The sequence below is a fragment of the Streptomyces showdoensis genome, assembly GCF_039535475.1.
GTDB classification, from domain to species: Bacteria; Actinomycetota; Actinomycetes; order Streptomycetales; family Streptomycetaceae; genus Streptomyces; species Streptomyces showdoensis.
Genome location: NZ_BAAAXG010000026.1, coordinates 1,916,510 through 1,971,916, shown reverse-complemented (window position 1 = coordinate 1,971,916; position 55,407 = coordinate 1,916,510). Strand labels below are relative to the sequence as shown.

Below are 55,407 nucleotides of genomic sequence, written 5' to 3'. Positions count from 1 at the left end.
GCCGCCGCCACGACCGCCGCCTCCTGCCCGCCCAGCGCCCCCGTCGTGCGGGCGGCGAACGCGAGGGCCTGCGCGGGCTGCCACCCTGCTCTCAGCTCGCCCGCGACCGCCCCGCACAGGGCCACCACCCCGTCGCCGCGCGCCCCCCGCTCCCGCCGGGCCCCGGCCGCCCGCAGCCGTCGTCCCACCAGCGGCACCGCCACCGCCCCCACGAGCAGCGGCAGGAGCGAGCCCCCGAGCAGCCCGAGCAGGGCCGCCAGGGGCAGGCACAGCCACTCGGGCCGCCCCCGGGCCGCCTCCCGCCACCGCCCGAAGGCCGCCGGCCAGGCCGCAGCACCTCCGCCGGGCACCGCCAGGACCGCCCGAGCCCGGCGGAGCGCCCGCTCCCGCTCGGCCGTCCACCAGAGCGCGCCTCCCGCGCACAGCACCGCCGCCCCCTGCGCCGCGGCACCACCCGTGATCACCGTCATCGGCGTCATCGCCGTCATCGCCGTCATCGCGCTGCCTCCTCGCCCGTCGGCGTCGTCACGGCTCTTCCGATCAGCGACGCCAGCCGCTCCCAGCCCCGCTCCCGCCGGAACCCGTCCACCGCCCAGGACAGCGCGGGCACCGTCACCACCAGCCCCTCCCGGTCCCGCGCGAGGACGTGCACCTCGGCGATGCGCCGCCGCCCCGACCGGTCCCGCACCAGGTGCAGCACCGCGGAGAGTCCGGCGCCCAACTGGCTGTGCAGGGCGGCCCGGTCGAGCCCCGCGGCCGTGCCGAGGGCCTCCAGTCGGGCCGGGACGTCGGCGGCGGTGTTGGCGTGGACGGTGCCGCAGCCGCCCTCGTGACCCGTGTTGAGGGCGGCCAGCAGGTCGACCGCCTCGGGGCCCCTGACCTCGCCGACCACCAGCCGGTCCGGCCGCATCCGCAGCGCCTGCCGCACCAGGTCCCGCAGGGTCACCGAACCGGCTCCCTCCTGATTGGGCGGGCGGGCCTCCAGGCGCACCACGTGCGGGTGGTCGGGGCGCAGTTCGGCCGAGTCCTCGGCGATGACGATCCGCTCCCGCTCACCCACCAGACCGAGCAGCGTGGACAGCAGGGTCGTCTTGCCCGATCCCGTGCCCCCGCTGACGAGGAAGGAGACCCGGGCCTCGACCAGCGCCCGCAGCAGCGGCGCGCCGCCCGGCGGGACGGTGCCGGCCTCGGCCAGCTCCGCCACGGAGAAGGCCCTCGGCCGCACCACCCGCAGCGAGAGACAGGTCGAACCGACCGCGACAGGCGGCAGGACGGCGTGCATCCGGGTGCCGTCCGGCAGGCGCGCGTCCACCCAGGGCCTGGCGTCGTCGAGCCGGCGCCCTGCCACGGCCGCGAGCCGCTGCGCGAGGCGCCGTACCGCCGCGGCGTCCGGGAACGTCACCCGGGTCGGTTCGAGGCCCGCGCCCCGGTCCACCCAGACCCGGTCGGGCGCCGAGACCAGCACGTCTGTGACGCGCGGGTCGGCGAGCAGCGGCTCCAGCGGGCCCGTGCCGACCAGCTCGCTCCGCAACTCCTCCGCCGCGCCGAGCACTTCGGAATCCCCGAGCAGCCTCCCCTGCGCCCGCAGCGCGGCGGCGACCCGTGCCGGGGTCGGCTCCGCACCGCTCTCGGCGAGCCGCTGCCGCACCGCTTCGAGCAGCCCCGCCCCGCTCATGCCGCACGCTCCGGCACGAGGACCCGCTCCCAGAACGCGGTGCAGAAGCGGGCGAGCCCGCCACGGGCGTCGGCACCCGGCGGCGGATCGCCGTCCCGTGCCGCCGAGAGCCCGGGGTCGTAGGGGAGTTCACCCGCGAGGGGGAGCCGCAGGGCGTCGGCGATCCACCGCTCGTCGAGCCCGGGCGCATACGGCCCGCGGACCACCGCGCGCAGGTCCCGCAGCACCATCCCGACCGTCGAGGCCACCCGGTGCGCGGCGGCGACCGCCCGCAACTCGCCGGGGACCAGCAGCAGTCCGAGGTCGAGCTGGGCGAGGGCCTCGGCGACCGCGCCGTCGACCCGGCGGGGCAGATCGACCACGACCACCCCGCCACGCCGACGGGCCGCGGCGAGCACCGAGCGCATGGCCGCGGGCGGCACGCTCACCGAGTCGCCGCGGTCCCAGCTGAGCACCCTGAGCCCCCGCACCGAGGGCAGCGACTCCTCCAGGGCTCCGCCGGCCACCCGGCCCTTCGAGGCGGCGAAGTCGGGCCAGCGCCGCCCTTCGGCCCGCTCCCCACCGAGCAGCACGTCGAGTCCGCCGCCGAGCGGGTCGCCGTCGACGAGCAGGGTGCGCCGCCCGGCCCTCGCGGCGGCGAGCGCGAGGGCGCAGGCGAGGGTCGAGGCCCCCGCACCCCCGCGTCCCCCGATGACGCCGACGGTCAGCGCCTGCCTGCCGACCCCCTCGGCCGCGTCGGCGATCCGGTCGACCAGCCGGGTCTCGTCGCCGGGGAGGATCAGCACGTCGTCCGCGCCGAGCTCGACGGCGCGCCGCCACACGCCCGGGTCGTCGGGGTCGCGGCCGACGAGCAGCACGCCCGGCCTGCGGGTGGCGCCGCGGCAGCGGGCCGCGGCGTCGTCGCCGACGAGGACGAGCGGCGGGTCGGTCCAGCCGCCGCGCTCGGGCACGGTGTGGTGCACCTCGGCGTCGGCACCGGCCGCGGCGCACAGCCGCAGCAGGTCGTCGAGGAGCGCGAGGTCCTCGGTCACGATCAGCGGCCGCGGCGGCCGGGCCCCTCCGTCCCCGGCTCCCCGCCCCGGCCGCGCACCGCCGCCCGCGCTCCCGCCCCGGCCTTTCTCCCCACCCGTTCCCGAGCCCGTTCCCAGACCCGTTCCCGAGCCCGATCCCAGACCCGTTCCCGAGCCCGATCCCAGGTCGGATCCCGAGCCCGATCCCGGTCCGGCACCCGCCGGCGTTCCGGAAGCCTTCGATCCCTCCACGGCACACACCCCTCACGTGAATCCTGCGGTCCGCGAAGTTCGCGGCCGGAATCACCGTGACGCCGACTCGGAAATCGTGTGGATCTTGCTCGAAAACTGTGGATAACCCGGGGGTTGTGAATAACTTCGCCACCCAAACCGGGACTGCCCGGAGAGCAGCACGCCGACTACGCTGAGTAGCGAAATGAGGGTGCACATGCCCGCCCGGCCCTCGCCGGGGCACGGGTCGAAGGGAGGCGCGAAAGTGGTGGAACATCGGACGAAAACGCGTCCGGACATGCGACGACCCCCGCCGGGGGGGAGAGCGGGGGTCGTCTCTCCGGCCGACTCGGGGGGGGAGGAGCCGGTCCGGGTTAGCACGGTCGCGAACGATCCGTGACTTCCATGGTGTACCCGAGAGCCTTCTCAGGCAAACCCACGCGCCCCAGCGTACGCCGAATGGCGGGCACCTATGCTCGGGCTCGTGGAAAACCACTCGATGCCGCGCGCAGCCGCCTTCTTTGACCTGGACAAGACGGTCATTGCGAAGTCCTCGACGCTGACCTTCAGCAAGTCCTTCTACCGGGGCGGACTGATCAGCCGCCGTGCCGCGCTGCGGACGGCCTACATCCAGTTCGTGTTCCTGGTGGGCGGAGCCGATCACGACCAGATGGAGCGGATGCGCGAATACCTTTCCGCGCTCTGCAAAGGCTGGAACGTCGCACAGGTCAAGGAGCTCGTCGCCGAGACCCTGCACGACCTGATCGACCCGATCATCTACGACGAGGCCGCCTCGCTCATCGAGGGCCACCACGCCGCCGGCCGGGACGTCGTGATCGTCTCGACCTCGGGTGCGGAGGTGGTCGAGCCGATCGGAGAGATGCTGGGCGCCGACCGGGTCGTCGCCACCCGGATGGTGGTCGGGGAGGACGGCTGCTTCACCGGCGAGGTGGAGTACTACGCGTACGGCCCGACCAAGGCCGAGGCGGTCCGGGAGCTCGCGGAGTCGGAGGGCTACGACCTCTCCCGCTGTTACGCGTACAGCGACTCGGCGACCGACCTGCCGATGCTGGAGTCGGTGGGCCACCCGTACGCCGTGAACCCCGACCGGACCCTGCGGCGCGAGGCGACGGCCCGGGACTGGCCGGTGCTCGTCTTCGACAAGCCCGTCCGGCTCAAGCAGCGACTGCCCGAGTTCCGCATGCCGCCCCGCCCGGCTCTGGTCGCCGCGGCGGCCGTGGGAGCGGCGGCCGCCACCGCGGGGCTCGTCTGGTACGCCAGCCGCCGCAAGCAGGCCGCGCTCGCGCAGGCGGCCCAGGCAGCCAAGGCCACCGCACTTGCCGATCGCTTTGCCCGGATTTGAGACGAAAGCAAAGAAGCGGAGTCAGGACTTTCGCTTCCTCCCGGACAGGAGTAGAAAGGAAGCAGGCCCGCGAGACCTAGGACATCCGAGAGGATCACCTGTTGAGCATCACGGCCCCACGGACCTAAGCACAGAAACCTGGCACCCACGCGACGTCGACCCTTCGATTAAGGGCCAGCCGCACCAGGCGACGGGCAAAGTTCCCCGCCTGATGGGCACATATCGAGGACGCTTGGTAACTGGGTAGACGTGCCAGCGGCGGTACCGCTCCTTGGTACCGCCGCAACCCATGTCCGGGCCCGGACCGGGCCTTCGGACCGTCAGGCCGCGCCGCGCTGCAGCGCCTCGCAGACGGCCGTCGACTCCCGCACCCCCAGCTCCACCGCGCGCCCGCAGTGCGTGATCCAGGCGCCCACGCCCTCCGGGGTGCCCGAGAGGTACCCCTCGAAGGCGGCGACGTACGCCGCCCGCCCCAGCTCGGCGTGGCCGACCTCGGCCGGGCAGATCGCCTTCGGGTCCAGTCCGCTGCCGATCAGCACGATCCGCTCGGCGGCGCGCGCGATCAGGCCGTTGCGCGAGGTGAAGGGGCGCAGGGCGAGCAGCTCGCCGTGCACCACGGCGGCGGTCACCAGGGCCGGGGCGCTGCCGCCCGCGATGATCAGGTCGGCGAGGCCGTCGAGCCGCCCCGAGACCTCGGCCGGGTCCGGCAGCGGTGCCTCGATCAGCGGCTCGTCGACCGGCTCGCCCGCCTGGCGCGGCCGGCCCGTCGTGTCGCGCGGGTCGCCCTCGGCGACCAGGTGCAGCCGGGCGAGCACCCGCAGCGGGGACTGCCGCCAGATGGACAGGAGCTGGCCGCACTCCGCGCCGAGCCGCAGGGCGGCTCCGATCGTGCGGGCCTCCTCGTCGCCGCTGAAGTCGGTGCGCCGGCGGACCTCCTCCAGGGCCCAGTCGGCGCCCGACAGGGCGGCCGAGCCGCGCGCCCCGCGCAGGGCCGCCTCGGAGGTGATCTCGTTGCTGCGGCGGCGCATCACACGGTGGCCGTAGACCCGGTCGACGGCCTTGCGTACGGAGTCCACCGAGTCGGCGACGCCCGGCAGGGAGCCGAGGGCGGCCAGGGGGTCAGAGGCGTGCGTACTCATAAGTAGGGAGGCTACGCGCCCCGGACCGTCGCCCCACCTTGGAGTGGTCTTCTTCACGCACTTCGACCACGTGGTGCGAGGGAACCACTACCCTAGGTGAACATGAAGATCGCTTTCGTGGGGAAGGGCGGCAGCGGCAAGACCACGCTGTCCTCGCTCTTCATCCGACACCTCGCCGCCGCCGGGGCCCCGGTCGTCGCGGTGGACGCCGACATCAACCAGCACCTCGGGGCGGCGCTCGGCCTCTCCGACGACGAGGCCGCCGCGCTGCCCGCGATGGGCGCGCACCTGCCGCTGATCAAGGAGTACCTGCGGGGTTCCAACCCGCGGATCACCTCCTCCGACACGATGATCAAGACGACTCCGCCCGGGGAGGGCTCGCGGCTGCTCCGGGTCCGCGAGGAGAACCCCGTCTACGAGGCCTGCGCCCGTTCCGTACCGCTCGACGACGGCGGGATCCGGCTGATGGCGACCGGTCCGTTCACCGAGTCGGACCTCGGCGTGGCGTGTTACCACTCGAAGGTCGGCGCCGTGGAGCTGTGCCTGAACCACCTGGTGGACGGGGCCGACGAGTACGTGGTGGTCGACATGACCGCGGGCTCGGACTCCTTCGCCTCGGGCCTGTTCACCCGCTTCGACATGACCTTCCTGGTCGCCGAACCGACCCGCAAGGGCGTCTCCGTCTACCGCCAGTACAAGGAGTACGCGCGGGACTTCGGCGTCGCGCTGCGCGTGGTCGGCAACAAGGTGCAGGGCGCGGACGACGTGGAGTTCCTGCGCGCCGAGGTCGGCGACGACCTGCTGGTGACGGTCGGCCACTCCGACTGGGTCCGCTCCATGGAGAAGGGCCGCCCGCCCCGCTTCGAACTCCTGGAAGCCGCCAACCGCATGGCCCTGCAGGCCCTGCAGAACGCGGCGGACGACTCGTACGCCCACCGCGACTGGGAGCGCTACACGCGCCAGATGGTCCACTTCCACCTGAAGAACGCGGAGAGCTGGGGCAACGCGAAGACCGGGGCCGACCTGGCGGCGCAGGTCGACCCCGGGTTCGTACTGGACGAGCGCCTGGCCGTACCGCAGCCGAGCTGACTCGCCGCCCCCACCGGCGGACGGAGTCCGGCGCAGCGCCCCGAAGCCCGGGAGGCGCCCCGGCGCCGAGCGGTGCGAGGGGAGCAGGAGAAGAGGGGACCGGGGCCGACCTGGCGGCGCAGGTCGACCCCGGGTTCGTACTGTCCGAAGGGTTCAGTGCCGTGCAGCCGGCTTGACCGCGGCCGGGGCGCCCGCGGGGGCGGCCGGCTGGGGGGTCAGGAAGGCCTTCCAGCCGGCCTGCGGGGCCTCGCCCACCTTCAGGGTGCGGAGCTTGGCGACGACGTCCGGGTCCTGGGCGTCGAGCCAGTCGGCGAGCTGGCGGAAGGAGACGCACTTGACGTCCTTCTGCACGCAGACCGTGGCGATGGTGTCCTCGATGGCGCGCATGTACGTGCCGCCGTTCCAGGACTCGAAGTGGTTGCCGATGATCAGCGGCGCGCGGTTGCCCCGGTACGAGCGCTCGAAGGCCTGCACCAGGCCGTCACGCATCTGGTTGCCCCAGTACTCGTGCTGGGACGGGTCGCCCTGCGTCGTACCGGACTGGTTCACCAGGAAGTTGTAGTCCATCGAGAGCGTCTGGAAGGCGCGGCCCGGGACGGGGACGAGCTGCATCGACAGGTCCCAGAGGCCCAGGTCCTTCTTGGGCCAGATCTGGTCGTTGACGCCGCTGGTGTCGTAGCGGAAGCCCATCTGCGCCGCGGCCTGCACGAAGTTCTTGCGGCCCTCCAGGCAGGGGGTGCGGGCGCCGACGAGCTCCTTGTCGTAGTCGAAGGGGAGCGGCTTCTCGCCCTTCAGTCCGGCGTTCGTCTTCCAGTTCTTGACGAAGGACTTGGCCTGGTTGATCTCGCTCTTCCACTCCTCGACCGACCAGGTGCCGACGCCCCCGTCCTTGCCGCAGAAGTGCCCGTTGAAGTGCGTGCCGACCTCGTTGCCCTCCTCCCAGGCCCCGCGCAGCTCGCGCACGGTGTCGCGGATGCCCTCGACGTCGTTGAAGCCGATGTCGGAGCGGCCCGGGGAGTGCTGCGGCGGGTCGTACATCTCGCGCTTGGACTCCGGCAGGAGGTAGACGCCGCTGAGGAAGTACGTCATCTTCGCGCCGTAGCGCTTGCCCACCTTGCGGAAGTGGGAGAAGAGCTTCTGGCTGTCCTCGCCGGCGCCGTCCCAGGAGAACACCACGAACTGCGGTGGCTGCTGACCCGGCTTCAGGCGTTCCCAGACCGGCTGGTCCGGCTGGTTCCCGGTGAAGGCGGTCGAGCCGTCGCCGATCAGCCGCGTCGCGCTCTGCGGGGCCGCGGCCGGCGCCTTCTTGGCGCCCGCACCGCCCCGCGCGCCCTGCTGGGCCGTGTCGCCGGAGCCCGAGCAGCCGGCCAGGCCTGCGGTCAGGGCGACGGCGAGGGCGCCGACGGCGAGCGTCCTCCTGGACGCACGGACAGGGTTCCTTCTCCCGGCGGCTGACATCCGCCCCACCTCTCCTCGGATCCTCGGATTTCCGTACAAGCGGCGTCAACGTCGCACCAGAGCGACCGAGGAGCGTCAACGACAAGCGGCATGGATGCGTTCTGTCACCGGATCCGGTGATTCATTGCCCTATTTGCCCCGAAAATAATGCCGGAGTCTTTACTCCCCATTACCATTCATTTACCGAGAGTCATCCGGAGCGTCACGTCCGTCGTGCCGTACGGCGTCTCTCGGTGTCCCGCCGCTGCACCCCGCACGAGCCGCGACCACGCTGCCCCGGAGGAGACGGGAACATGACCCTCTGCCCCCCTGCCCGCACGACCACCACGACCCGGCCCCGCGTCCAGCGGCCGCACGGCCCGCCGGACGGGCCGCCCCGCCGCTTCCGCATCGCGGGCGCCGACTTCTCCGCCTCGATCGCCGTCTTCCTGATCGCCCTGCCGCTCTCCCTGGGCATCGCCCTCGCCACCGGCGCCCCGCTCCAGGCCGGCCTGGTGGCCGCCGCCGTCGGCGGCATCGTCGCCGGCCGCCTCGGTGGCTCGCCGCTCCAGGTCAGCGGCCCCGCCGCCGGCCTGACCGTGGTCACCGCCGAGCTGATCCAGCGCTACGGCTGGCGCACCACCTGCGCCATCACGGTCCTCGCCGGACTCGCCCAACTCGGCCTCTCCGCCCTGCGGGTGGCCCGGTCCGCGCTCGCCGTCTCGCCCGCCATCGTGCACGGGATGCTCGCGGGCATCGGCGTCACCATCGCCCTCGCGCAGCTGCACATCGTGCTCGGCGGCACCCCCCACAGCTCCGCCGTGGACAACGCCCTCGGCCTGCCCGCCCAGCTCGCGCACGCGTCCGCCGCCGCGCTCGTCGTCAGCGGCCTCACCGTCGCGCTGCTGCTGCTCTGGCCGCGGCTGCCCGGCCGTACGGGACGGATCCTGCGCAAGGCGCCCGCCGCGCTCGCCGCGGTGGCCGCCGCCACGGCCGTCGCCTCGTTCGCCGGGCTCGGCGTGCCCCGGGTCGACCTGCCCTCCTGGAGCAGCCACGCCCTGCCCGGCCTGCCGGAGGGCCCGGTCCTCGGGATCGCGGCCGGCGTGCTCACGATCACGCTGGTCACCAGCGTGCAGTCGCTGCTGTCCGCGGTCGCCGTGGACAAGCTGGCGGCGAAGCGCGCCTTCGACACCGGCACCACGGCCCCGCGCTCCCGGCTCGACCGCGAGCTCGCGGGCCAGGGCGCCGCGAACATGGTCTCGGGGGCGCTCGGCGGCCTGCCGGTCGCCGGCGTCGCGGTGCGCAGCGTGGCGAACGTGTCGGCGGGCGCGGTCAGCCGCCACTCCTCGATGCTGCACGGCCTGTGGATCGTGCTCGCCGCCCTGCTGCTCGTCCCCGTCCTGGACCTCATCCCGCTGCCCGCGCTGGCCGCCCTGGTGATGGTCGTCGGCGTCCAGATGGTCAGCATCACCCACATCCGCTCGGTCACCCGTCACCGTGAAGTCCTGGTGTACGTGGTGACGTTGGCCGGGGTGGTGTTCATCGGCATCCTGGAGGGCGTGGCCCTCGGGATCGCGGTGGCGGTCGCCGTCGCCATGCACCGGCTGGCCCGGACCCGGATCACCCACGAGGAGCGGGACGGGCGACAGGTGGTCCGCATCCGGGGCCAGTTGACCTTCCTCGCCGTGCCCCGGCTGAGCCGGGCCCTGCACCAGATCCCGCCGGGCACCGACGCGGTGGTGGAGCTGGACGGCTCGTTCATGGACCACGCGGCGTTCGAGGCGCTGCACGACTGGCAGTCCGGCCATGTCGCCCACGGCGGCACGGTGGAGACGACCGGCCCCGGCGGCGGCCGGATCGCCGAGCCCGCCCAGGCCGGACGGCATGGCGCGGACGCCGGAGCCGAGACGGGGGCCGGAAGCCCCTCCGCCCGCTCGGGCGCGCACGCGGTGGGCGGCCACTCCTGCTGCCGCCCCTGGACGCCCTGGCGCAACCACCAGTGCGGCGAGCAGCCCCCGGCCGACGACACCGCCGGGACCACCGGGCAGCGGCTGGCCAGCGGCATCGGCGCGTTCCAGCGGAACACGGCCCCGCTGGTCCGCGACGAGCTGGCCCGGCTGGCCCGGGAGGGGCAGCGTCCCTCCCAGCTCTTCCTGACCTGCGCCGACTCCCGGCTGGTCACGAGCATGATCACGTCCAGCGGCCCGGGCGACCTGTTCACCGTGCGCAACGTGGGCAACCTGGTGCCGCTGCCGGGCGAGGAGAGCGGAGACGACTCCGTGGCGGCCGCGATCGAGTACGCGGTGGACGTGCTGCGGGTCGAGTCGATCACGGTCTGCGGCCACTCCGGCTGCGGAGCGATGCAGGCGCTGCTCGGCAGCCGCCCCGACGACCCGCCGAGCCCGTTGCGCCGCTGGCTGAGGCACGGCCGGCCGAGTCTGGAGCGGATGGCGAGCCGCCGGCACGCCTGGGCGAGGATCGCGGGCCGGCTGCCGGCCGACGCGGTCGAGCAGCTCTGCCTGACCAACGTGGTGCAGCAGCTGGAGCACCTGCGGGCGTACGAGCCGGTGGCCCGGCGGCTCGCCGACGGCACGCTGACGCTGCACGGGATGTACTTCCACGTGGGCGAGGCCCAGGCGTATCTGCTGGCCGGCACCGACGAGGTGCACAGCTACGACGACGTGTTCAACCAGGTCCCCCCGGGGGCGGGTTCGCAGGCCGTCCCGCTGGCGGTCGGCGGCGTCGCCCGCGCGTCCTGAACCATTCGTTCCGTTCGCGCGTGAAAGTGTGTGGCCCCCGCTCCCCTCCGCTCGGGGAGCGGGGGCCGCTTCCGCATGTCGCCTCACAGGTCTAAACCAATTGCCCAGAGGCTCTTGTCACCCGGGCATCCGCCTGATGAGCTATGACACGGGACACACAGGCACATAGGGACGCCCTGGGAAATGGGAGATGTCGTGAGCAACGAATCCTTGGCCAATCTGCTCAAGGAAGAGCGCCGCTTCGCGCCGCCGGCCGCGCTGGCCGCGGACGCCAACGTGACGGCGGAGGCCTACGAGCAGGCCAAGGCGGACAGGCTGGGCTTCTGGGCCGAGCAGGCCAAGCGGCTCTCCTGGGCCACCGAGCCGACCGAGACCCTCGACTGGTCGAACCCGCCGTTCGCCAAGTGGTTCGCCGACGGCGAGCTCAACGTCGCGTACAACTGCGTGGACCGCCACGTCGAGGCCGGCAACGGCGACCGCGTCGCCATCCACTTCGAGGGCGAGCCCGGCGACAGCCGGTCGATCACCTACGCCGAGCTCAAGGACGAGGTCTCCAAGGCGGCCAACGCGCTGACCGAGCTGGGCGTCGGCAAGGGCGACCGGGTCGCCGTCTACCTGCCGATGATCCCCGAGGCGGCCATCACCATGCTGGCCTGCGCCCGCATCGGCGCCGCCCACTCGGTCGTCTTCGGCGGCTTCTCGGCCGACGCCGTCGCCTCCCGCATCCAGGACGCCGACGCCAAGCTGGTCGTCACCGCCGACGGCGGCTACCGCCGCGGCAAGCCCTCCGCGCTCAAGCCGGCGATCGACGAGGCCGTCGCCCGCTGTCCGCAGGTCGAGCACGTCCTGGTGGTCCGCCGCACCGGCCAGGAGACCGCCTTCACCGAGGGCCGCGACGTCTGGTGGGACGACATCGTCGCCCGCCAGTCCGCCGAGCACACCCCGGAGGCCTTCGAGGCGGAGCACCCGCTCTTCATCCTCTACACCTCCGGCACCACCGGGAAGCCGAAGGGCATCCTGCACACCTCCGGCGGCTACCTCACCCAGGCCGCGTACACCCACCACGCCGTCTTCGACCTCAAGCCGGAGACCGACGTCTACTGGTGCACGGCCGACATCGGCTGGGTCACCGGCCACTCGTACATCGTGTACGGCCCGCTGGCCAACGGTGCCACCCAGGTCATGTACGAGGGCACCCCGGACACCCCGCACCAGGGGCGCTTCTGGGAGATCATCCAGAAGTACAAGGTCAGCATCTTCTACACGGCGCCGACCGCGATCCGGATGTTCATGAAGTGGGGCGACGAGATCCCCGCCAAGTTCGACCTGTCCTCGCTGCGCGTCCTCGGCTCCGTCGGCGAGCCGATCAACCCCGAGGCGTGGATGTGGTACCGCAAGCAGATCGGTGCCGACAACTGCCCGATCGTGGACACCTGGTGGCAGACCGAGACCGGCGCGATGATGATCGCTCCGCTGCCCGGCGTCACGGAGACCAAGCCCGGCTCGGCCCAGCGCGCGCTGCCCGGCATCTCCGCCACCGTCGTCGACGACGAGGCGAACGAGGTCCCGAACGGGGGCGGCGGCTACCTGGTCCTCACCGAGCCGTGGCCGTCGATGCTCCGCACCATCTGGGGCGACGACCAGCGGTTCATCGACACCTACTGGTCCCGCTTCGAGGGCAAGTACTTCGCCGGCGACGGCGCGAAGAAGGACGAGGACGGCGACATCTGGCTGCTCGGCCGGGTCGACGACGTCATGCTCGTCTCCGGCCACAACATCTCCACCACCGAGGTCGAGTCCGCGCTGGTCTCCCACCCGGCCGTCGCCGAGGCCGCCGTGGTCGGCGCCGCCGACGAGACCACCGGCCAGGCCATCGTCGCCTTCGTGATCCTGCGCGGCACGGCCAGCGAGGACGAGGCCCTCGTCGCCGAGCTGCGCAACCACGTCGGCAAGACCCTCGGCCCGATCGCCAAGCCCAAGCGCGTCCTGCCGGTGGCCGAGCTGCCCAAGACCCGCTCCGGCAAGATCATGCGCCGCCTGCTGCGGGACGTCGCCGAGAACCGCGAGCTGGGCGACGTCACCACCCTGACGGACTCCTCGGTCATGGACCTCATCCAGACCAAGCTGCCGGCCGCCTCCAGCGAGGACTGAGCCCCGGCACAGGCCGAAGGCGCCCGCCCCGCGCACCGCGGGGCGGGCGCCTTCGCGTTGTCCACAGGCTGGGGAGCCGCCGGGAGCACGGGGGAGACGGTTGTCCACAGGTCGCTCCGCTCACGTGCCCGCGTCCTGTTATGCACCTAAAGTGAAGATCGCCGGACACCACCGCGCGTCGTTAGGTAAAGTAAGGACCGCGTCAGTGACGCGACAAGAACACCTAGGTGCGCCGGGAAGTCTGGTCGGCATGTGCTTCGCCCTGCCCACCGACCGGAGGTTCTCACCGTGCCCGCGCCCGCGCCCACCCCCACCCCCACCGACCGCAGGTTCCTCGGCCGGCTGTCGCTCCCCGAGCGCCGCTACATCGCCGACGCGCTGCGCACCGAGACCGTCGGCGGCGTGCTCCTGCTGCTCGCCGCCATCGCCGCGCTCATCTGGGCCAACACGCCCCTGAAGGACAGCTACGCGGCCATCCGGGACTTCCACATAGGCCCGGCCGCCCTCGGCCTCGACCTGTCGATCCAGCACTGGGCGGCCGACGGCCTGCTCGCGATCTTCTTCTTCGTCGCGGGCATCGAGCTCAAGCGCGAGCTCGTCGCGGGCGAGCTGCGCGACCCCAAGGCCGCCGCGCTCCCGGTGATCGCCGCAGTCTGCGGCATGGCCGTGCCCGCCCTGGTCTACACGCTGGTCAACGTGGCCGGGGACGGCAGCCTCGACGGCTGGGCGGTGCCCACCGCCACGGACATCGCCTTCGCGCTCGCCGTCCTCGCCGTGATCGGCACCTCGCTGCCCTCGGCCCTGCGCGCCTTCCTGCTCACCCTCGCCGTCGTCGACGACCTGTTCGCCATCCTGATCATCGCGGTCTTCTTCACCGGCGACCTGAACTTCGCCGCCCTCGGCGGCGCCTTCGCCGGCCTCGTCGTCTTCTGGCTGCTGCTGCGCAAGGGCGTGCGCGGCTGGTACGTCTACGTCCCGCTCGCCCTGGTCATCTGGGGCCTGATGTACAACAGCGGCGTCCACGCCACCATCGCCGGCGTCGCCATGGGCCTGATGCTGCGCTGCACCACCCGGGAGGGCGAGGAGCACTCCCCCGGCGAGCACATCGAGCACCTGGTCCGGCCGATCTCCGCCGGTCTGGCCGTGCCGCTGTTCGCCCTGTTCTCCGCCGGCGTCACGGTCTCCGGCGGCGCCCTCGGCGACGTCTTCACCCAGCCCGTCACCCTCGGCGTCGTGCTCGGCCTCGTCGTCGGCAAGGCCGTCGGCATCTTCGGCGGCACCTGGCTCGCCGCCCGCTTCACCAGGGCCTCGCTCAACCCCGACCTGGCCTGGCCGGACGTCTTCGCCGTCGCCTCGCTCGCCGGCATCGGCTTCACCGTCTCGCTGCTCATCGGCGAACTGGCCTTCATCGACGACCCCGCGCTGATGGAGGAGGTGAAGGCCTCGGTCCTGGTCGGCTCCCTGATCGCCGCCGTGCTCGCCTCCGTGCTGCTGAAGCTGCGGGTCCGCAAGTACCAGGCGCTCATCGCGGACGAGGAGCGCGACGAGGACCACGACGGCATCCCTGACGTGTACGAGGAGCACAACCCCGAGTTCCATCTGCGGATGGCGGAGATCTACGAGAAGAAGGCCGCGGAACACCGACAGCGCGCCCAACTGGCGGGGGCATCGCGCGACGAGGCCGACCGTCCGGCATGATCTGAGGTCGGACCGTTACAGGAGAAGAGGGAGCAGCGATGAGCGACCCGTTCGACGGAGCCGAGCGCAGCCTCGGTCAGCTGGTCGCCTCGGCGACCGCCGAGATGTCCGCGCTGGTGCACGACGAGATCGCCCTGGCGAAGGCGGAGATCAAGCAGGACGTCAAGCGCGGGGCGATGGGCAGCGCGGCCGGTCTGGTGGCCGTCGTGGTGCTGCTCTTCTCGCTGCCGCTGCTGAGCTTCGCGCTCGCCTACGGCATCCAGGCCTGGAGCCACTGGCACATCTCGGTCTGCTTCCTGCTCTCCTTCGCGGCGAACGTGCTGCTCGCGGTGCTGCTCGGGCTCGTGGCCTACGCCAAGTTCCGCAAGGTGAAGCCGCCGGAGAAGTCCATCGCCTCGGCCAAGCAGACCGCCGCGATCATGCAGAACGTCAAGCCGCACCCCCGCCCGGCCGACGCCGCGGCGCAGGACAAGGCCGCTGTTGTGGCACGCTCGTCTGCATGACCGTCCCTGAGAGCAGCAACGGCAGCGGCACCGGAAGCGGGCCCGGCACCGGAGGTCCGGTGCGGATCGAGGGACCGTGGACCCACCGCGACGTGGCGGCCAACGGTGCCCGCTTCCACATCGCGGAGATGGGCGACGGCCCGCTGGTCCTGCTGCTGCACGGCTTCCCGCAGTTCTGGTGGACCTGGCGCCACCAGCTGCCCGTGCTCGCCGAGGCCGGTTTCCGGGCCGTGGCGATGGACCTGCGGGGCGTGGGCGGCAGCGACCGCACGCCGCGGGGTTACGACCCGGCCAACCTGGCCCTCGACATCACCGGCGTGATCCGCTCGCTCGGCGAGCCCGACGCGGCGCTCGTCGGCCACGACCTGGGCGGCTACCTCGCCTGGACGGCGGCCGTGATGCGGCCGAAGCTGGTGCGCCGCCTGGTGGTGTCCTCGATGCCCCACCCGCGGCGCTGGCGCTCGGCGATGCTCTCGGACTTCGCGCAGTCCCGTGCCGGTTCCCACGTGTGGGGCTTCCAGCGCCCGTGGCTGCCGGAGCGTCAGCTCGTCGCGGACGACGCGGCGCTGGTGGGCCGGCTGATCGAGGACTGGTCCGGGCCGAACCCCCGGTCGGCCGCGGACGACGAGGCGATCGAGGTCTACCGGCGAGCGATGCGCATCCCGTCCACGGCGCACTGCTCGATCGAGCCGTACCGCTGGATGGTGCGCTCCCTGGCCCGGCCCGACGGGGTGCAGTTCAACCGGCGCATGAAGCGGCCGGTGCGGGTGCCCACGCTGCACCTGCACGGCTCGCTCGACCCGGTGATGCGGACGCGTAGCGCGGCCGGTTCCGGGCAGTATGTGGAGGCGCCGTACCGCTGGCGGCTCTTCGACGGCCTCGGGCACTTCCCCCACGAGGAGGACCCGGCGGCGTTCTCCACGGAGCTCGTCAACTGGCTGAAGGACCCCGAACCGGACCGCTGACGCGCAGGAGTTCATCGAACTGCCATGTGCCCCGCGCATACGCCAATTGGCGGCCCCCCGGGCGGTTACCGACCTTGGGCCCCGGGCAGACGTCCCGGTATGGGCTGGACGCACGACTACGGTGACACCGCACGCGACCGCCGCTCGATCGGCGGCCCGGAGGCCCCGCAAGGGGGCGGCACACGAGAGCACGGCCACGCGCACCCCGCGCGGGACGTGGGCATCTCGCGCATCCTGCGACGCAGGGCCCGCTGGGTCTCGGCCCGGCTGCGCCATCCCCGTACGTAGGACGGGGCGCCCTCGTACGCGGGGCGGTCATCCTCACGCGCACGGCGGGCCCCCGGGCCCGCCGTCACCCCTGTTCCGGCGGACCGGCCTTACAGGGCGCACCCCTGGGTGTCGACCTGCTGGTTGGCGGCGCGGCCCTGGGCGATGTCGCCCTTGATCTCGTCGACCGTCAGCGCGTAGCCGGTGTCGGCGTCGTCGAGGGAGCGGGCGAAGATCACGCCGTACACCTCGCCCTCCGGGGTGAGCAGCGGGCCGCCGGAGTTGCCCTGACGGACCGTCGCGTACAGCGAGTACACGTCCCTGCGCACCTCGCCGCGGTGGTAGATGTCGGGGCCCTTGGCGCTGATCCGGCCGCGGACGCGGGCGGAGCGGACGTCGTAGGCGCCGTTCTCCGGGAAGCCGGCCACGATGGCGCTGTCGCCGCTGTGGGCGTCCTCGTCGGTGAAGCGGAGCGGCTTGGCGTCGAGGTCCGGCACGTCGAGCACGGCGATGTCGCGCTTCCAGTCGTAGAGCACGACCTTGGCGTCGTAGAGCTTGCCCTCGCCGCCTATCTGCACGGTCGGCTCGTCGACCCCGCCGACGACGTGGGCGTTGGTCATGACCCGGCGGTCGGCGAAGACGAAGCCGGTGCCTTCGAGGACCTTTCCGCAGCTCGGCGCGGTGCCGACGACCTTGACGATGGAGCGCTGCGCGCGGTCGGCGACCGGGCTGCCGGCGAGCGCCGGGTCGGGCGGCCGGACCTCGGTGATGGGCTCGTTCGCGAACGGGCTGAAGACCTGGGGGAAGCCGTTCTGCGCGAGCGTCGAGGTGAAGTTGGTGAACCAGGTGGACGCCTGATCGGGCATCAACTGCTCGACCCCGAGCAGTACCCGGGAGTTGCGTACCTCCTTGCCCACCGTAGGCATCGCGGTGCGCGCGAGCGCGGAGCCGAGCAGCCAGGCCACGAGGAGCATCGCCACCACGTTGACCAGGGCGCCGCCGGTGGCGTCCAGGGCGCGCGCGGGCGACCAGGTGATGTGCCGGCGGAGCTTGTTGCCGAGGTGGGTGGTGAAGGCCTGGCCGACCGAGGCGCAGACGATGACCACGATCACGAAGATCACGGTCGCCGTCGTGGTGACCTGGCTGTGGTCGGTCAGGGCGTTCCAGATGACCGGGAGCAGCAGCACGGCGACGAGACCGCCGCCGAGGAACCCGACGACCGACAGGATGCCGACCACGAATCCCTGGCGGTAACCGATGATCGCGAACCACACGGCGGCGAGCAGCAAGATGATGTCCAGCACGTTCACCGTCAATAGCCTCGCAGATTCGTCTTCGGTCGACCGGGGTCAGCCTGTCATGAGCGCCAGTCGAGCGGGACCTGCTTCGACCGGTCCCAGGGGCGCTCCCAGCCCGAGTAGTGCAGGATCCGGTCGATCACGCCGGCGGTGAAACCCCAGACCAGGGCCGATTCGACGAGGAACGCGGGGCCCGTGTGACCGCTCGGGTGGAGCGAGGTCGCGCGGTTCGCGGGGTCCGTGAGATCCGCCACGGGGACGGTGAAGACCCGGGCGGTCTCGGCGGGGTCGACGACCCCGACCGGGGTGGGGGCCCGCCACCAGCCGAGCACGGGGGTGACCACGAAGCCGCTCACCGGGATGTAGAGCCGGGGCAGCACGCCGAAGAGCTGGACGCCGGAGGGGTCGAGGCCGGTCTCCTCCCGCGCCTCCCTCAGCGCGGCCCGCAGCAGGCCGCCGTCGGCCGGGTCGCCGTCCTCGGGGTCGAGGGCGCCGCCCGGGAAGGAGGGCTGCCCGGCGTGCGAGCGGAGGGTGCCGGCGCGCTCCATGAGCAGCAGCTCGGGGCCGCGCTCGCCCTCGCCGAAGAGGATGAGCACGGCGGACTGCCGGCCCGCCCCGTTCGCGGGCGGCAGGAAGCGGCTGAGCTGCTCGGGCGCGACCGTTCGCGCGGCCCTCTCGACGGGTGCCAGCCAGTCCGGCAGGCCGGCACCGCTGATCAGCCCGCCCGTTCCGTGGATCTCTTCACCAGTGCGCGTCATAGGCACCCCCGTGGTTCACAACGCGATCGGAGTGTGGGTTCGTTCCCTCACGAGCTCGCGCCCAGCGGCGGAGCAGGGCGGCCGGGATAGTCCGGGGGCGGGTTGAGCCGCTGGCCCGGGAAGCCGCCCTTCTCGTACTTCAGGAGCTTCTTCGCCTTCTCCGGGTCCGTCTCGCCCTCCCCGTACGCGGGGCAGAGGTGGGTGATCGGGCAGGCGCCGCAGGCGGGCTTGCGGGCGTGGCAGATGCGGCGGCCGTGGAAGATCACCCGGTGCGAGAGCATCGTCCACTCGCTCTTCGGGAAGATCCCGGCGACTTCCGCCTCGATCTTCACCGGGTCCTCCTGCTCGGTCCACTTCCAGCGGCGGGCGAGCCGCATGAAGTGGGTGTCCACGGTGATGCCGGGCACTCCATAGGCGTTGCCGAGGACGACGAAGGCGGTCTTGCGGCCGACGCCGGGCAGGGTGACCAGGTCCTCCAGGCGGCCGGGGACCTCGCCCCCGAAGTCGTCCCGGAGGGCGGCGGCCAGGCCCATGATCGACTTGGTCTTGGCGCGGAAGAACCCGGTCGGACGGATCAGCTCCTCGACCTCCTCGGGGACGGCGGCGGCCAGGTCCTCGGGGGTCGGGTACTTCGCGAAGAGCGCCGGGGTGGTCTGGTTGACCCGCAGGTCGGTGGTCTGCGCCGACATGACCGTGGCGACCAGGAGCTCGAAGGGATTGCGGAAGTCGAGCTCGGGATGGGCGTACGGGTAGACCTCGGCGAGCTCCCGGTTGATCTTCCTGGCCCTCCGCACCATGGCGAGGTGCGACTCGGGCCTGGTCGCCTTGGCGGGCTTCACGACGGCCTTCACCGGCTTCGCGGCGCCGTCGACCGGCTCCGCGGCCTTCGTGACGGCTTTCGCGGCCTTCGCGGGCTTCGCCGCGGCCTTTGCCGGCTTCGTCGTGGCCTTGGCGGGCTCGGGCGCGGCCTTCACGGGCTTCGCCGCGGCCTTGGCGGGGTTCGTCACGGCCTTCACTGCCTTCGCCGCGGCCTTGGCGGGCTTGGCCGCGGCCTCCGGACCCGCGGACTCCGCCGCCGTCGCCTTCGCCTTCGCCCCGGACCGCTTCACCGCTGCGCGTTTCGTCGCTTTCGTCTGTTTCGACACGCCGTGTTCGCCCACGGCGGAATTACCTTCGTCCGGCACTCTTCCAGCCCCCTTGGCCTGTGCTCTCACCGGCGAGTTGGACACCCGGCCAGCCTAGGCGCCGCCACCGACATCCGCCCCGTGCGGTACCGATCACGACCCAATCGGGCCCCTGACGTACGGAAAGGCCGTCCGGTGAGTCAAACTTGTTGTGATTGATCGCACTGAGGTCGACATAGGAGAGAACACGTGGACGACGTTCTGCGACGTGCCCCGCTGTTCGCGGCGCTCGACGACGAGCAGGCCGCCGAGCTGCGCGCCTCGATGAGTGAGGCGACGCTCGCCCGTGGCGATGCGCTGTTCCACGAGGGCGACCCGGGCGACCGCCTCTACGTGGTCACCGAGGGCAAGGTGAAGCTGCACCGCACCTCGCCGGACGGGCGCGAGAACATGCTGGCGGTCCTCGGCCCCGGCGAGCTGATCGGCGAGCTGTCCCTCTTCGACCCGGGCCCGCGCACCGCCACCGCGACCGCGCTGACCGAGGTCAAGCTGCTCGGCCTCGGCCACGGCGACCTCCAGCCCTGGCTGAACGCCCGCCCCGAGGTGGCCAGCGCCCTGCTGCGCGCCGTCGCCCGCCGGCTCCGCAAGACCAACGACCAGATGTCCGACCTGGTCTTCTCCGACGTCCCGGGCCGTGTCGCCCGCGCGCTCCTCGACCTGTCGCGCCGCTTCGGCGTGCAGTCCGAGGAGGGCATCCACGTCGTCCACGACCTCACCCAGGAAGAGCTGGCCCAGCTGGTCGGCGCCTCCCGCGAGACGGTCAACAAGGCGCTCGCCGACTTCGCCCAGCGCGGCTGGCTGCGCCTGGAGGCCCGCGCCGTGATCCTGCTGGACGTCGAGCGCCTCGCGAAGCGCTCGCGCTAGTCGCGGCACACCGACACGGAGGGGGCCGCCCGGTTCGACCGGGCGGCCCCCTCTTTCGTACGCGGACGGTCCTGGCGCTTCGTGCGCGGACGGTCCTGGCGCTTCGTGCGCGGACGGTCCTGGCGCTTCGTGCGCGGACGGTCCTGGCGCTTCGTGCGCGGACGGTCCTGGCGCCTCGTGCGCGGACGGGTCCTGGCGCCTCGTGCGCGGAAGGGTCCTGGCGCCTCGTGCGCGGAAGGGTCCTGGCGCTTCGTACGCCGGACTGGTCCTGCGCTTCGTACGCCGGACGGGTCCTAGCGCTTCGTGCCGTCCACGATCAGCGGGTTCGAGCCGCCCCCGCCGCAGGGCACCGCGTAGACCGGGTTCTTGGCGGCGGCCTCCTTGTACGCGTCGATGCACTGGTTCATGAGGACCTTGTCGGTCAGCGAGTCGTTGAGGATCTTGTTGGCGCGCGCGATGCCCTCGGCCTCGATGCGGCGCCGGTCGGACTCCGCCTTCGCCGTACGGGCGGCCTCCAGGGCCCGCTCGGTGGCCTGCTGCTGCTGGATCTTGCGGTCGATCTGGCCCTGGAGCGCGTCCGAGGGCTTCACGTTGCGCAGGTTGACCGTGGTGACGTCGATGCCGCGCGGGGCCAGGCGCTCCTTGATCAGGCGGGCGATCTCCGCGTTGATCTTCTCGCGGTCGGAGGCGTACCCCTGCTCGCTGCTGTAGCGGGCGAAGACGTTGCGGACGATCTCACGGCTGTCCGGGTAGACGAGGCGCTGCTGGATGGCGTCCTCGCTGCCGGCCAGCTTGTAGAGCTCGACGGCCTTGGAGGGGTGCACCGCCCACTTCACGGTGACCTCGGCGTACATCACGCCGCCCTGCGAGGAGCGGACCTCGACCACGTCCTTGTCGGAGAGGTTGAGGTCCACGGGGCGCGTCGAGAAGGTCGTGACGTCGGTGAACGGCGACTTCATGTGCATCCCGGAGGACATCGGCGAGCCGACCTTGCCGAAGGCGACCGGGACGCCGACCTCGTACGCGCTGATCACGTACGTCATGCTCACGATCAGCGAGAAGAGGCCGGCGATCAGGGCGCCGAGGCCTCCGAACTTGAGGCCTCCGGAGTCGTTGACGCGACCGACGATGTAGAGCACCACTGCGGCTATGACCAACAGGATGGCAAGGACGAACACGGGCTTCCCCCCAGGAGCTATGGCCGGATGTACGCGGAGCGTAAGACATCCGCCGAAGCCGCCCGGTTGCGGGGCGTCCCTGACGGACCGGACCGTGCGCCCCGGGGCCCGGGGCCCGGGGCCCGGGGCCCGGGGAGCACGGTGGCCCGCGACTCCGGACCGGCCCCGTCTCCCGTCTCCCGTCCCCCGGCCTCCGGCCCCCGGATCAGATCAGACCGCGCTCCTTCAGATAGTCCAGCTGCGCCCGTACGGAGAGCTCGGCGGCCGGCCAGAGGGAGCGGTCCACCGCCGCGTACACCTGGGCGACGATCTCCGGGGCCGTCCGGGCACCGCCCTCGACGGCCGTCTCCACCTGCGCGAGGCGGCTCGCGCGGTGCGCCAGGTAGAACTCCACGGCACCCTGGGCGTCCTCCAGGACCGGGCCGTGCCCCGGCAGGACCGTGTGCACCCCGTCGTCGACGGTGAGCGAGCGGAGCCGCCGCAGCGAGTCCAGGTACTCCCCGAGCCGCCCGTCGGGGTGGGCCACCATCGTCGTGCCGCGCCCCAGGACGGTGTCGCCCGTCAGCACCGCCCGGTCGGCCGGGAGGTGGAAGGAGAGCGAGTCGGAGGTGTGCCCGGGTGTCGCGACGACCCGCAGTTCGAGCCCTCCGGTCGTGATCACGTCGCCCGCGGCGAGGCCCTCGTCGCCGAGCCGCAGCGCGGGGTCGAGGGCCCGCACCGCGCTCCGGGTCAGCTCGGCGAAGCGCACGGCGCCCTCGGCGTGGTCCGGGTGCCCGTGGGTGAGCAGCGTGAGCCCGATGCGCTTGCCCAGCTTCTCGGCGGTCTCCACGACCCGCCGCAGGTGGCCCTCGTCGAGCGGGCCCGGGTCGATGACGACCGCGAGGTCGGAGTCGGGTTCCGCGACGATCCAGGTGTTGGTGCCGTCCAGGGTCATCGCCGAGGGGTTCGGCGCCAGGACGTTCACCGCGCGGGCCGTCGCCGGCCCAGAGACGACGGCGCCTCGCGGCTGCCCGGGCAGGTCGGCGGCGGAGCTCACGAGGCGCCCCCCGCCGGGATGTGCTTGGTGAACTCGTCGTGCCCAGGCCAGCTCAGGACCAGCTCGTCGCCGTCGAGGCGGGCCTGCGCCAGGACCGGCGTCAGGTCCTGTCCCCCGGCCGCCGCGAGGGCCTCGCCCGCCGTGCCGAACCGCTCGAGACCGCGCAGGGTCGAGATGGTCGGCGGCATCATCGTCAGCTCGCCCCGGTCGTAGCCGGCCGCCGCGTCCGCCGGGCGGATCCAGACGGTGCGGTCCGCCTCGGTCGAAGCGTTGCGGGTGCGCTGGCCGGCCGGGAGGGCCGCCACGAAGAACCAGGTGTCGTAGCGCCGGGGCTCGAACTCGGGCGTGATCCAGCGGGCCCACGCGCCGAGCAGGTCGGAGCGCAGCACGAGCCCGCGCCGGTCGAGGAAGTCGGCGAAGGAGAGCTCGCGGGCGACCAGCGCCGCCCGGTCCTTCTCCCACTCGTCCCCGGTGGTGTCGCCGACCACGCTGTCGGGCGTCTCCCCGGCGAGCAGCACGCCCGCCTCCTCGTACGTCTCGCGCACGGCGGCGCAGACGACGGCCTGGGCCTGCGCGGGGTCGGCGAGGCCGAGGCGGGCCGCCCACTCCTCGCGGGAGGGCCCGGCCCAGCGCACCGGGTGCTCGTCCCGGGGGTCGACGCCGCCGCCGGGATACGCGTACGCCCCGCCCGCGAAGGCCATGGAGGCGCGCCGTCGCAGCATGTGCACGGCGGGGCCCTCGGCACCGTCCTTCAGGAGGAGCACGGTGGCGGCCCGCCTGGGTGTGGCGGGGACCAGCTCACCGGCGGCGAGGGCGCGGATGCGGTCGGGCCATTCCGGTGGGTACCACTGACCATTCGACTGACCATTCGACATGGCCGGATGCTATGCGCAAGCATCGGAATGCACGAGAGCCGATCCTCCACCTGTGGAGAACCACCTGTGGAGAACCGGCTCTGCGATCGCCCGCGTCGCGGGGACGCGGGGACACGGGGATGCGGGGTGGGATGCCCCGGGGAGGGGCGTCAGGCCTCGACGAGCTCGACCTGGACCTCGACCTCGACGGGCGCGTCGAGCGGGAGCACGGCGACGCCGACGGCGCTGCGCGCGTGCACGCCCTTGTCGCCGAGGACGGCGCCGAGGAGCTCGCTGGCGCCGTTGATGACGCCCGGCTGCCCGGTGAAGTCGCTGGCGGAGGCGACGAAGCCGACGACCTTCACGACCCGCTTGATGCGGTCGAGGTCACCGGCGACCGACTTCACGGCCGCGAGCGCGTTCAGCGCGCAGGTGGCCGCGAGCTCCTTGGCCTCCTCGGCCGTGACCTCGGCGCCGACCTTGCCGGTGACGGGCAGCTTGCCCGCCACCATCGGGAGCTGGCCCGAGGTGTAGACGTACACGCCCGACTGCACGGCCGGCTGGTAGGCGGCCAGCGGCGGCACGACCTCCGGCAGGGTCAGGCCCAGCTCGGCGAGCTTCGCCTCGACGGCCCCGCTCACGACTTGGCCCGCTTCAGGTAGGCCACGAGCTGCTCGGGGTTGTTCGGCCCGGGCACGACCTGGACGAGCTCCCAGCCGTCCTCGCCCCAGGTGTCCAGAATCTGCTTCGTCGCGTGCACCAGCAGCGGCACAGTCGCGTACTCCCACTTGGTCATGAGCCGACTGTAGCCGCTGCCGGAGCGCGGACCCGCCGGGGCGGCCCCCGCCGGGACCCCGGCGGCCGTCTCGGGGTCGGGTGGGGGTCGGGTGGGGGTCGGGTCGGGGTCGGGTCGGGGTCTTCTCCGGGGCGGCCCTCTGATTGGGCCGGGCCGGCAGTGGTTAGGCTCGAAGGCGTGAGCAGGCTCCAGGTCGTCAGCGGCAAGGGCGGTACCGGTAAGACCACGGTCGCCGCCGCACTCGCGCTCGCCCTCGCGACCGAGGGCAAGCGCACCCTTCTCGTGGAGGTCGAGGGCAGACAGGGCATCGCGCAGATCTTCGAGACGGAGCCGCTGCCGTACGAGGAGCGCAAGATCGCCGTCGCGCCCGGTGGCGGCGAGGTGTTCGCCCTGGCCATCGACGCCGAGCGCGCCCTCCTCGACTACCTGCAGATGTTCTACAAGCTGGGCAGCGCGGGGCGGGCCCTGAAGAAGCTCGGCGCGATCGACTTCGCGACGACGATAGCCCCGGGCGTCCGGGACGTGCTGCTGACCGGCAAGGCCTGCGAGGCGGTGCGCCGGCGCGAGAAGCAGGGCGGCTTCACCTACGACTACGTGGTGATGGACGCCCCGCCGACCGGCCGCATCACCCGCTTCCTCAACGTGAACGACGAGGTGGCGGGGCTGGCCCGGATCGGCCCGATACACAACCAGGCCCAGGCGATCATGCGCTTCCTGAAGTCCCCGGACACGGCGGTGCACCTGGTGACCCTCCTGGAGGAGATGCCCGTCCAGGAGACCGCGGACGGCATCGCGGAGCTGCGCGCCGCCGAACTGCCAGTCGGCCGCGCCATCGTGAACATGGTCCGCCCGCACGTCCTGGACGAGGCGGCGGTACGGGCCGCCTCCGGCGACCACCGCGCCGCCATCGCCGCCACCCTGGCGGCGGCAGGTGTGACGGGCGGCACGAAGCTGGTCGAGCCGCTCCTGGAGCAGGCGGCGGAGCACGCCCAGCGGGTGGAGCTGGAGCGGGCCCAGCGCGAGGTGCTGGACGGCATCGGGGTGCCGGCGTACGAACTCCCCTTCCTGGGGGACGGGGCGGACATCGCCGGTCTCTACCGGCTGGCGAAGGAACTGCGGAGGCAAGGGGTGGGCGCGTGACGGAGGCGCAGAAGGCCGCGGCGGCGAACGGTCTCGACGCGGTCCCCGTCCTGGAGCTCGACCCGCTGATCGACGACCCGGCCACCCGCATCATCGTGTGCTGCGGCGCGGGCGGCGTCGGCAAGACGACGACCGCGGCGGCGCTCGGCGTGCGGGCGGCGGAGCGCGGCCGGCGGGTCGTGGTGCTCACGATCGACCCGGCGCGGCGGCTCGCCCAGTCGATGGGGATCGACTCGCTGGACAACGTGCCGCGCAAGGTCGAGGGCATCAAGGGCTCCGACGGGGGCGAGCTGCACGCGATGATGCTCGACATGAAGCGGACCTTCGACGAGATCGTCGAGGCGCACGCGGACGCCGACCGGGCCCGGGCGATCCTGGAGAACCCCTTCTACCAGTCCCTGTCGGCCGGGTTCGCCGGTACGCAGGAGTACATGGCGATGGAGAAGCTGGGCCAGCTGCGGGCCCGGGACGAGTGGGACCTGATCGTGGTCGACACCCCGCCGTCCCGGTCGGCGCTGGACTTCCTGGACGCGCCGAAGCGGCTCGGCTCCTTCCTGGACGGGAAGTTCATCAAGCTGTTGATGGCTCCCGCGAAGGTGGGCGGCCGGGCCGGGATGAAGTTCCTCAACGTCGGCATGTCGATGATGACGGGGACGCTGGGGAAGCTGCTCGGCGGCCAGTTCCTGAAGGACGTGCAGACCTTCGTGGCCGCGATGGACACGATGTTCGGCGGCTTCCGCACCCGCGCGGACGCCACGTACCGGCTCCTCCAGGCGCCGGGCACGGCCTTCCTCGTGGTGGCGACGCCGGAGCGGGACGCGCTGCGCGAGGCGGCGTACTTCGTGGAGCGGCTGGCCGCGGAGGAGATGCCGCTGGCCGGTCTCGTCATCAACCGCGTCCACGCCAGCGGCGCCGCCCGGCTGTCGGCCGAGCGGGCGCGGGCCGCCGCGGAAAATCTTGACGAGGGGCGCATTGTGGATCAGGGGGGCGGGAAGACTGCTGGGCGTGGCCCCCGGGCCACCGCCCCCGAGATGTCAGCCCCCGAGCCGGACCCTCTGCCCGACCCGCCTGCGGATCCCGCCGCAGACCTCGCCACCGCCGCCGTACCGCCCGCGTCCGAGGCTGCCCCCACAGCCGAGGCGGACGCGGATGTCCAGCAGCTCACCGCAGGACTGCTCCGTCTCCATGCCGAGCGGATGCAGGTGCTCGCACGCGAACAGCGCACGCGCGATCGCTTCACCGCGCTCCATCCCGAGGTGGCGGTCGCCGAAGTGGCCGCTCTGCCCGGCGATGTGCACGACCTCGCCGGTCTGCGGGCCATCGGTGACCGTCTGACGACGGGTCGGATGCCCTCGTAGCCTGACCCGGGCCGCGGACCTGACCGGTCCTAGCCCACCGCCGCGTACGTCTCGTACGTCGCGTCGTCGTCCATCGCCACGGGCAGCAGGCCCGCGCCCCGCTCGTACTCGGTACGCGCGGTCTCCAGGAGCCGGCGCCACGAGGTGACGGTCGGCCGGCGGCGCAGCAGGGCGCGGCGCTCGCGCTCCGTCATGCCGCCCCACACGCCGAATTCCACACGGTTGTCGAGGGCGTCGGCGAGGCACTCGGTCCGCACCGGGCATCCGGTGCACACCGCCTTCGCCCTGTTCTGCGCCGCTCCCTGCACGAAAAGTTCATCCGGATCGGTAGTGCGGCAGGCCGCCTGCGCACTCCAGTCAGCTACCCAGCCCATACCGGCGCCGTCCTCTCCCGAATCGAGGCTCCCCCACGGCGGTAGCGGCATATTCACCGCTGCCAGTTGGGACGTTACGGAAGGTGGGCACAGCGCAACACCCCCTTCGGGCCCAATCTTGAATGGTCCGAACGGACTATGCGTACGCGTCAGATCACCCAGGGGAGTGACCCGAGGACATAACGCCCCTATCGGACATGGGCCGAATTCGGGCATGAAGTTCCCGCGCTTCGGGTACACGGGATTTCACACCGACGTCACGCACGGGTCTTGATGCGAGACCACACTGCTGTGACAGTTGAGAGCAGCTTAGGCCAAGGCATATACGTGTGTCCGGCGAATGAGAACGTAGACACCTCACGTTGCTATGCCGTCAAGCTCAGGGGATGAGTCCTCCGTTCACGGCGCGGCCGTAGAGGCGCTGGTGCCACTCGTTGGCGTCCGGTCCGGGGTCGGTGGTCAGGACGGGGTTCGGGCCCGTCTCGATGAGGTGGAGGAGCGTCCAGGCGACGCCGTAGCAGTCGTCGGGGCCGAAGCAGGAGACGAGCGCTCGGGCTTCTTCTCCGGTGACCGGCCCGTGAATCGCGCGGAGCTGCTGGTCGCGCCGGGCGATCTCTTCTTCGCTCGCGTCCCAGTCAGGAAGCGGGCCGTCGGCGACGAACGCCTGCACTTCGGGTCTCATGCGCGAATGATCGGCTGCCGCCAGCTTCCTGGCCACTGCCTCACCAGGGAATCTGCCGCCCCTCCTCGGTCAGTGTCAGGGTCAGACAGCCGATCCACTCGCCGCTGTCGGGGTACTCCCAGTTGTCGTCATCGGCCAGAAGCACTGGCAGGTCGCCCCGCGCGATAGGCGCGCCGGGCTGAAAGCCAGTGCTTCCGTCGGGAGCAGTCCAGGGAATGACACGGCAGACCTCGACCCAGCCCCTGTCGACGAGAGACAGAACGACGGGGGTCAGCTCCGCGGAGGGTCCGGATGACAACGGTTCCTCCAGGTCGCCACGGACGCCGGGCAGGATGTCGATCTCCATGGCGTTGAGCATGAATGCCCTCTCAACCGAGGGCAGCTCGTCAGGTGCGTTCACATCGGGATCGTCGCATCCACCACATGTGGTCGCGTCCTCCTCCAGGCGCTGGAACGCAGCCTTCGACGGTCACGCCGCTACTGCTTCTGCCGCCGAGGGCGATGAGCGGAACGCGGACTGCTCCTCGAAGAGCTCGCGTTTCTGGAGGCAGTGGTAGAGCTGGCCGATCATGCGGTTGAAGAGGTTGCGCTGCGCGGCCGCGTGCCAGTCGCCTTGTTCGCGTCGGCGCCGGTAGTGGGCGTTGGCCCCGGTGGACGTGAGGCGAAGGCCCAGAGGTAGCCGGCGTGGTTGAGCCGGTCGTTCTTCACCCAGCGTCTGGTGATGGCGGACTTCTTGCCGGAGGCACGGGTGATGGGTGAGGAGCCGGCGTAGACCTTCAGGCCGCGGGCGTCGGCGAAGCGGGTGCGGTCGTCGCCGATCTCGGCCAGGACGCGGGCGGCGAGCTGGATGCCGAGCCCGGGGAAGCTCAGCAGGATCTCGGCGTCCGGGTGCTGAGGGAATGCCTCTTCGACTGCTTCGGCGAGCTGGTCGGCTGCGGTGCAGGCGGCGCCCAGCTGGATGAGGAGCGCGAGCATCTGCTTGCCGAGCGCGTCCTCGACCAGCGGCGGCTGGTGGGCCCACTCCGCGCGGAAGGCCTCGCGAAGGCGTTCGGCCTCGGCTTCGATGCCACGCTGGCGGCCGGCGCGCTTGAGCGCGGCCTGGATCTGGGTGCGGGTCAGGCGCGCGGCCCGGGACGGGGTCGGGCCGTCTTGAGGAGCTCGCGGGCCTCGGGACGGCACAGCCCGTTGGTCCAGGCGGCGAAGGCGGCCAGGGCGGCGGGGTAGTACTCGCGCAGCAGGGACCGGAGCTGGTTGGCGAGCTGCTGCCGGTTCCAGAGGGAATCCTGCTGAGCGCGGGCGAGGACTGCGATCGCGCGGCCGAGGTCGCTGTCGTCGGGCAGGGCCCGGTGGGCGTGCATGTCGGTGCGGAGGATGTTGGCGAGGACGAGGGCGTCGCCGGGGTCGGACTTCTTGCGCGAGACGCTGTGCCGGTCGCGGTAGCGGGCGGCGGCCATCGGGTTGATCGCGAACACCTTGCGCGTGCCGGTCCGCAGCACCGCGACGAGCAGGCCGCGGGAGGTCTCGATCCCCGCCAGGATCGGATTCTCGGCGGTGTCGCCGTACTCGGCGAGCAGTTCCAGCAGGATCTTGTAGCCGGCCGCGTCGTCGGTGATGTGCCGCTTGGCGAGCAGCTGGCCGGTGTCGTCGACCAGGGCGACGTCGTGGGTTCGTTCCGCCCAGTCGATTCCGCAGTAGATCAAGGTTCCCCTCCCCAGAGTTCGACGTTTGCGCTGGTCACGAGCGCATGCGGGCCACGCAGCGACCTAATCCCAGGCCTCGACCGCACCACGGTCGGGCCGCCACCTCACTAGCCGTTCGTGGCACCAGCGCACCCCACGGGCCTCGGTCTATGCGGGAGCTCGGGCGGCTCGGGCGTATTAAGAGGTCACCGTGCGGCGGACTCGCACCACGAAATCAACGAACGAAAACAACAGCAGGTGGTGGCGGCCACGAAGGCGCCGGCCGCCGCCGCTCTGTTCTTAGGCTTCGAAGCCTGGGCACACTCAGGCATCCGCCCGGCGCCCACGTGACCGCCACCACCCTGAGCACCACGACCGCGCACCGATCTACGTTGAGGCCTCCACAGGCCCGGCTGCACCTGGATGTCACGGTCTGGTACTCGAACGCTCCGAGAAGCCCCTGCTCCTACGGTTCGCTCATCACTACGGATTAGGCTGCCCCCATGGCAAAGAAGCGCTCGGGCGGAGGTCTGACCGGGACCCAGCAGGCCGCCAAGTTCCTCGGTGTCAGTGTGCTCTCCGGAGCCGTGCTGGCAGGCATCGCCCTGCCCGCGGCCGGAGCGCTCGGGCTGGCGGCGAAGGGCACGGTCGAGGGATTCGACGAGATCCCGTCCAACCTGAAGACGCCGCCGCTGAGTCAGCGCACCAACATCCTCGACTCGCAGGGCGGCCACATCGCCACCGTGTACTCGCGTGACCGCAAGGTCGTGCCGATCGAGAAGATCTCGCCGTACATGCAGAAGGCGATCGTCGCGATCGAGGACTCTCGCTTCTACGAGCACGGCGCGATCGACCTCAAGGGCGTGCTGCGCGCCATCAACCGCAACGCGCAGTCGGGCGGGGTGTCGCAGGGCGCCTCCACGCTGACGCAGCAGTACGTGAAGAACGTCTTCGTCGAGGAGGCGGGCGACGACCCCGAGAAGGTCGCGCAGGCCACCCAGCAGACCCTGGGCCGCAAGGTGCGCGAGCTGAAGTTCGCGATCCAGGTCGAGGAGGAGCTCGGCAAGAAGAAGATCCTGGAGAACTACCTCAACATCACGTTCTTCGGGCAGCAGGCCTACGGCATCGAGGCCGCCTCGCAGCGGTACTTCTCGAAGCCGGCCGCCGACCTCACGCTCGCCGAGTCCGCCATGATGGCCGGCCTCGTCCAGTCGCCGAGCCGCTACGACCCGGTCAACGACATCCAGGAGGCGACCAAGCGGCGCAACATCGTCCTCCAGCGCATGGCCGACGTGCGGGACATCAGCCAGGCGGAGGCCGACCAGGCGAAGGCCACCCCGATCAAGCTGAAGGTGAAGACGCCGAAGAACGGCTGCATCACCGCCGTGGACGGCGCCGGCTTCTTCTGCGACTACGTCCGCAAGACGATCCTCAACGACCCGGTCTTCGGCAAGACCTCCGAGGAGCGCCAGAAGCTGTGGAACCTGGGTGGTCTCACCATCCGCACCACGCTCGACCCGCGCGCCCAGGCCGCCGCCAACGAGGCCGCCGTCGCCAAGATCGACAAGGACGACAAGGTCGCCGCCTCGGTGGTCCAGGTCCAGCCCAACAGCGGCAAGATCCTGTCGATGGGCCAGTCCCGCCCGTACGGCCTCGACCAGAAGCTGCACCAGACGACGCTCAACCTCGCCGTCGGCAAGAAGATGGGCGGCACGACGTACGGCTTCCAGGTCGGCTCGACCTTCAAGCCGATCACGGCCGCGGCGGCCCTGGAGAAGGGGCTGAGCCCGGCCCAGTCCTTCTCGACGCCGTGGAAGATCTCGGTGCCGATGAACTCGTACAGCACCTGCGCGGGCGGCCCGTCGGGCGGCGGCAACTGGGACCTGCAGAACGAGATGCAGTCCGAGGCCGGCAGCTGGGACATGACCAGCGCGCTCGGCAAGTCCATCAACACCTACTTCGCGCAGCTCGAGCAGATGACCGGGCTCTGCGAGACGGTCCAGATGGCGAAGAAGATGGGGTACGAGAAGGAGCTCGGCAAGAAGCTGAAGGAGCTCCCCTCCATCACCCTCGGCGGCCAGGAGTCCACCCCGCTCGACATGGCGGCGGTCTACGCGACCTTCGCCAACCGCGGCACCTACTGCACGCCCGTCGCCATCGAGTCGATCACCACGGCCAACGGCCAGAAGCTGAAGGTCCCGCAGACCGAGTGCTCGCGGGCGATGACCGAGAAGACCGCGGACACCGTCAACCAGATGCTCAAGGGCGTCGTCGAGGACGGCACGGGTACCCGGGCCGGTCTGAGCGACCGCGACAACGCGGGCAAGACGGGTACGACCAACGACCGCAAGGACGCCTGGTTCGTCGGCTACACGCCGAACCTGTCCACCGCGGTGTGGGTCGGTGACGACGTCGGCGAGAAGACCTCGATGTACGACATCACCATCGGCGGCCAGTACTACGACAAGGTCTGCGGCGGCTGCCTCCCGGGCCCGATCTGGAAGATCGCGATGACGGGGGCGCTCGACGCCTCTGAGACGCCGGGCTTCGTCCCGATCACCGTTCCTCGCGGCGCCCAGCCGGAGGACAAGGAGAAGGACAAGAACAAGCGCCCCGGCGACGACAACAAGCCGGGCGGCCAGCGCCCCGGCGGCACCACCCTGCCGGGCGGCATCACCATCCCGCCGGACCTGATCGGCGGCACGAACGGCCGCGGGGGCGGCGGGGGCGGACGCGGCGGCGGGCACGGATAGCGGCGCTGTCCGGCACCGACGCCCGGCGCCGGACCTCCGGCGCCGACGCGTGACAGAGAAGAGGGGCGGCCCTCCCGGATTCCGGGAGGGCCGCCCCTCTTCTCTGTGCGCGTACGCCCGTAGGCCGGGTCAGCCGGCGAGGAGCCGCTTCACGGTGGCGGCGACCCGCCCGCCCTCCGCCTGGCCGGCGACCTTGGGGTTGACGATCTTCATGACGGCGCCCATGGCCCGCGGACCCTCGGCACCGGCGGCCTTCGCCTCCTCGACGGCGGCGGCCACGACGGCCTCCAGCTCGTCGTCGGAGAGCTGCTTGGGCAGGTACGCGTCGAGGATCTCGCCCTCCAGACGCTCCCGGGCGGCCTGCTCGGGACGGTCGCCCTGGGCGAAGGCCTCCGCGGCCTCGCGGCGCTTCTTCGCCTCCTTGGCGATCACCGTCTGCACCTCGTCGTCGGAGAGCTCGCGCTTGGTCTTGCCCGCGACCTCCTCCTTGGTGATGGCGGTGATGGTCAGCCGCAGGGTGGAGGAGCGCAGCTCGTCGCGCTCCCTGATCGCGGCGTTGAGGTCGTCCTTGAGCTTGTCCTTCAGCGTGGTCATGGGTCCAAGTGTGTCAGGTGCCGGACCCCGACCGCCCGCGCATTTCCGCCCATCGGGTCTGCGACGATAAGGGGATGCGCGCACGGTACGGGATCCCCCTGAAGATCACGGCAGGCCTCACGGCGACGGCAGCGGCCGGCATCGTCTACGCGGCGGGCTTCGAAGCCCGCTCGTTCCGGCTCCGCCGGGTGACCGTCCCGGTGCTGCCCCGGGGCATGCGCGACCTGCGGGTCCTCCAGGTCTCCGACATCCACATGGTGAGCGGCCAGAACAAGAAGCGCGCCTGGCTCCAGTCGCTGGCCGGGCTGCGCCCGGACTTCGTCGTGAACACCGGCGACAACCTCTCCGACCCGAACGCCGTGCCCGAGGTGCTCGACGCGCTGGGCCCGCTGATGGAGTTCCCGGGGGTGTACGTCTTCGGCTCCAACGACTACTACGGGCCGCGGCTGCGCAACCCCGCGCTCTACCTGAAGGAGAAGGTCCAGGGCCGGCACGGCCTCAACGGCAACCCGCCGGTGGTGGGCGCCGTCCACAACCCCTGGGAGGGGCTGCGGGACGCGTTCGACGCGGCGGGCTGGGTGAACCTGACCAACACCCGCGGCCGGCTGAAGCTGCCCGGCGTCGACCTCGCCTTCACCGGCGTCGACGACCCGCACATCAAGCGGGACCGGTACGAGCGGGTCGCGGGCGGGCCCGACCGGGACGCCGACTTCACGGTGGGCGTGGTGCACGCGCCGTACCTCCGGTCGCTGGACGCGTTCACCGCGGACGGCTACGAGCTGCTGCTCGCCGGCCACACCCACGGCGGGCAGCTGTGCATCCCCTTCTACGGGGCCCTGGTCACCAACTGCGACCTGGACACCGAGCGGGTGAAGGGCCTCTCCACCCACACGGTCGACGGCCGCACCTCGTACCTGCACGTCTCGGCCGGCTGCGGCACCAACCGCTTCACCCCGGTCCGCTTCGCCTGCCCGCCGGAGGCGACCCTGCTGACGCTGACGGCCCGCGGCTGATCCGGCCGGTCCCGTACGCCCGACGCGGTCCGGCCGACGCGGTCCGGCCGACGCGCTCCGCCCGACGCGGTCCGTGTGACGCGGTCCGCCCGGCACGGTCCGCCTGACGCCGTACGGACGCCGTACGGACGCCGTACGGCGCATACGGTGGCGTCCATGCCGAACACCGTCGTCACCGCCCTGTTCCGCGGCCTGCTCGCCCTGGCCGCGGTCACCGGCATCGTGATCGAGTGCGTCGAGGGGAACCCCCTCGTCGTCTTCAGCTTCTTCACGATCTGGTCGAACACCGCCGTCGCCGTCGTCCTCGGCTGGGGCGCCGTCCGCGCCTGGACGCGCCGCCCGCCGCTGCCCGCGCCGTGGACCGGCGGGGTGCTGCTGTGCATCGCGGTGGTCGGGCTCGTCTTCCACCTGGTCCTGGACAACGCGGCGAGCGAGTTCAACGAGTCCGCCGCGATCGCCCGGCTCACCGGCGCCAGGGCCGTCGCCAACCAGCTGCTGCACACCGTCACCCCGATCGGCGTGGCCCTCGACTGGCTCCTCCTCACCCGCCCCGGCGCCCTCCGCTGGCGCCACGCCGCCCAGTGGCTGGCGGCCCCCGGCGCCTACCTGGTCTTCGCCCTGGTCCGGGGCGCCCTCGTCTCCCCCGACACGCCGACCCGCTACACGTACCCCTTCATCGACGTCACCGCCCACGGGTACGCGGGCGTCCTGCTCAACGCCGTCGTCCTGGGCCTGGCCTTCTACGCGCTGGGTCTGCTGCTCGTCGCCGTGGACCGCGTCCGGCCGTCCCTGGTGGGGCGCGGGGAACGGATTTCGTCTCTGGGCGCGGGTGGGCTAAAGTAATCGATGTCGCCGCGACGTGAAGAACAGAGCAGCGACATCGGGGTGTAGCGCAGCTTGGCAGCGCGCTTCGTTCGGGACGAAGAGGTCGTGGGTTCAAATCCCGCCACCCCGACAGCTGAGTAGCAGGCCAGAAGGCCCTTACCGATTCGGTGAGGGCCTTCTGGCTTTCTCGCGTTTCCGTCCACACGAACCGCCGGCTTGATCACGTACAAGTGAAACAACGGTACGAACGTACGCAAATCGAACCCACTGCGGAATCTGTGAAGCGAGTCCCGGTGAGCGCAAGAGCTCCCCCTCGACGAAGATCAAGGAGACTTCAGTGGTCAAGCGCGCGATGAAGTACGGCCTCGTGGCTGCGGCGACTGCCACCCTGCTCGTCAGCTCGGCCGGCTTCGCCACGGCCGACAGCTCGTAGACGATGAACATCGTCTACGGCCAGATCGTCACGCTTCCCGCGTCGCCCGGCAACGGCTACGCCGGCGACGCGGCGGCCTCGGCCAAGTGTCCGGCCGGTCAGGTCCTCACCGGCGGCGGAGCCGAGGTGAAGGCCGGGAACTCGTACGTCCAGCGCTACAACCTCGCGGCGAGCCGGCCGGTCGGCTCGGAGACGTGGTGGGCTTACGCCACCAACAGCGACCCCAACAACCCGGGAACGCTCCAGGCCTTCGCGATCTGCGCGAAGACGACCAACCTGGACGTGCTGCACACCCCCTGACACGGCCGACGCGCGGCGGAGGCCGGCCCCGCCCGGGTCGCCCCGCCCGCCACCCCGCAGCCGTAGGACCAGGTCAGGTGCCTGATCCGAGCAATCGGATCAGGCACCTGAGTGGTTTCCGGGGGAGGGACGGGGCCGTGCCCCCCCGGGGCGGAAAATCGGTGGTTCCTCGTGGCGGGCGTTGTTAGCTTGTGGGGAGTCGTTCCCTTCTCGCCGAGGGCCCACGGGCCCGAATGGGGTGTCTTGATGTCCCGGACCGCGCCGAGCGCGCCTCGTCCCTTCGCATAACGCGAGCTTCGCCGAAGCCGCTCGGCCTGCTCTTGCCTTCGTGAACCACTTCTCGGCAAGGAGCACCGGGTGTCCCACACCTCCGACAGCACCCCCACCCCCACGACCGGCACCTCCGCCTGCGCGTGGTGCGGTCTGACCGTCTCCGCGTACGGCCCCGACGGGGCGCGGCGCGACCACTGCCCGTCCTGTCTGCAGTCGCGGCACGCCGGCGAGGCGTGCGAGGGGCGGATGTCCCCCATCGCCGTCGCCGTGCCGCACGGCGGCGACTGGCGGGTGATCCACCGCTGCGTACGCTGCGACGAGCTCACCTCGAACCCCGTGCGCGCGGACGACAATCCGCTCGTCCTGATGCGCGTGGCGGTCCGCCCACTGGCGCAACCGCCGTTCCCGCTCGAAGCGTTCGGGGCCCTCTGATGCCGCGGCGCACGAAGCGGACGGGCCGGCCGCAGCGGCACAAGGACGTCCTCCGGCACACCGGCGGCGCCTTCCGGCGGACCGGCGGTGCCTTCCGGTGCGTCGGCTGCCGGCTCGACGTGCCCCTCGACGCGCCCGGCACCGCCCATCGCAACCACTGCCCCACCTGCCTGGCCAGCCTCCACGTCGACCGGCGCATACCCGGCGACCGGGCCTCGCCGTGCCGGGGGCGCATGGAGGCGCTGGGCATGTCGGTGCGGGAGGACGGCGAGTGGCTGCTCATCCACCAGTGCGCGGCCTGCGACGAGCTCAGCGCCAACCGGGTCGCCGGCGACGACAACCCGCTGGCGCTCGTGCGCCTCGCGCTGCGCCCGTTGAGCGACCCCCGGTTCGCGGGGCGGGCGCTGCTCGCCCTGTAGGGCCACCGGGCCCGCGCCCGTCCCCGGCCTGAGGTCCCCTCAGGGGGCGGCTCTACGATGGGGCGTCGAGAAGAAGGGTGGGTCTCAAGTGCTGGTCGCGGACCGATATCGGCTCCACATGTGTGTCGGGCGTGGCGGCATGGGCGAGGTGTGGCGGGCGACCGACGAGGTCCTCGGGCGGGACGTGGCCGTGAAGTTGATGCTCGGTCACGAACACGACCCGTCGGCGGCGGACCGGTTCCGGATGGAGGCCCAGACCGCGGCGCGGCTGAGCCATCCGCACGTGGTCGGGGTCTTCGACTTCGGCACCTGGGACGGCAAGCTGTACCTCGTCATGGAGCTGGTCCACGGGGACAGCCTCGCCGGGGACCGGGGGCAGGCTCCGGTGCTGGCGCCCGAGCAGGTCGCGACCGTCGCCGCGCACGCGGCGGCCGGGCTCGCCGCCGCCCACCGGCAGGGCGTGGTGCACCGGGACATCAAGCCGGGGAACCTGCTGCGGGACGCCGACGGGACGGTGAAGCTGGCCGACTTCGGCATCGCCCGCTTCGTGGACGACCCCTCGGCCGCGCTCACCACCACGGGGCAGATCGTCGGCACCGGGCTCTACCTCGCGCCCGAGCGGGCCCTGGGGCAGCCCGCCTCGCCGGCCTCCGACGTGTACTCGCTCGGCTGCGTGCTCTACCAACTGCTCACCGGGCAGCCGCCGTTCCGCGGGGACACCGCGACGGCCCTGCTCTACCAGCACATCGACACCCCGCCGGCGCCGCCGCGGCAGGTCGGCGTCGCGATGCCGGCCGCGTTCGAGACCTTCCTGCTGTCGCTGCTCGCCAAGCAGCCCGAGCAGCGACCGGCGGCGCAGGCCATCGCCGAGTGGTTCTCCTCCGGGGCCTGGCGGGACCAGCCGCTGCCGCTGCCGCAGGCGGTGCCCCCGCCCCCGCCCCCGCCCGTACCCCAGCGGCCGCAGCATCACGCGCCGGTGCCGCCCCCGCCCCGGACCGCCCCCGTGGCCGCGCCCCGGTCCCGGCGGGCGCAGCCTCCGGCCGAGAACCCGCTGGCCAAGATCTCGCGGCGGCGGCCGCGCAGGACCGCCGCGGTCGCCGGGGCGATCGCCTTCGTCGTCTTCCTGCTGATCGGGATGGCCTGGGTCAGCTGAGCCGCTCAGTAGATGCGGGGGGCCATCACGTGGCCTTCGGGGTCCTCCGGGCCCAGCAGCAGGCAGCGCGGCACTCCCGGACCCGGGGTCGCGCGGACGGTCACCGGGGTCGGCGGGTCGGTCGGCAGCTCGACGTGGAGCGTCACCGGGCGGTCGTCCCGGGTCGTGGCGTGGCCCGTCTCCTTGCCGTCCACCAGGACCTCGACGACCGGGGTGTGGCCGGTCTGGACGGTGGCGCTGACCGAATGGCCCCGGTAGTCGATGTGGAAGTGGTGCCGAGCTCTCATGACGTCGCCTCCGCCGCGCGTGGCCGCCCCTCGTCTCCAGCGTAGGGCGGGCGGGCGGAGATCGTCAGCTGACGACCCAGGCCAGGCAGCCCAGGAGCACCAGGGCCGTGCAGATGCCCAGGTTCACCGCCCGGTACTGGAGGAAGACCGCCGCGAACTCGCGGATGGTCGCGCTCGGCCAGAAGTACGCGGCGGTCGGCGAACCCACCACCTGGCCGTTCACCCCCGCCTTGCGGGCCATCAGCGCGGCCCGGAAGGCGTGGAAGTTGTTGGTGACGATCACGCACTCGGAGCCCGGCCGGTCCCGCTCCATCAGCGTCTTGCTGAAGAGCATGTTCTCCTCGGTCGTGCGCGAGCGGTCCTCGCGCAGCACGCGGTCCTCCGGGAAGCCCCGCTCCACCAGGTAGTCCGCCATGGCGTGCGACTCCGGCAGCTCCTCGTCCGGGCCCTGCCCGCCGGAGGTGATGAGCACCGGCGTCCGGTCCACCTCGCGGCGCGCGGCGAGCGTCTCGTACACCTGGCGGCCCCGGTCCAGCCGGCTCGCGAGCAGGGGCGGCACGCGGCGGCCGCCGATCAGGCCCGAGCCGAGGACGACCACGTAGTCGGCGTCGCGGCGGATGCGCATCCTGCCGTACAGGAAGGCGTAGCCGATGAAGCAGAGGAAGAGGAAGGAGACGTACGCCAGGACCATCAGCAGGGTGCCGACGACGATACCCAGGGGCTTCGAGTGGGTGATCACCGCGACGGCCATCAGGACCATCACGCCGAAGATGCCGAGGCCGGCGAGGAGCGAGAGGAGGTTGGAGGGGCGGCGGCCCTCCTTGCGGACCATCTTCACGCCGTTCGCGCACAGCAGTCCGGCCAGCACGAGCGGGCCGAGCGCGAGGACCAGCAGCAGGACGACCATCACCGTCACGGAGACGCCGGGCGGGGCGTCGTCGAGGCCGGCGAGCAGGCCGAGGCCGAAGAACGTGACGGCGAGCCCGAGGTACACCGCGTTGCTGAAGCGGCGCCGGTCGCGCAGCACACCCACCCCGAAGAGCAGCAGGAACACGGCGCACACGGCATAGGCGAACATGCGCTCATCGTAGACATCGCCGCCGACACCCCCGCCTCCCCGCGGCGGGCACGCGCCCACGGTGGCCGCGCCGCCCGCAGTGTCCGCACCGCCCGCGGTGTCCGCACCGCCCACGGTCAAGGCTCTGCGACGAGCTCGTGCAGCCCGCGCCGCGCGCCCTCCTCGTAGGCCCGGCGCAGTTCGCCGTCGGAGAGGTGCTCGCGCAGGGCCGACTCGCTGCGCTCGCGGGACGGGGAGCAGAAGGGCGCGGGGCGGTAGCCGTCCTCGAAGACGGTGGAGCGCATCAGGTCGACCGCGCCCAGCAGGCGGGCCGCGGTGGTGGGACGGCCGCGCAGGATCCGCATCTGGGCGAGGAGTTCAGCCGAGCAGGCCGACCCGGAGACGCAGCCGGTCCGCAGGTGCTCCCGCAGGGCGCGGGTCGCCAGCTCCATGGCACGGCCCGGCTCCCCGTCCCAGTAGTGGAGCTCGGCGCGCGCGTAGTGCGCCCAGGCGTCGGCCCAGACGTCCCGCCCGGCCCAGCTGTGCACATCGGCCCGGTCCAGGGCCTCCTGGGCGGCCTCCGGGTCCGTGCGGACCAGGGCCAGGGCGAGCGCGGTCCAGCACAGCTGCCGGGTCGGCCCGAGGTCCGGGTACTCGCCGAGCCCCTCCAGGGCGTCGCGGAACTCGGCCGCCGCCGCGTCCGTGCGCCCCTGGTACAGGGCGGTGGCACCGCGCAGATGGGCCAGCATGGCCAGGCACGTGTCGTCGCCGTCCCGGACCGCCGCGGCCCAGGACTGCACCAGGAGCGGGTCGGCGTCCTCGGGGTGGCCGGACTCCAGCTCCAGGTAGGCGGCGAGCCACAGGGCGCGGGCGGGTACGGGGCCCGGGTGCAGGGCCAGCGCGTGCCGCAGCCGGGAGCGGCCCTCGGTGACCCGGCCGCAGGCCACCCACAGGAACCACAGCGAGACCGCGATCTCCACGGCCGAGTCCGCCTCGTCGGCCGGCGAGAGCGGCGCGCTGGTCGGGTCCATGGCGGCGGCCAGGTCGGGGAGTTCGAGCAGGGCGAGCGCGCGGGCGTCGAGCTGCCGTCCGCCCTGCCACCAGTCGGCGGCCCGCCGGGCCACCTTCACGCACCACCTCCGGTGGTGGAGGACGACGGCCCAGCGGTCGCCGCGCTCGGTGAGCCGGCGGGCGCCGACCGCGCGCATCGGCGGCGGCATCCAGTAGCGGTCCTCGCCGGGGTCGCCGTCGTCCACGGGGAGCAGGGCGAGCGGGGCGAGCCGGTCCAGGACGTCCAGGACGGCGGCGGCGGGCAGTGCCCCGGAGGCGCACACCTCGCTGACGGCCTCGCGGCCGAAGGAGCCCTCGAAGACGGACATCCGTTCCCACAGGAGGCGTTCGAGCGGGTCGCACCGGAGGTAGCCGCGTTCTGCGGCCAGTTGGGCGGCGGACGGGCCGTCGTCCTGGAGCCCGCCCTCTTGGAGCCCGCCGTTCTGGAGCCCGCCGTTCTGGAGCCTTCCGTCCTGGAGCCTTCCGTCCTGGAGCTCGCCCTCTTGCGCCGTCCTCGCGGCTTCGGGGGCGTACGGGGCGGCGTTCCCGGCGACCCCGGCATCCCCAGCGGCGTCGCGGGTGCCTTGGGGGCCTTGGGGGCCGTGGGTGCCGTGGGTGCCGTGGGTGCCGGAGGCACGGTCCGCCCGGCGGGTCGGGGTCGGGGTGACGGGCAGGACCGCCTCCTCCGCGAGACGCAGCGCCCGCTGGGCCGTGACCAGCACCGTGAGGCCGGGGGAGAAGGCGGGCGCCTCGCGCAGCAGGCCCGCGACGAGGGCCGCGCCGCTGGGCCCGAGCCGCTCCCAGCCGTCCAGGACGAGGACCCGGGGCGCCCCGGGGGCGGCGAGCCTGCGGCGCAACAGCCGGGCGAGCGCGGGGAGGTTCTCGGGGGCGAGCAGTTCGGCCGGCTCCCACATGGCCTCGATGCCCTCGCGCCGGAGCGCCTCCCGCATGAGCCGCGTCTTGAGCGGGCCCGGCGGCCCGGTCAGCGTCAGCAACCGCGCCCCGTCGCGAATCCGGCGCCGCAGCACCGCCAGTTCGTGTTCCCGGCCCGCCAGCGGGCGCCCCGTTTCCGCCATCTGCCCCTGCCCGCCCCGTTGCTGTGTGTCCGGTGTCTTCAGCCCGACTTCATGACGGGGCATCGCGGCTGCGGCTTGAATGCATATGCCCCGGGACAAAATCCTGGGGGGCGGGAGCAAACCGGCCAAGCCATTGTCGAAAATCGACCAAGGAGACGCATGCCATCCGGGGAATCCGTCCTGGGAGAGCCGGATCTGGCGCTGATCCACGCATTGCAACTCGTCCCACGGGCAAGCTGGACACAGCTTTCGGCCGTTCTCGGAGCCGGCCCCGACACCCTCGCGCGCCGCTGGGAGCACCTGACGACGGGCGGTTACGCGTGGGCCGGCTTCCTGGTGCGCCATCACGGCCCCCGGGCACCGCTGTACGCCTGGGTGGAGGTGGACTGCGCGGCCGGCCGCTCCGAGGAGACCGCGATCGAGCTGACCGGCGACCCGTACACCCTGGGCGTGCACGAGGTGACCGGGGACACCGACCTGGTGCTGCTCGTGCTCTGCCCCGACCTGGAGGCCCTGGACGCCTATCTGTCGCTGCGGGTGCAGCGGCTGCCCGGGGTGACCCGCTCGCGGACCCAGGTGGTCACCGGGGTGCACAGCGCGCGGAACCTGTGGCAGCTCGACCAGCTGACCCCGCGCCAGGCCCGGCAGCTGACCGGCGCCCCGGTACCCGTGCAGGGCAGGCCCGCGGTGTCGCGGCGGCGTACGCAGCAGCTCACCGAGCTCGACGAGGCCCTGGTCCTGGAGCTGGCCGGGGACGCCCGGCGCAGCGCGGCGGAGCTGGCGCGGACCTGCGGGGCGAGCGAGTCGACCGTACGGCGCCGGCTGGAGGCCCTGATCGGCGGCGAGACACTGATCCACCACTGCGTCCCGGCGCCGCGCTTCTCGGGGCGGCCGGTGTGGGCGCTGATCAGAGCGGACGTGCCCTCGCTCGCGGTGGCGTCGACGGCGGCGGCGATGGCGCGGCTGCGGCAGACCCGGCTGGTGACCTCGGTGACCGGCGGCCACAACCTGGCCGTCGGGGCCTGGCTGCGCTCGGTCGGCGAGCTGCACGACATCACGACGGCGATGGAACGGGCGGCGCCCTCGCTGCGGATCACCGGGACCGCGCTGAGCCTGCGGACCCACAAGTCGGGCGCGCAGGTGCTGGGGCCGGACGGACGCCGACTGCACCACGTGCGCCCGGACCTGCGGACGCCGCACTGGAAGGACCGGTTCGTCTGAGCGCCGGCGGGACCGGTTCGGTCAGGTGCCGGCAGGACCGGTTCGGTCAGGTGCCGGCGGGACAGGTTCGGTCTGGCGTCGACAGGACGGTTCGGTCAGGTGCCGGCGGGACCGGTTCGGTCTGGCGTCGACAGGACGGTTCGGTCAGGTGCCGGCGGGACAGGTTCGCCCGGGCCCTCGCGGGAGCGGTCCGCCCGAGCCTTTCCCCGGACCCGGGCCGGGGTGAGAATGGCGGCATGGAGTTCGCCGTGTTCGTGACCCTGCCGGGGCTCGTGATCCTGCTGACCGCGATCGCGTTCGGCGATCAGGTCCTGCGCGCCACCGGGCGCGGGCGGCGGTCGGGGCAGATCTCCTCCACCGGCTTCGAGCAACTGCACGCCACCTTCTCGCAGGGCAAGCAGAACGAGCTCAAGGAGCGGCAGAGCTCCCTCGTGATGCGCGACGACGAGGAGGACGGCGCCCCGCCGCACCGCTCCACGGTGGATCTGGCGGGCGGGCGCGCCGTCATCAGGGTCCCGTCGGCGGCGGTGGCTACGCCGCCTTCGAGGCCTTGAGCGAGTACATCAGCGGGATCCGGGGCCGGTCGGTCCCGAAGCGGTAGTAGCCGTCCTCGTGCCGGGTGAGCGACTCGAAGCGCGGGAAGAGCGTCATGTCGTGCTCGTGCAGGAACTCGATGCGCAGCCCCGCCTTCGCGAGGGCCGTGACGACCTCGCCGACCGGGTGCACCCACTCCACGCTGCGGTTGTGGGTGGTGGCGGCGTCCAGGTCCGCGTACGTGCCGGACGAGGTGTCCACCCACGGTTCGCGCACGAAGTAGTCGTTGACCAGCCGGGTGGCGGTCTCGTCGTCGAACGAGTCGGACATCGGGTGGAACTCGGCGACGTACAGGAACCCGCCGGGCGCGACCAGCGAGGCGGCCGTCTCCGCCCAGCGGTCGAGGTCCGGCAGCCAGCACAGCGCGCCGCCGCCGGTGTAGACGATGTCGTACGAGGAGTCCGGCACCGCCTCCGCCGCGTCGTAGGCGTCGGCGGCGACGAACGCCGCCCGCTCCGGCGTGAGGCCGAGGTCGGCCGCGAGGGACCGGGCGGTCTCCACGGCGGGCTCGGAGAAGTCCAGGCCGACGACGCGCGAGGCGCCGTGGCGGGCCCAGGACAGGGTGTCCAGGCCGATGTGGCACTGGAGGTGCAGCAGGGAGCGCCCGGTGACGTCGCCGACCTCCGCGAGTTCGAAGTCGCGCAGGGCGTCCTTGCCGGCGCGGAAGGCGTCGAGGTCGTAGAAGTCGCTGGCGACGTGGATGGGGACGCGTTCGTCCCAGCGGGCGCGGTTGGCCGCGTGCCAGTCGTCGGGGGTCGGTGCGTACATGCCCGGGAGGTTATCCACAGGTTGCGGGCACGGCGAACGATTTGTCGGCGGGGCGGAGCATCATGGCTGCATGACTGAGAGCAAGGCGACTGAGAGCACGACCGGGACGGCCGGTGCCGACGCGGGCACCGGGAGCGGGACGGGGACCGGGGCCGGGGCCGGGGCCGGGGCCGGGGCCGGGGCCGGCGGCGGGGACGCGCCGCGCTGGCAGCAGCGGTTCCGCGCGCCGCGGGTCTCGCTGCCCGAGTGGGCCGAGGAGGCCCCGGACCGCTCGCTGTTCGTGTCGAACGCGACGGGGACGTACGAGCTGTACGCGTGGGACCGGGCGACCGGCGGGCAGCGGCAGGTCACCGACCGGCCGAACGGGACGACGGACGGCACGCTCTCGCCCGACGGGCAGTGGATCTGGTGGTTCGCGGACACCGACGGCGACGAGTTCGGCGTGTGGATGCGCCAGCCCTTCCACCCGGCCGAGGGCGGCGACGGCGGCGTGATCTCCGGCGCCGACGAGCCGGCGGTGCCGGGGCTCGACCCCTCCTATCCGGCCGGGCTCGCCATCGGCCGGGACGGCACGGTCGTGGTGGGCCGGTCCACGGACGAGGACGGCTCGACCGTCCACCTGCTGCGGCCGGGCGCGGCCGGGCCGGTGGAGATCTACCGGCACCGCGAGTCGGCCGGGGTCGGCGACCTGTCGCACGACGGCGGCCTGATCGCGATCGAGCACACCGAGCACGGGGACTCGATGCACTCCTCGGTGCGGGTGCTGCGCGCGGCCGACGCCTCCGTGGTGGCCGAGCTCGACGACACCAAGGACGGCACGGAGGAGCTGGGCCTGAGCGTCCTCGGCTTCGCCCCGGTCGACGGCGACACCCGGCTGCTCGTCGGCCACCAGCGGAGGGGCCGCTGGGAGCCGATGCTGTGGGACGTGGCGACGGGCACCGAGACCGACCTGCGCCTGGACCTGCCGGGCGACGTGTCGGCCGAGTGGTATCCGGACGGCTCGGGACTCCTCGTCGTGCACAGCTTCGAGGCCCGCAGCGAGCTGTGGCGGTACGAGATCGGCACCGGCGCCCTGGTCCGGGTGGAGACCCCGGCCGGCTCCGTGTCGAGCGCGACGGCCCGCCCGGACGGCTCGGTGGAGTACCTGTGGTCCTCGGCCGCCGAGCCGCCGGTGGTGCGGTCCACGGACGGCTCGGTCGTGCTCGACCCGCCCGGCCCGAAGGCGCCGCCGTCGGTGCCCGTGGAGGACGTGTGGGTGGACGGCCCCGGCGGGCGGGTGCACGCGCTCGTGCAGCGTCCCGCGGGCGAGGGCCCGTTCCCGACGGTCTTCGAGGTGCACGGCGGCCCGACCTGGCACGACAGCGACGCCTTCGCGTCCGGCCCGGCCGCCTGGATCGACCACGGCTACGCGGTGGTCCGGGTGAACTACCGCGGCTCCACCGGCTACGGACGGGAGTGGACGGACGCGCTGAAGCACCGGGTCGGCCTGATCGAGCTGGAGGACATCGGCGCGGTCCGCGCCTGGGCGGTGGCGAGCGGCCTCGCCGACCCGGAGCGGCTCGTCCTGTCCGGCGGCTCCTGGGGCGGCTACCTCACCCTGCTCGGCCTCGGCACCCAGCCGGAGGACTGGGCGCTCGGTCTCGCCGCCGTGCCCGTCGCCGACTACGTGACGGCGTACGAGGACGAGATGGAGGCCCTGAAGGCGCTGGACCGCACCCTGCTGGGCGGCTCGCCCGAGGAGGTCCCGGAGCGGTTCGCCGCCTCCTCTCCGATCACCTACGTGGACGCGGTGAAGGCCCCGGTGCACATCACGGCCGGTGTGAACGACCCGCGCTGCCCGATCCGCCAGATCGACAACTACGTGGACCGGCTCGCCGCCCGGGGCGCGGTGCACGACGTGTACCGGTACGACGCGGGGCACGGCTCGCTGGTCGTGGAGGAGCGGATCAAGCAGGTCGCCCTGGACCTGGCCTTCGCGGCCCGGCACCTGGGGACCCGGCCGCAGGAGGGCTGAGCCCGCTTGCGTACCGTGGGGGTGTGTACCGGTTCCTGAGAACGCCCCGCTGGTGGGGGATCAACGTCTTCGTCCTGCTGGCGATCCCGTTCTGCGTGTTCATGGGGACCTGGCAGCTGGGCAAGTTCGAGGACCGCGTCGACTCCCACAGGGAGGCCGAGCAGCGGCCCGACCCGGCGACCCAGCGCACCGAGCCGCTGGACTCGCTGCTGCCCGTGGACAAGGAGACCTCGGGCCGCGTCGCGCAGGCCAGCGGGCGGTACGGGGAGCAGTTCCTGGTCCCCGACCGGGCCCTGGACGGGCGCTCCGGCTCGTACGTCCTCACCCTCCTGAAGACGGACGGCGGCAAGGCGCTGCCGGTGGTCCGGGGCTGGCTGCCCGCGGGCGCCGCGGCACCGGCCCCGCCGTCCGGCGAGGTCACCGTCTCCGGGGCCCTGCAGGCCTCGGAGAACCCGGGCACCAAGGGCGTCAGCACGGCGGGCGGGCTGCCGGCCGGGCAGCTCGGCATGATCAGCGCCGCGGCGCTGGTCAACGTGGTGCCGGACGACGTCTACGACGCCTGGATCACCCTCGTGGACTCCCCCGCCGGGCTCACTCCGGTGCCCGCGTCGGCGGCCGCCGGCACGAGCCTGGACATGAAGGCCTTCCAGAACCTGGGCTACACGGCCGAGTGGTTCGTGTTCGCGGGCTTCGTGCTCTTCATGTGGTTCCGGCTGGTCCGCCGCGAGGCCGAGGCCTCGCGGGACGCCGCCCTCGGGCTGTAGCCGCCCCGGAGGCCCGGGCCCCGAGCCCGGGCCCCGGCCTCACGGCTTCCCGGCCCCGGCTCCTGAGGTGCCCCGAGGGGTCTCAGGAGGCGTCCAGGACTCCGGTCCGGTAGATCGTGCCCGCGCACGCGTTGGGGATGGTCGCCTCGGCCACCGGGCCGCCCGCCTCCGCCGTGTGCGTCACGGCGACGCTGCCGTCGGCCGGGGTGCCGTCCGTCAGGAGCTGGGCGCTCGCCGGGTTGCCCGTCGTACCCGTGCCGGCCGAACCGCCGGTCGCGCCGCCGTTGGACGCGGGACCGCCGCCGCCCGAGGACGGGGTCGGGGTGGGCGTCGGGGTGGGGTTCGTGGTGGGACAGGTCTCGCTGGGCACCCAGGCGAACCGCACCTCGTACGCGTTGGCCGGGGTCAGCACCAGGGTCGGCGACTCCTGGGTGGGGTCGGGCAGCCCGTTCGCCGCGTCGCCGAAGGTGTGCTCGACGACCGTGATCTTCGCCGCGTCCGCCGCGCCCTTGGCCTGGAAGCCCACGTGGCCCGGGCCGCCGACCATGCAGTCCTTGCCGGAGACGTTGGCGATGCGGAAGCTGCCGTACACCTTGCCGTCGGCGTCGGGGGCGCCCGACTGGACGGCGCTGACGCTCAGCTGGCCGGCCTCGCAGGTCGGCGAGGTGACCGGCGGGCTCGTCGGGGTGCCGGCCTCGCCGCCCGAGCCGGGCACCGGGACGCTGGGCTTGCCCGCTCCCCCGGTCCCGCCCTGCTCCGGGGACGCCGTCCCGGCGGGCGGCGCGTGGCTCTTCTGCCCGCCCTCGACACCGGTCTCGGTGCCGGTGCCGCCCTGGGCCTGCTCGCCGTGACCGGCGTTGACGGCCTTGTCGGCGCTGATCCCGCCCGAGGACGCCACGTGCACCAACGCCGGGACGGCCGTACCGACGAGGACGACGGCGGCGGCGATGCCGACGACGGCCTGCCGCCGGCGGGCCCTGCGCGCGGGCACGGCACGGCGCAGGTGCTCCAGCGTGCCCTCGGAGGGTTCGAGCCCGGACACCGCGCCCTGGAGCAGCCGCCGCAGCGCCAGCTCGTCGGCCGTGCCGGGTTCCGGCCCTTCGTTCAGCATTCCGCGTCCGCCCAGGTCGTTCCGGTCACCGTGCTCGTCGCCTTCCGACGGCCCGCTCATGACGTCGCCTCCATCGCGACGCGCAGCGCGGCGATCCCGCGCGAGCCGTACGCCTTCACCGAGCCCAGGGATATCCCGAGCGTCTCGGCGACCTGTGCCTCCGTCATGTCCGCGAAGTACCGCAGCACCAGGACCTCGCGCTGGCGCCGCTGGAGCCCGCGCATCGCCTTGATCAGCGCGTCCCGCTCCAGCTGGTCGTAGGCCCCCTCCTCGGCGCTCGCCATGTCGGGCATCGGCTTGGAGAGCAGCTTCAGCCCGAGGATGCGGCGGCGCAGCGCGGAGCGCGAGAGGTTGACGACGGTCTGGCGCAGGTAGGCCAGGGTCTTCTCGGGCTCGCGGACCCGGCTGCGCGCCGAGTGGACCCGGATGAAGGCCTCCTGCACGACGTCCTCGCAGGAGGCGGTGTCGTCGAGCAGCAGCGCGGCGAGTCCGAGCAGCGAGCGGTAGTGGGCGCGGTAGGTCTCGGTGAGGTGGTCGACGGTGGTGCCGGCGGCCATCGCGTCGTCAGTGCCCTCGCGGGGCGACGGGATGCCGTTCACGGTCGGTCGGGTCCTGATGGGCATGGGGGCGATCACCGGCATGCCGCCGGCCGGGCGCGGCCGCCGGAGCGGGCGCGCCACGGTGCCGCGCAGCGGGATGACCGCAGCGATGTCGAGTACCTCTGCCACGCCTGTTGGACACGCTTCCCCCCGTCAGGGTTGTACGCGTACGGCACCGTTTTTGACAGTGCGTCGTTCGTCGTCATGCGTACCCGTTCTCCCCCGATGCCCCGCTTTCGCGGTGTGCTTCGCGCTGTCCGGACGGCCACATAGTGATGGGTGCACGCGAAGACGCCTCCTGCCCGACCGCCGGTTGCGGAGGGGAGGGAACAGCATCGTCGTCCAGGACATCTGACCTGTTCAAGAGGCATCCGAAGCCGATTTGCTCACAAGGGCTTCACAGATCCTACAAAGTTGAGCGGTGACGCGAGGCCGGAATGCGGACGCTCGCGGGCCGTTCCGGCGGCCCGGGACCCCGTCCCTAGGCGCCGATGATCGATTCGGCGATCTGCAGGGCGTTCAGGGCGGCCCCCTTGCGCAGGTTGTCCGCGCACACGAAGAGCTCCAGGGCCCGCTCGTCGTCCATCGAGCGCCGCACCCGTCCCACCCAGGCCGGGTCGGTGCCCACGACGTCGGCGGGCGTGGGGAAGTCGCCGGTGGCGGGATCGTCGTACAGCACCACGCCGGGCGAGGTCGCCAGGATCTCGTGGGCGCGGCCGACGGTGACGGGCCGTTCGAAGCGGGCGTGCACGGAGACGGCGTGCCCGGCCACGACGGGGACCCGGACGCAGGTGGCCGCGACGGGCAGCCCCGGCAGGTCCAGGACCTTGCGGGTCTCCTCTCGGACGGCCAGCTCCTCGGAGGACCAGCCGTCGGCGGCGAGCAGCCCGGACCAGGGCAGCACGTTGAGGGCGACGGGCCCGGGGAAGGGGCCGGTGTGGTCGCCCACGGCCCGCCGTACGTCGCCCGGCTGGGTGCCGAGCTCGCCGCCGGTGACCAGGGCCAGCTGCTCGCGCAGCGCGGCCGTGCCCGCCCGTCCGGCGCCGCTCGCGGCCTGCTGGGCGGTGACGACCAGCTCGGCGAGCCCGAACTCGGCGTGCAGGGCGCCCACCGCGACGATCAGCGCCAGGGTGGAGCAGCCGGGGCTCGCGACGATGCCCCGCGGCCGGATCCGTACGGCGTGCGGGTTGATCTCGGGGACCACCAGCGGCACGTCGGGGTCGGCCCGGAAGGCGGTCGAGGTGTCCACGACCACCGTGCCCTTGGCGGCGGCGATCGGCGCCCACCGCGCGGCGACGTCCTCGGGCACGAGGAAGAGCGCGAGGTCGACGCCCGTCAGGTTCTCCTCGCTCAGCGCGAGGACCTCGCTCTCCTCCTCCCGCACGGCCAGCTTGCGGCCGGCCGAGCGGGAGGAGGCGAGGAGTCGTATCTCGCCCCAGACGTCCGCGTGGTGCGTGAGCATCCGGAGCAGCACCGCGCCCACGGCCCCGGTCGCTCCCACGACCGCGAGCGTCGGTTTGCCGCCCATACGGTGACGTCCGCCGGTCAGCGGCCGGTGCCGCCGTAGACGACGGCCTCGTCCGAGTCGCTGTCCAGCCCGAAGGCGGTGTGGACGGCGCGCACGGCCTCGTTGACGTCGTCGGCGCGGGTGACGACCGAGATGCGGATCTCCGAGGTGGAGATCAGCTCGATGTTCACGCCCGCGTCGGACAGCGCCTTGAAGAAGTCCGCGGTGACCCCGGGGTTCGTCTTCATGCCGGCGCCGACCAGGGAGATCTTGCCGATCTGGTCGTCGTAGCGCAGCGAGTCGAAGCCGATGACGGGCTTCGTCTTCTCCAGGGCGTCGATGGCCTTGCGGCCCTCGGCCTTGGGGAGCGTGAAGGAGATGTCCGTGAGGCCGGTGGAGGCCGCGGACACGTTCTGCACGATCATGTCGATGTTGATCTCGGCGTCCGCGACGGCCCGGAAGATCGCGGCGGCCTCGCCCGGCTTGTCCGGGACGCCGACGACGGTGATCTTCGCCTCGGAGGTGTCGTGGGCGACACCGGAGATGATGGCCTGCTCCACCTGCTCGGCTCCTTGCTCGACGGGTCGTTCGTTGCTGACCCAGGTGCCCTGCAGTCCGGAGAAGGACGAGCGGACGTGGATCGGGATGTTGTAGCGGCGCGCGTACTCGACGCAGCGGTGCAGCAGCACCTTGGAGCCGGAGGCGGCGAGCTCCAGCATGTCCTCGAAGGAGATCCAGTCGATCTTCTTCGCCTTCTTCACCACGCGCGGGTCGGCGGTGAAGACGCCGTCGACGTCCGTGTAGATCTCGCAGACCTCGGCGTCGAGCGCGGCGGCCAGGGCGACGGCGGTCGTGTCCGAGCCGCCGCGGCCGAGGGTGGTGATGTCCTTCTTGTCGGCGGACACACCCTGGAAGCCGGCGACGATGGCGATGTTGCCCTCGTCGAGCGCGGTGCGGATGCGGCCCGGCGTGACATCGATGATGCGCGCTTTGTTGTGGACCGAGTCGGTGATGACACCGGCCTGACTGCCCGTGAACGACTGGGCCTCGTGGCCCAGGTTTTTGATCGCCATGGCCAGCAGGGCCATGGAGATCCGCTCTCCGGCGGTCAGCAGCATGTCGAACTCGCGTCCGGCCGGCATCGGGGATACCTGCTCGGCGAGATCGATCAACTCGTCCGTCGTGTCGCCCATCGCGGAGACCACGACGACCACCTGGTGGCCGTTCTTCTTGGCTTCCACGATCCGCTTGGCGACGCGCTTGATGCCTTCGGCATCGGCAACGGAGGAGCCTCCGTACTTCTGCACGACAAGGCCCACGTGCGCTCCTCGCTCAGTCCTCGCCGCAGCACACGCTGCGGTCGGCTCAGTCTAACGAGGGACGGGGAAACGCCGACGTGATATCGCATGCTGAGACGGGGCGCTCAGAGAGTGATCACGGGCGGGTACGGTGACGGCGGCGGTGACCGCGGCGGTGACCGCGGCGGTGACGGCGGCGGTGACGGCGGCGGTGACGGCGGCGGTGACGGCGGCGGTGACGGCGGCGGTGACGGCGGCGGTGACGGCGGCGGTGACGGCGGCGGTGACGGCGGCGGTGACGGCGGCGGTGACGGCGGCGGTGACGGCGGCGGTGACGGCGGCGGTGACGGCGGCGGTGACGGCGGCGGTGACGGCGGCGGTGACGGCGGCGGTGACGGCGGCGGTGACGGCGGCGGTGGCCGCGACAGGGGCCGCGCCAAGGGCCGCGCCCGTACGGCGGACGCGCGGCGCCCGCGCCCATAGCGCCTGGCAACACGCCCTTCACAATCGTTCCGGCATACGAGACGGCAACGGTGTGACCTGGACACATGCCCGCGCTACTGCCACTCTCCCGCCATGCGCTCTCGCTCCGCCGCCATAGCCGCGGCCTCCGTCCTCTCCGCCCTCGCAGCCCTCGCCGCGTCCGGCTGCGCGCCCCAGGAGACGGCCGGCAGCGCCTCGGGCCCGTCGTCCTCGGCCGCCAAGCCCGGCTCCTGCGCGGCGGACGCGCTCGCCACCAAGGCCAAGGGGAAGCTGACCGTCGGCACCGACACGCCCGCGTACGCCCCCTGGTTCCAGGACGACGACCCGTCCAACAGCAAGGGCTACGAGTCCGCCGTCGCCTACGCCGTCGCCCAGAAGCTCGGCTTCGCCAAGGGTGACGTCGTCTGGCAGAAGGTCGCCTTCAACAACGCCTTCGCCCCCGGCGCCAAGACCTTCGACTTCGACATCAACCAGGTGTCGATCAACGAGGACCGCCGCAAGGCCGTGGACCTGTCCTCCGGCTACTACGACGTCCGCCAGACGATCATCGCCCTGAAGAACTCCAAGGCCGCCAAGGCGACCAGCCTCGCCGACCTCAAGGGCGCCAAGCTCGGCGCGCAGGTCGGCACCACCAGCCTCGACGTCATCAACGACCTCATCAAGCCGGACCAGCAGCCGTCGGTCTTCCAGAAGAACGACCTCGCCAAGGCCGCCCTCAAGAACGGCCAGGTCGACGCGATCGTCGTCGACCTCCCCACCGCGTTCTACATCACCGGGGCCGAGGTCACCGAGGCCAAGGTCGTCGGCCAGTTCGAGACCCCCGCCGGCGCCGCCAAGGAGCAGTTCGGCCTCGTCCTCGACAAGGACAGCGCGCTGACCTCCTGCGTCTCGCAGGCCGTCGACGCGCTCCGCAAGGACGGGACCCTGGCCGCCATCGAGAAGCAGTGGCTGTCCGACGCCGCCGGCGCGCCGGTGCTCAAGTGACCACCGTGGAGAAGCAGGGGAACGCCGGGGAGGCCGGGGAGGACGCCCCCGGTCACATGTACCGGCCGTCGCAGCGGCGGATCGAGCGCGAGCGCTACAAGCGCTCCCGCACCCGCCGCGCGACGGCGGTCGCCACCCTGAGCACCGCCCTCACCCTGACGGTGCTCTTCCTCGTCGTCACCGGCTCCCCGGGCTGGCCGCGCACCAAAGAGACCTTCTTCAACGCCGAGTACGCGCGCCAGGCGCTGCCCAAGGTCCTCGACGGCCTCTGGCTCAACCTGCAGCTCCTCGTCGTCTGCGGCGCCGTCACGCTCGTCCTCGGCCTGCTGCTCGCCGTCGCCCGCACCCTGCGCGGCCCGGCCTTCTTCCCGCTGCGCGCGCTGGCCACCGCGTACGTCGACTTCTTCCGCGGCCTGCCGCTGATCATCTGCCTGCTCGCGGTGATCTTCGGCGTTCCCGCGCTGCGCCTCCAGGGCGTCCCCACCGACCCCGTCGTGCTCGGCGGCACCGCGCTCGTGCTGACCTACTCGGCGTACATGGCCGAGGTCTTCCGGGCCGGCATCGAGAGCGTCCACCCCAGCCAGCGCGCCGCCGCCCGCTCGCTCGGCCTCTCCAACGCGCAGACCATGCGCTTCGTCGTCCTGCCGCAGGCCGTCCGCCGGGTCGTCCCGCCGCTCCTCAACGACCTGGTGTCGCTCCAGAAGGACACCGGCCTGGTCTCCATCGCGGGCGCGGTCGACGCCGTGTACGCGGCGCAGATCCTCTCCAGCAAGACCTTCAACTACACCCCGTACGTCGTCGCGGGCCTCGTGTTCGTCCTGCTCACCATCCCCATGACCCGCTTCACCGACTGGGTCACGGCCCGCATGAACCGGCGCCAGTCGCAGGGAGGCACCGTATGACCGCGGTCCTGAGGCTCGAATCCGTCCGCAAGACCTACGCCGGGCACCCCGTGCTGCGCGAGGTCGACCTGGAGGTCCCGCAGCACTCGGTCACCGTGCTCATCGGCGCCTCCGGCTCCGGCAAGTCCACGCTGCTGCGCTGCGCCAACCTCCTGGAGGAGATCGACGACGGCGCGATCTTCCTGGACGGCGAGGAGATCACCGACCCGCGCGTCGACGCCGACACCGTACGGCGCCGGATCGGCGTGGTCTTCCAGGCCTACAACCTGTTCCCGCACATGAGCGTGCTCGACAACATCACGCTCGCCCCGCGCCGCGTCCACAAGGCGGAGCGCCGGGAGGCCGAGGAGCGGGCCCGCGAGCTGCTCGTCCGGCTCGGTCTCGGCGACAAGGCCGGCGAGTACCCGGACCGGCTCAGCGGCGGCCAGCAGCAGCGCGTCGCCATCGCCCGCGCCCTCGCGAGCCGCCCGCGCCTGCTGCTCCTCGACGAGGTGACCGCGGCGCTCGACCCCGAGCTGGTGGGCGAGGTCCTGAACGTGGTCCGGGACCTCAAGGAGGAGGGCATGACCATGGTCATCGCCACCCACGAGATGGGCTTCGCCCGCGAGGTCGCCGACCAGGTCTGCTTCCTGGCCGACGGCGTCGTCCTGGAGCGCGGCACCCCGGCCGAGATCTTCGGCGCACCGTCCCACGAACGGACCCAGCGCTTCCTGAGCCGGATCGTGGAGGCGGGGCGGCTCTAGGGGGGCGAGATGCGGGGGCGGCGTGGGTAGCGCCGCTCTCCGTGCAGGGCGGCGTGGATAGCGCCGCTCTCCGTACAGGGTGGGCGTGGATAGCACCGCTCTCCGTACAGGGTGGGCGTGGATAGCACCGCTCCCCATGCGAGAGCGACCCAGACAGCGCCGCTATCCATGCGGGAACGACCCAGACACCGCCACTATCCACGCGAGAACGACCCAGACAGCGCCGCTATCCAAACGCCCCGCCCGGCCCCTCAGCCCTTCGGGCGGCCCAGTCCCAGGGGGCCGGCGATCTCCTCGGCCATCACGCGGCCCGCCTCCTCGGCGAGGTCGTCCTCGGTCAGGTCCTCGTCCGTGTCGAGGCCGTCCAGCGCGGCGAGCGGCTGGTCCAGGCGGACGTGGGCGACGAGGGACTGGAGGGCGCGCAGGGTGGCGGAGGCGGTGGGGCCCCAGTTGGAGAAGTACGAGAACTGCCACCACCACAGCGCCTCGCTGGTGCGGCCCGCCCGGTAGTGGGCCAGGCCGTGCCGCAGGTCGGTGACGATGTCGGCCAGGTTGTCGGAGATGCGGGCCGGGACCGGGGCCTTGCGCGGCTCGTACGGGTCGAAGACCTCCGAGAACACGTCCACCGGCTCCAGGAGCACCGCGAACCCCATGCGCAGCTCGTCCACGTCCACGTCCGGGCCCGGGTCGGGCTCGTACCGCTCGTCCGGGACGATGTCCTCGTGCGCGCCGAGCCGCCCGCCGGCGAGCAGCAGCTGGGAGACCTCCAGGAGCAGGAAGGGCACCGCGCTGTCCGGCTCGTCGCCCTTGGCGACCTCGGTCGTCGCGACGATGAAGCTCTCGATCGAGTCCGCGATCTGGACGGCGAAGTCGTCCGGATCCTGCGTGATGGAGTGCAGTGTGGCGTCAGACATCGAGGAGCCTCCCTGAGAGTGCGCCGTCGTGCGCACGGACCCGGTCGTCATACATCTAGCAGCCGCCGCCCCTCGAAGGCACGCCCCAGGGTCACCTCGTCCGCGTATTCGAGATCGCCGCCGACCGGCAGCCCGCTCGCCAGACGCGTCACCTTGAGGCCCATGGGCTTGATCATCCGCGCCAGGTACGTCGCGGTGGCCTCGCCCTCCAGGTTGGGATCGGTCGCCAGGATCAGCTCGGTGACCGCGCCGTCCGCGAGGCGCGCCAGCAGCTCGCGGATCCGCAGGTCGTCCGGGCCGACGCCCTCGATGGGGCTGATCGCGCCGCCGAGCACGTGGTAGCGGCCGCGGA

The 55,407-nt window shown here is 72.4% G+C and carries 53 protein-coding genes, 1 tRNA gene and 1 pseudogene (2 of these 55 only partly in view); 27 read left to right on the top strand and 28 right to left on the bottom strand.

Going from position 1 to position 55,407, the window contains the following annotated elements; genetic code table 11:
* The 3 genes in view from ABD981_RS22010 to ssd are tightly spaced (at most 5 nt apart) and all read right to left on the bottom strand, a layout consistent with a single transcriptional unit that may run on beyond the window.
* Nucleotides 1–488: the 5' portion of a type II secretion system F family protein gene (locus tag ABD981_RS22010; RefSeq protein WP_240495377.1), read on the bottom strand. The gene continues 394 nt to the left of window position 1, outside the view; the window shows 488 of its 882 coding nt (coding positions 1–488); its start codon is at nt 486–488; its stop codon lies beyond the left edge, outside the window.
* Between the two features lie 5 nt (nt 489–493).
* Nucleotides 494–1,675: a TadA family conjugal transfer-associated ATPase gene (locus ABD981_RS22005; protein WP_046910182.1), complete on the bottom strand. Its 1,182-nt coding sequence runs from the start codon at nt 1,673–1,675 to the stop codon at nt 494–496.
* The gene (ssd, locus tag ABD981_RS22000; protein WP_382748340.1) at nt 1,672–2,706 is read right to left on the bottom strand and encodes a septum site-determining protein Ssd; all 1,035 of its coding nucleotides are present in this window, start codon (nt 2,704–2,706) and stop codon (nt 1,672–1,674) included. Before ssd ends, ABD981_RS22005 begins: the two co-directional genes overlap by 4 nt.
* A 682-nt stretch (nt 2,707–3,388) precedes the next feature.
* On the opposite strand from ssd, the gene ABD981_RS21995 reads away from it, so the two are divergent.
* A complete protein-coding gene (locus ABD981_RS21995; protein ID WP_046910183.1) occupies nt 3,389–4,279 on the top strand; it encodes an HAD family hydrolase in 891 nt (296 codons plus the stop codon).
* 320 nt (nt 4,280–4,599) lie between these two features.
* Here ABD981_RS21995 and ABD981_RS21990 read toward each other — a convergent pair whose 3' ends face one another.
* The gene (locus ABD981_RS21990) at nt 4,600–5,418 is read right to left on the bottom strand and encodes a Fic family protein (protein WP_046910184.1); all 819 of its coding nucleotides are present in this window, start codon (nt 5,416–5,418) and stop codon (nt 4,600–4,602) included.
* Between the two features lie 102 nt (nt 5,419–5,520).
* Between ABD981_RS21990 and ABD981_RS21985 the strand changes: the two genes are divergently transcribed.
* Nucleotides 5,521–6,507, top strand: coding sequence for an ATP-binding protein (locus ABD981_RS21985; protein ID WP_046910225.1), 987 nt, complete (start codon nt 5,521–5,523; stop codon nt 6,505–6,507).
* Nucleotides 6,508–6,660: 153 nt separating this feature from the next.
* Here ABD981_RS21985 and ABD981_RS21980 read toward each other — a convergent pair whose 3' ends face one another.
* Nucleotides 6,661–7,965, bottom strand: a complete 1,305-nt coding sequence (locus tag ABD981_RS21980; RefSeq protein ID WP_046910185.1) for a polysaccharide deacetylase family protein — start codon at nt 7,963–7,965, stop codon at nt 6,661–6,663.
* 293 nt (nt 7,966–8,258) lie between these two features.
* Here ABD981_RS21980 and ABD981_RS21975 point away from each other — a divergent pair, with 293 nt between their 5' ends.
* The 6 genes from ABD981_RS21975 (at nt 8,259) to ABD981_RS21950 (ending at nt 16,308) form a co-directional block, all read left to right on the top strand.
* A complete protein-coding gene (locus ABD981_RS21975) occupies nt 8,259–10,703 on the top strand; it encodes a SulP family inorganic anion transporter (protein WP_046910186.1) in 2,445 nt (814 codons plus the stop codon).
* A gap of 183 nt (nt 10,704–10,886) precedes the next feature.
* Nucleotides 10,887–12,854, top strand: coding sequence for an acetate--CoA ligase (acs, locus tag ABD981_RS21970; RefSeq protein WP_205628255.1), 1,968 nt, complete (start codon nt 10,887–10,889; stop codon nt 12,852–12,854).
* A gap of 288 nt (nt 12,855–13,142) precedes the next feature.
* Nucleotides 13,143–14,552, top strand: a complete 1,410-nt coding sequence (gene nhaA, locus ABD981_RS21965; protein ID WP_046910188.1) for a Na+/H+ antiporter NhaA — start codon at nt 13,143–13,145, stop codon at nt 14,550–14,552.
* A gap of 38 nt (nt 14,553–14,590) precedes the next feature.
* A complete protein-coding gene (locus tag ABD981_RS21960; protein WP_046910189.1) occupies nt 14,591–15,055 on the top strand; it encodes a phage holin family protein in 465 nt (154 codons plus the stop codon).
* Complete coding sequence (locus tag ABD981_RS21955; RefSeq protein WP_046910190.1) at nt 15,052–16,020, top strand: alpha/beta fold hydrolase; 969 nt, start codon at nt 15,052–15,054, stop codon at nt 16,018–16,020. The genes ABD981_RS21960 and ABD981_RS21955 overlap by 4 nt, the downstream gene beginning before the upstream one ends.
* 99 nt (nt 16,021–16,119) lie before the next feature.
* Entirely contained in the window at nt 16,120–16,308 is a 189-nt protein-coding gene (locus ABD981_RS21950; RefSeq protein ID WP_123954896.1) for a hypothetical protein, read from the top strand.
* Between the two features lie 89 nt (nt 16,309–16,397).
* Here ABD981_RS21950 and ABD981_RS21945 read toward each other — a convergent pair whose 3' ends face one another.
* Genes ABD981_RS21945 through nth form a run of 3 tightly spaced genes read right to left on the bottom strand, consistent with a single transcriptional unit; the run spans nt 16,398 to nt 19,452 of the window.
* Entirely contained in the window at nt 16,398–17,597 is a 1,200-nt protein-coding gene (locus ABD981_RS21945) for a MarP family serine protease (protein ID WP_046910191.1), read from the bottom strand.
* A gap of 47 nt (nt 17,598–17,644) precedes the next feature.
* A complete protein-coding gene (locus ABD981_RS21940) occupies nt 17,645–18,343 on the bottom strand; it encodes an NUDIX hydrolase (RefSeq protein WP_046910192.1) in 699 nt (232 codons plus the stop codon).
* A 47-nt stretch (nt 18,344–18,390) separates the two neighbouring features.
* The gene (nth, locus tag ABD981_RS21935) at nt 18,391–19,452 is read right to left on the bottom strand and encodes an endonuclease III (RefSeq protein WP_338058648.1); all 1,062 of its coding nucleotides are present in this window, start codon (nt 19,450–19,452) and stop codon (nt 18,391–18,393) included.
* 264 nt (nt 19,453–19,716) lie between these two features.
* On the opposite strand from nth, the gene ABD981_RS21930 reads away from it, so the two are divergent.
* Nucleotides 19,717–20,391 (top strand): Crp/Fnr family transcriptional regulator, encoded by a 675-nt coding sequence (locus ABD981_RS21930; protein ID WP_046910193.1) that lies wholly within the window; start codon nt 19,717–19,719, stop codon nt 20,389–20,391.
* A gap of 293 nt (nt 20,392–20,684) precedes the next feature.
* Here ABD981_RS21930 and ABD981_RS21925 read toward each other — a convergent pair whose 3' ends face one another.
* The 5 genes from ABD981_RS21925 to sp36 form a co-directional block, all read right to left on the bottom strand.
* On the bottom strand, nt 20,685–21,569 hold the full coding sequence (locus ABD981_RS21925) for a prohibitin family protein (RefSeq protein WP_046910194.1): 885 nt from the start codon (nt 21,567–21,569) through the stop codon (nt 20,685–20,687).
* 205 nt (nt 21,570–21,774) lie between these two features.
* On the bottom strand, nt 21,775–22,605 hold the full coding sequence (locus tag ABD981_RS21920) for an MBL fold metallo-hydrolase (RefSeq protein ID WP_046910195.1): 831 nt from the start codon (nt 22,603–22,605) through the stop codon (nt 21,775–21,777).
* On the bottom strand, nt 22,602–23,480 hold the full coding sequence (locus ABD981_RS21915; protein WP_046910196.1) for an NUDIX hydrolase: 879 nt from the start codon (nt 23,478–23,480) through the stop codon (nt 22,602–22,604). Before ABD981_RS21915 ends, ABD981_RS21920 begins: the two co-directional genes overlap by 4 nt.
* Before the next feature lie 149 nt (nt 23,481–23,629).
* The gene (locus ABD981_RS21910; protein ID WP_046910197.1) at nt 23,630–24,100 is read right to left on the bottom strand and encodes a RidA family protein; all 471 of its coding nucleotides are present in this window, start codon (nt 24,098–24,100) and stop codon (nt 23,630–23,632) included.
* On the bottom strand, nt 24,097–24,255 hold the full coding sequence (gene sp36 / locus ABD981_RS21905; RefSeq protein WP_123954897.1) for a Sp36 family protein: 159 nt from the start codon (nt 24,253–24,255) through the stop codon (nt 24,097–24,099). Before sp36 ends, ABD981_RS21910 begins: the two co-directional genes overlap by 4 nt.
* Before the next feature lie 177 nt (nt 24,256–24,432).
* Here sp36 and bagA point away from each other — a divergent pair, with 177 nt between their 5' ends.
* A complete protein-coding gene (bagA, locus tag ABD981_RS21900; RefSeq protein ID WP_046910198.1) occupies nt 24,433–25,395 on the top strand; it encodes an ATPase BagA in 963 nt (320 codons plus the stop codon).
* Nucleotides 25,392–26,753, top strand: a complete 1,362-nt coding sequence (bagB, locus tag ABD981_RS21895) for an ATPase BagB (protein ID WP_046910199.1) — start codon at nt 25,392–25,394, stop codon at nt 26,751–26,753. Before bagA ends, bagB begins: the two co-directional genes overlap by 4 nt.
* A 29-nt stretch (nt 26,754–26,782) precedes the next feature.
* Here bagB and ABD981_RS21890 read toward each other — a convergent pair whose 3' ends face one another.
* The 4 genes and pseudogenes from ABD981_RS21890 to ABD981_RS21875 form a co-directional block, all read right to left on the bottom strand.
* On the bottom strand, nt 26,783–27,127 hold the full coding sequence (locus ABD981_RS21890; RefSeq protein ID WP_046910200.1) for a WhiB family transcriptional regulator: 345 nt from the start codon (nt 27,125–27,127) through the stop codon (nt 26,783–26,785).
* 379 nt (nt 27,128–27,506) lie between these two features.
* Nucleotides 27,507–27,809 (bottom strand): hypothetical protein, encoded by a 303-nt coding sequence (locus ABD981_RS21885; protein ID WP_240495375.1) that lies wholly within the window; start codon nt 27,807–27,809, stop codon nt 27,507–27,509.
* Between the two features lie 40 nt (nt 27,810–27,849).
* Nucleotides 27,850–28,155 (bottom strand): hypothetical protein, encoded by a 306-nt coding sequence (locus tag ABD981_RS21880; RefSeq protein ID WP_131723914.1) that lies wholly within the window; start codon nt 28,153–28,155, stop codon nt 27,850–27,852.
* Between the two features lie 123 nt (nt 28,156–28,278).
* Nucleotides 28,279–29,509, bottom strand: a pseudogene (locus ABD981_RS21875) (IS110 family RNA-guided transposase).
* Between the two features lie 482 nt (nt 29,510–29,991).
* Here ABD981_RS21875 and ABD981_RS21870 point away from each other — a divergent pair.
* A complete protein-coding gene (locus ABD981_RS21870; protein WP_046910203.1) occupies nt 29,992–32,241 on the top strand; it encodes a transglycosylase domain-containing protein in 2,250 nt (749 codons plus the stop codon).
* Between the two features lie 129 nt (nt 32,242–32,370).
* Here ABD981_RS21870 and ABD981_RS21865 read toward each other — a convergent pair whose 3' ends face one another.
* The gene (locus tag ABD981_RS21865) at nt 32,371–32,835 is read right to left on the bottom strand and encodes a GatB/YqeY domain-containing protein (protein WP_046910204.1); all 465 of its coding nucleotides are present in this window, start codon (nt 32,833–32,835) and stop codon (nt 32,371–32,373) included.
* Nucleotides 32,836–32,909: 74 nt separating this feature from the next.
* Between ABD981_RS21865 and ABD981_RS21860 the strand changes: the two genes are divergently transcribed.
* From ABD981_RS21860 to ABD981_RS21830, 7 genes are all read left to right on the top strand, one after another.
* Nucleotides 32,910–33,848 (top strand): metallophosphoesterase, encoded by a 939-nt coding sequence (locus tag ABD981_RS21860; protein WP_046910205.1) that lies wholly within the window; start codon nt 32,910–32,912, stop codon nt 33,846–33,848.
* 156 nt (nt 33,849–34,004) lie between these two features.
* A complete protein-coding gene (locus ABD981_RS21855) occupies nt 34,005–34,691 on the top strand; it encodes a Pr6Pr family membrane protein (RefSeq protein ID WP_123954900.1) in 687 nt (228 codons plus the stop codon).
* A 38-nt stretch (nt 34,692–34,729) separates the two neighbouring features.
* Nucleotides 34,730–34,803 (top strand) — tRNA-Pro (locus ABD981_RS21850).
* Between the two features lie 306 nt (nt 34,804–35,109).
* On the top strand, nt 35,110–35,406 hold the full coding sequence (locus tag ABD981_RS21845) for a hypothetical protein (protein ID WP_046910207.1): 297 nt from the start codon (nt 35,110–35,112) through the stop codon (nt 35,404–35,406).
* Between the two features lie 357 nt (nt 35,407–35,763).
* Nucleotides 35,764–36,111 carry an RNHCP domain-containing protein gene (locus tag ABD981_RS21840; protein WP_046910208.1) on the top strand — a complete coding sequence of 116 codons (348 nt, stop codon included), beginning with the start codon at nt 35,764–35,766 and terminating at the stop codon, nt 36,109–36,111.
* Complete coding sequence (locus ABD981_RS21835) at nt 36,111–36,530, top strand: RNHCP domain-containing protein (RefSeq protein WP_046910209.1); 420 nt, start codon at nt 36,111–36,113, stop codon at nt 36,528–36,530. The genes ABD981_RS21840 and ABD981_RS21835 overlap by 1 nt, the downstream gene beginning before the upstream one ends.
* Nucleotides 36,531–36,618: 88 nt before the next feature.
* Nucleotides 36,619–37,683, top strand: a complete 1,065-nt coding sequence (locus ABD981_RS21830; protein WP_205628256.1) for a serine/threonine-protein kinase — start codon at nt 36,619–36,621, stop codon at nt 37,681–37,683.
* Between the two features lie 5 nt (nt 37,684–37,688).
* Here ABD981_RS21830 and ABD981_RS21825 read toward each other — a convergent pair whose 3' ends face one another.
* The 3 genes from ABD981_RS21825 to ABD981_RS21815 all read right to left on the bottom strand — a co-directional run bounded on the left by ABD981_RS21825 (nt 37,689) and on the right by ABD981_RS21815 (nt 41,153).
* Entirely contained in the window at nt 37,689–37,970 is a 282-nt protein-coding gene (locus ABD981_RS21825; protein ID WP_046910211.1) for a hypothetical protein, read from the bottom strand.
* 64 nt (nt 37,971–38,034) lie between these two features.
* Entirely contained in the window at nt 38,035–39,048 is a 1,014-nt protein-coding gene (locus ABD981_RS21820; RefSeq protein ID WP_046910212.1) for a YdcF family protein, read from the bottom strand.
* A 116-nt stretch (nt 39,049–39,164) separates the two neighbouring features.
* Entirely contained in the window at nt 39,165–41,153 is a 1,989-nt protein-coding gene (locus ABD981_RS21815) for a hypothetical protein (protein WP_240495376.1), read from the bottom strand.
* Nucleotides 41,154–41,312: 159 nt separating this feature from the next.
* On the opposite strand from ABD981_RS21815, the gene ABD981_RS21810 reads away from it, so the two are divergent.
* Nucleotides 41,313–42,374, top strand: a complete 1,062-nt coding sequence (locus ABD981_RS21810) for an Lrp/AsnC family transcriptional regulator (RefSeq protein WP_046910213.1) — start codon at nt 41,313–41,315, stop codon at nt 42,372–42,374.
* A gap of 236 nt (nt 42,375–42,610) precedes the next feature.
* On the top strand, nt 42,611–42,928 hold the full coding sequence (locus ABD981_RS21805) for a DUF6191 domain-containing protein (protein WP_046910214.1): 318 nt from the start codon (nt 42,611–42,613) through the stop codon (nt 42,926–42,928).
* Here the strand turns inward: ABD981_RS21805 and ABD981_RS21800 are convergent.
* Nucleotides 42,906–43,736, bottom strand: a complete 831-nt coding sequence (locus ABD981_RS21800; RefSeq protein WP_046910215.1) for a class I SAM-dependent methyltransferase — start codon at nt 43,734–43,736, stop codon at nt 42,906–42,908. The two genes, ABD981_RS21805 and ABD981_RS21800, sit on opposite strands and share 23 nt — an antisense overlap.
* 70 nt (nt 43,737–43,806) lie before the next feature.
* Here ABD981_RS21800 and ABD981_RS21795 point away from each other — a divergent pair, with 70 nt between their 5' ends.
* Entirely contained in the window at nt 43,807–45,750 is a 1,944-nt protein-coding gene (locus ABD981_RS21795; protein WP_046910216.1) for a S9 family peptidase, read from the top strand.
* A 23-nt stretch (nt 45,751–45,773) separates the two neighbouring features.
* Nucleotides 45,774–46,514 carry an SURF1 family protein gene (locus tag ABD981_RS21790; protein WP_046910217.1) on the top strand — a complete coding sequence of 247 codons (741 nt, stop codon included), beginning with the start codon at nt 45,774–45,776 and terminating at the stop codon, nt 46,512–46,514.
* A gap of 82 nt (nt 46,515–46,596) precedes the next feature.
* Here the strand turns inward: ABD981_RS21790 and ABD981_RS21785 are convergent, their stop codons facing one another.
* From ABD981_RS21785 to ABD981_RS21770, 4 genes are all read right to left on the bottom strand, one after another.
* The gene (locus ABD981_RS21785; protein WP_123954902.1) at nt 46,597–47,685 is read right to left on the bottom strand and encodes a hypothetical protein; all 1,089 of its coding nucleotides are present in this window, start codon (nt 47,683–47,685) and stop codon (nt 46,597–46,599) included.
* Nucleotides 47,682–48,266, bottom strand: a complete 585-nt coding sequence (locus ABD981_RS21780; RefSeq protein WP_046910229.1) for a SigE family RNA polymerase sigma factor — start codon at nt 48,264–48,266, stop codon at nt 47,682–47,684. Before ABD981_RS21780 ends, ABD981_RS21785 begins: the two co-directional genes overlap by 4 nt.
* A 439-nt stretch (nt 48,267–48,705) precedes the next feature.
* A complete protein-coding gene (locus tag ABD981_RS21775) occupies nt 48,706–49,752 on the bottom strand; it encodes an aspartate-semialdehyde dehydrogenase (RefSeq protein WP_046910218.1) in 1,047 nt (348 codons plus the stop codon).
* A gap of 17 nt (nt 49,753–49,769) precedes the next feature.
* Entirely contained in the window at nt 49,770–51,050 is a 1,281-nt protein-coding gene (locus ABD981_RS21770) for an aspartate kinase (RefSeq protein ID WP_046910219.1), read from the bottom strand.
* A gap of 111 nt (nt 51,051–51,161) precedes the next feature.
* Here ABD981_RS21770 and ABD981_RS21765 point away from each other — a divergent pair, with 111 nt between their 5' ends.
* From ABD981_RS21765 to ABD981_RS21750, 4 genes are all read left to right on the top strand, one after another.
* Entirely contained in the window at nt 51,162–51,512 is a 351-nt protein-coding gene (locus ABD981_RS21765; RefSeq protein WP_345530203.1) for a hypothetical protein, read from the top strand.
* 93 nt (nt 51,513–51,605) lie between these two features.
* Nucleotides 51,606–52,496, top strand: coding sequence for an ABC transporter substrate-binding protein (locus tag ABD981_RS21760; RefSeq protein WP_046911838.1), 891 nt, complete (start codon nt 51,606–51,608; stop codon nt 52,494–52,496).
* 56 nt (nt 52,497–52,552) lie between these two features.
* Complete coding sequence (locus ABD981_RS21755; protein WP_046911860.1) at nt 52,553–53,398, top strand: amino acid ABC transporter permease; 846 nt, start codon at nt 52,553–52,555, stop codon at nt 53,396–53,398.
* A complete protein-coding gene (locus ABD981_RS21750; RefSeq protein WP_046911839.1) occupies nt 53,395–54,141 on the top strand; it encodes an amino acid ABC transporter ATP-binding protein in 747 nt (248 codons plus the stop codon). The genes ABD981_RS21755 and ABD981_RS21750 overlap by 4 nt, the downstream gene beginning before the upstream one ends.
* 251 nt (nt 54,142–54,392) lie before the next feature.
* On the opposite strand, the gene ABD981_RS21745 is transcribed toward ABD981_RS21750, so the two are convergent.
* Nucleotides 54,393–55,055 (bottom strand): DUF5063 domain-containing protein, encoded by a 663-nt coding sequence (locus ABD981_RS21745; protein WP_046911840.1) that lies wholly within the window; start codon nt 55,053–55,055, stop codon nt 54,393–54,395.
* Nucleotides 55,056–55,102: 47 nt separating this feature from the next.
* Nucleotides 55,103–55,407: the 3' portion of a recombination mediator RecR gene (gene recR / locus ABD981_RS21740; protein WP_046911841.1), read on the bottom strand. Its footprint extends 295 nt past the window's final position; the window shows 305 of its 600 coding nt (coding positions 296–600); its start codon lies off the right edge, out of view; its stop codon occupies nt 55,103–55,105.

Bases quoted from the DNA above. Each gene is read 5' to 3' on its own strand.
- ABD981_RS22005 (WP_046910182.1), bottom strand. From the start codon at position 1,675: ATGAGCGGGGCGGGGCTGCTCGAAGCGGTGCGGCAGCGGCTCGCCGAG.
- ABD981_RS21995 (WP_046910183.1), top strand. From the start codon at position 3,389: ATGCTCGGGCTCGTGGAAAACCACTCGATGCCGCGCGCAGCCGCCTTC.
- ABD981_RS21990 (WP_046910184.1), bottom strand. From the start codon at position 5,418: ATGAGTACGCACGCCTCTGACCCCCTGGCCGCCCTCGGCTCCCTGCCG.
- ABD981_RS21985 (WP_046910225.1), top strand. From the start codon at position 5,521: ATGAAGATCGCTTTCGTGGGGAAGGGCGGCAGCGGCAAGACCACGCTG.
- ABD981_RS21980 (WP_046910185.1), bottom strand. From the start codon at position 7,965: ATGTCAGCCGCCGGGAGAAGGAACCCTGTCCGTGCGTCCAGGAGGACG.
- ABD981_RS21975 (WP_046910186.1), top strand. From the start codon at position 8,259: ATGACCCTCTGCCCCCCTGCCCGCACGACCACCACGACCCGGCCCCGC.
- acs (WP_205628255.1), top strand. From the start codon at position 10,887: ATGGGAGATGTCGTGAGCAACGAATCCTTGGCCAATCTGCTCAAGGAA.
- ABD981_RS21960 (WP_046910189.1), top strand. From the start codon at position 14,591: ATGAGCGACCCGTTCGACGGAGCCGAGCGCAGCCTCGGTCAGCTGGTC.
- ABD981_RS21955 (WP_046910190.1), top strand. From the start codon at position 15,052: ATGACCGTCCCTGAGAGCAGCAACGGCAGCGGCACCGGAAGCGGGCCC.
- ABD981_RS21950 (WP_123954896.1), top strand. From the start codon at position 16,120: ATGGGCTGGACGCACGACTACGGTGACACCGCACGCGACCGCCGCTCG.
- ABD981_RS21940 (WP_046910192.1), bottom strand. From the start codon at position 18,343: ATGACGCGCACTGGTGAAGAGATCCACGGAACGGGCGGGCTGATCAGC.
- ABD981_RS21915 (WP_046910196.1), bottom strand. From the start codon at position 23,480: ATGTCGAATGGTCAGTCGAATGGTCAGTGGTACCCACCGGAATGGCCC.
- sp36 (WP_123954897.1), bottom strand. From the start codon at position 24,255: ATGACCAAGTGGGAGTACGCGACTGTGCCGCTGCTGGTGCACGCGACG.
- ABD981_RS21890 (WP_046910200.1), bottom strand. From the start codon at position 27,127: ATGGGCTGGGTAGCTGACTGGAGTGCGCAGGCGGCCTGCCGCACTACC.
- ABD981_RS21885 (WP_240495375.1), bottom strand. From the start codon at position 27,809: ATGAGACCCGAAGTGCAGGCGTTCGTCGCCGACGGCCCGCTTCCTGAC.
- ABD981_RS21880 (WP_131723914.1), bottom strand. From the start codon at position 28,155: ATGGAGATCGACATCCTGCCCGGCGTCCGTGGCGACCTGGAGGAACCG.
- ABD981_RS21870 (WP_046910203.1), top strand. From the start codon at position 29,992: ATGGCAAAGAAGCGCTCGGGCGGAGGTCTGACCGGGACCCAGCAGGCC.
- ABD981_RS21865 (WP_046910204.1), bottom strand. From the start codon at position 32,835: ATGACCACGCTGAAGGACAAGCTCAAGGACGACCTCAACGCCGCGATC.
- ABD981_RS21860 (WP_046910205.1), top strand. From the start codon at position 32,910: ATGCGCGCACGGTACGGGATCCCCCTGAAGATCACGGCAGGCCTCACG.
- ABD981_RS21855 (WP_123954900.1), top strand. From the start codon at position 34,005: ATGCCGAACACCGTCGTCACCGCCCTGTTCCGCGGCCTGCTCGCCCTG.
- ABD981_RS21845 (WP_046910207.1), top strand. From the start codon at position 35,110: ATGAACATCGTCTACGGCCAGATCGTCACGCTTCCCGCGTCGCCCGGC.
- ABD981_RS21835 (WP_046910209.1), top strand. From the start codon at position 36,111: ATGCCGCGGCGCACGAAGCGGACGGGCCGGCCGCAGCGGCACAAGGAC.
- ABD981_RS21825 (WP_046910211.1), bottom strand. From the start codon at position 37,970: ATGAGAGCTCGGCACCACTTCCACATCGACTACCGGGGCCATTCGGTC.
- ABD981_RS21820 (WP_046910212.1), bottom strand. From the start codon at position 39,048: ATGTTCGCCTATGCCGTGTGCGCCGTGTTCCTGCTGCTCTTCGGGGTG.
- ABD981_RS21815 (WP_240495376.1), bottom strand. From the start codon at position 41,153: ATGGCGGAAACGGGGCGCCCGCTGGCGGGCCGGGAACACGAACTGGCG.
- ABD981_RS21810 (WP_046910213.1), top strand. From the start codon at position 41,313: ATGCCATCCGGGGAATCCGTCCTGGGAGAGCCGGATCTGGCGCTGATC.
- ABD981_RS21805 (WP_046910214.1), top strand. From the start codon at position 42,611: ATGGAGTTCGCCGTGTTCGTGACCCTGCCGGGGCTCGTGATCCTGCTG.
- ABD981_RS21800 (WP_046910215.1), bottom strand. From the start codon at position 43,736: ATGTACGCACCGACCCCCGACGACTGGCACGCGGCCAACCGCGCCCGC.
- ABD981_RS21795 (WP_046910216.1), top strand. From the start codon at position 43,807: ATGACTGAGAGCAAGGCGACTGAGAGCACGACCGGGACGGCCGGTGCC.
- ABD981_RS21785 (WP_123954902.1), bottom strand. From the start codon at position 47,685: ATGAGCGGGCCGTCGGAAGGCGACGAGCACGGTGACCGGAACGACCTG.
- ABD981_RS21780 (WP_046910229.1), bottom strand. From the start codon at position 48,266: ATGCCGGTGATCGCCCCCATGCCCATCAGGACCCGACCGACCGTGAAC.
- ABD981_RS21775 (WP_046910218.1), bottom strand. From the start codon at position 49,752: ATGGGCGGCAAACCGACGCTCGCGGTCGTGGGAGCGACCGGGGCCGTG.
- ABD981_RS21760 (WP_046911838.1), top strand. From the start codon at position 51,606: ATGCGCTCTCGCTCCGCCGCCATAGCCGCGGCCTCCGTCCTCTCCGCC.
- ABD981_RS21755 (WP_046911860.1), top strand. From the start codon at position 52,553: ATGTACCGGCCGTCGCAGCGGCGGATCGAGCGCGAGCGCTACAAGCGC.
- ABD981_RS21750 (WP_046911839.1), top strand. From the start codon at position 53,395: ATGACCGCGGTCCTGAGGCTCGAATCCGTCCGCAAGACCTACGCCGGG.
- ABD981_RS21745 (WP_046911840.1), bottom strand. From the start codon at position 55,055: ATGTCTGACGCCACACTGCACTCCATCACGCAGGATCCGGACGACTTC.